Below are 57,671 nucleotides of genomic sequence, written 5' to 3' on the forward strand. Positions count from 1 at the left end.
GCTGAGTTTCACGCCCAGACGGCAGCAGAAGCCGCTGTCCAGCTGCACAGTCAGGTGAAGGATAAACTGGAAGCCATAGAAAAAATCACGATTACCACCCATGAGTCGGCCATCCGGATCATTGATAAAAAAGGACCGCTCCACAACCCGGCAGACAGGGACCACTGCCTTCAGTATATTACAGCGATCGGTCTGCTGTACGGCGATGTGAACGCCGATCATTACGAAGATGAAACGGCGCGGAATCCGGCCATCGATAAATTGAGGGATGTGATGGAAACCATTGAGGATGAAACGTACAGCCGGGACTACCTGGATCCGGACAAGCGCTCCATCGCCAATGCCGTTCAAGTGTTTTTCGCAGATGGAACCTCTACCGAGCAAGCAGCCGTGGAGTACCCGATCGGTCATCGCAGACGCAGGGACGAAGGCATCCCCCTTCTATTAAACAAGTTTCAAGCTAACGTGAAAACACGCTTTTCATTTAAACAGACGAACAAAATATTGAATCTCTGCGAGGATTACGAGGCATTATCACGAACGACAGTGCCGCAGTTTATGAACAATTTCCAATTATGAATGGAGGAATGAACGATGACATGGCTCGTACAGCCGGCTTCAACCCAGAAGGAACGCGCCCAGGTCTTTCAAAGATTGATGAAGAGCGATGAACTGCTGAAAATCCCCGGTACACATGATGGTATGAGTGCCAAAATTGCCAAGGACCTGGGTTTTCAAGCTCTCTACTTGTCTGGTGCCGCTTATACAGCCAGCCAGGCACTGCCGGACCTCGGTCTCATTTATTCCAATGAAATGGCTGAGAAAGCCAGGGAACTTGTCCGTGCTTCCGATCTTCCGCTTCTTGTTGATATCGATACAGGGTATGGCGGTGTGCTGAACGCCGCAAGAGCAGCGAAGGAGATGGTGGAAGCAGGCGCCGCTGCTGTACAGATTGAAGATCAGTTGATGCCTAAAAAATGCGGGCATCTTAACGGAAAACAATTAATTCCTAAAGAAGAAATGATGCAGAAAATTCAAGCCATCAAAGAAGCAGCTCCCGAGATAATTGTCGTGGCAAGGACAGACGCCAAAGCCGTTGAGGGCATCGATCAAGCCATTAACCGTGCCCAAAGCTATATAGAAGCAGGGGCGGATGCGATCTTCCCGGAAGCTTTCATAAGTGAAGAGGATTTCAGACAGGCATCTTCTGCTTTGGATGTTCCAATTCTCGCCAATATGACAGAATTCGGCCGGACCCCTTACTATACAGATCAGCAGTTTGCCTCTTTTGGCGCTGATATGGTCATTTATCCGGTTACTTCCCTGCGCGCGGCAGCGAAAGCTTATGAACGAGTCTTTGCAGATATCATGGAAAAAGGCACACAGCAGGAGAAGCTGGAGGATATGCAGACAAGACAGGAACTCTATGAAACCATTGATTATTATGATTATGAAGCTTTAGATGAAAAAGTAGCAAAAACTATTCTTCCTGAGATAGATCCTGAACACAAAAGGTGACAGCAGCGGCCATCCTTTCTTATTTATAGAAGGATGGCCGTTGTTATAGGTGGAAAAAGTAAAGTACAACTTCAAGAAAAGACATATTTCCCCTGTAAAGTCCGCCCTTCTTTCTTTTATACTTAGAGAAAGCCAGGAAGAAAGGATAGGAAGCTATTGATGTTATACATATGGAAAATTGAAGAAATCATCCAGCAGACGATCAGCGACCACCAACTGGATATCAGCTGGGCAGCAGACAACCAACTGAAAGCTCCTATGAGCTTTAACGTGTCGAACAATACACTGACCTTTAATTACCTTGAGGTGAACGGCTTTATGAGTAAAGCCCAGCTGGGCATCGCAAAGGAAGAATACGTACAGCTGATGGTCTGTCATGAACTGGGATATTATCTTACCTTCAAAAAGCATAAGCATGACCTCCGCACACTCATGTACGGCGAAGACGAAGAAATCGCTGAATTAAAAGCGGTTATTGAAACGAACGCCTGGGATTACGGCCGGACACTCGTTCCTGAACCATTGAAGCAGGCCTACGATCAGCTGCGCGAGCAGAACAAACAACTTCTGCGGGGGCTTTAATCGAATCCGTCCATTGGAACTATTCTATCGGTACTTTTTAAGGATTATAATAAAATCATCGTGTCGGAATAAAGTTTTTTTACAACTTTTCTCATCTTTTTAGAGGGATTTTACTTTTTTTGAAGAAATAGTAAACTATATACTTTGTTTGTCACTGCTCTCATTGATTAGGCTTATAAAAAGGATGGTGGATGGTTTGTTCAAGAATCGTATATTCAAGAATATTCTATTCCAATGGATGCCTCATAAGGAACAGAGTGTTTGCGAGCGTAAACTTGTCAAGGCAATTAAGCGCTTGAAAATTGAAGATTTTCATTTCAACTGGGACCGGAACAGCTGCTATATTGAGTTTTCCTATCAGGGAGAAGTGTACAGACTGGATCATTCGGTGGACAAAGCTAAAGAACGTGGGATTATTTTAAGAAATGGTCTGGACTGCTTGAATGAGCTGACCCAGTCTTTGGAAGATCTGGGCGTCATCATCGACCGCGGCATGTACAACTTTGAAACCTGGATCATTGGAATGAAGCAGCCGAAAGCCGGAATATCAGCGGAGTATGAAGAGGAATTTCATATCCGTTATAAATCAACGGCTCCTAAAGTCCCTTCTGAATTTGCACGTCCCGAGGATGCGACCGCATTCCGCGAGCCTTTACCTGAATACAAAGATGAAGAAAAAAGCTATCAGCGATTTTAAATATCATGCAGTCACAGCAAAAGCCTGAAGGGAATCCCTTCAGGCTTTTTTCATGAACCTCCCACACAGACACTTCCATCCCCTTCACATATAGTAGATAAGTAAGGAGGTGTTGATCATGGGGGTCAATACAGGATGCAGCGCAGATTTCTGGGGGGCACTTCAAAATATCCCTCAATGGCCGGAAGACTATTCGATATGCGACCGCGTCAACCACGTATTCGATGTCTGCATTTACAAAGACAACCTTAACCTTTTGTTCGCTCTCAATCTTCCCGTCCCTTCCACTTTGACACAGGAACTGGCTGTTGAAGGAACAGCGGCTCTTCTCAACGCAGCGCACCCACTCGTAAACTACCCACTCACGGAAGAAGAAGTCATCGCCATTTTCCAGGAAGCTGTAGAAACAGAAAACTATGAAGAAGCCATAAGCCTGTTCGCAGCCTACAACAACCTCTACTGTCCACTGGCATAAACCAACAGTTTGGACCCATCCCCTGAAATTCAGGGGTTTTTTTATCATCCGGGTCCAGGAAAGGAACGTATCACGTGAAGACGAGCAAGTGGAGAAAATATCAATGGATGAAGCAGTCTGACGGCCTCCGCCCTTTTCTGCCGGAAACGAAACGACTCACTCCCGGTACAATGGTGGATATGATGAAAAGACATCAACAGGTGATCTTAAAACCCGTGCTTGGCTATAAAGGCAGAGGTGTCATCCAGCTGTCCGATTTAGGACACGATACCTTCGAATGGCATATCAAGCATAAAAAAATCCGTTCAAACGGTTTACCCGGGCTCTACGATCATTTTTTACATGAGTATGGCCACAGACGGTATTTGATTCAGCAGAAAATCCGCCTGGCAGAAATGGATGGCTGTCCGTTCGATTTTCGAGTCATGGTCCAGAGAAAATCATTCCAGAAGGACTGGCATGTGACGGGAAAACTCGCCAAAGTAGCGGCCGCTCCTTTTGTCGTCACCAACTATACCAAACAGATGCTGCCCGCTTCCCAAGCTCTATCTGCGGTTTTTGGGGAAGAAACGACCGTAGAGATCATGCAGCAATTGGACCAGCTCGCTTTGGATGTTGTACGCCATATTGCCCCGCATGATCAGGAGCACCGCCTATTCGGTCTTGATATCGCAGTCGATACGCACGGTCACCTATGGATCATTGAAGCCAATACGAAGCCGGATATTAAGATGTTCAGGAATTTACCGGACCTTCATGAATATAAAACGATCCGCGCCTACAAAAGAGGTTGATTTTCATTGGAGAATCCGGCCAGTGATTTAGCATAGGCGAGCGGGGAACGGTAAATGCTGTGCTTCAAAGCGGCATCACCGATCCTCACCAGACTCGTATGCCCGTAGTTCGCATTGACCTCGAGAAAATAAATCTCCTTATCTCCATTGATAATAAAATCCAGCGCGATATCGCCAAAGTGTCCAACAGCCTCATCCAAACGTTCTGCAGCAAGGAGACAGGCGGCTTCCACCCTTTTTTCCAGTCGTTTACGCTCCTTTCTGCCAAGCTTGTAAATCTGTTGGAGCGCAGCGGAGCCGTTCATCACCTTTTCGGTATACCGTAAATTCGTGATCACACTTCCTGTGCGGGCAACACGACCGACAAAACCCCGCACTTTCCAGGTAGAATCAGGGTCTTTCTGTACATAAGCCCTGAAATCCACCTGCTTTCCTTCCGACGCATAAGGAACACCCTGCTGTATGAGCCCTCGATTCCTGTCAGGAATCCCCGACATATACGCTTTAAACTGCTCTGTATTGGAAAAAATGTCTTTCTTCTGCTCTCCTCTCAACACTCTTGTGACGACATAGCTGTTTTCTTCTTTTTTCATTTGTATCATCCCATACCCTTTGGCTCCATATTTACGCTTCCAATACACGATGGAATAATGGTCGAGAAGCTCCACCAGCCGGGCATCTGTAGAATATTTTTCTGTATGGGGGACAAGCTTCTCAGTAGCCGGATCCTGTCTGAGCGCACAATAAAACCCCCACTTCCCCGCCCCTTTTCTATTAAAGACCCGTCCGGAGGTCAAAACATCAAGCAATCGGTACGTCCGTTCTCCACCGGCACTTGGACGGCTGAACACAGCACTTGGGAAGGGGTATGTCCCTGCATGGAATCCTTCCCCACCGGCAAAGCCATACCCTGTCACAACCTCAGCTCCCGCATGCACCTCATTCCTTGGAAAAACGATCACGAGTCCTTTCAAGGCTGTGTAATCCACAACCCAGCGGCGCATAATCTTCAAAACGCCCGGTCGGATGTTCTCCAAAGAAGTCCCTCTTACAATCCCAAGAACCGGACCAAGATGGAATCCATCCCTCCTCCGCATCCATTCAAAATCAATATGCTCAGATATCGACAGACCCCGAAGCAGGTCCGGGGAAAACTCAACCACTTCCTCTTTTATACGATCATGATAAAGGACACAGATGTTCCGTTTCCAAAGACCAAGATGAACATCCAGGCGTTCTCCCCCGTTCAACCCTAAAACTTCCTTCATAAAAGAAGGGAAAGCAGCGGACCCCTGCCTCAACTGCGGATTCGTTTTTATAAACAAAAGGCTCCCTCCCACCTGTAAAAGCCATCAGAACAAAGCTGGAATGCATTTTAGTCACACGCTTCTATTGTCCACGAATACCATATGCTGTACCTCAATCCGACGAGAGGGGATGCAGAATGAACGGCTCTATTCACCTTCAGAAAGAAAACCAAAAAGGGCAGGATTTACATCTTCCACACAGCCTCCTTCAAGAGTTCGCTATTCAGGAAGGAACGCCGGTGATTGTGGAGTTCGGTTCAAAAGCGGCCGCTGTAACGTTGAAAGGAACGAAGGCACAAAACGGGCGCCTCTCCTCTGCGACTGCTGATGAACTGCTTTTCCCCGAAGAGGGAATATTTCAACTGCAGTATAAAAGAGGCCATCTCAGGATTGGTCCTCATTTAGGAATCTTAGCCGCAAACAGGGAAAAATACCTGCCCGGGAAAGTCAGACGTTTCAACCGGGTTTTTCAGGATCATCCACTCCAAACCGGTATCCTCACCCTCTTCTCTCTGGACAGCATCCAATCCACCCACACGCAGCTGAGTGGTTATATGTATAACCCCCTGCATCAAAGCTGGGAGAAAAGACTCCTCCCCTATCCTGATGCCGTGTATAAGCGGATGTCGTTAAAAAAAGAGCTGAAGGCGGACTTCGATCGTCATATCAGCGGCGCTGTCTTTAATCAAGCTTCCTATTCGAAATGGCAGGTTTATCAATGTTTAAAAGATGATCCGGCCCTCTCGCCGCACCTTCCTCCTACAGCTCTTTATACAGGAAGAGAGAATACAACAGATTGGATGAACCAGTGGGGGGGCGTATTTTTAAAACCTGTCAAAGGTTCGTATGGACGTAAAACCATTCAAATCTCACCTTTTGCCGGGAGCAGGGACTGGCGCGTACAAACGAGAGAAAACAACAGCAGCATCCAGAAACGACTGACGCCGGAAGAAGCAGTTGTTCATCTAAAAGAAATCATCGGACGAAAACCCTATATTGCGCAGAAAAGACTGGACATCACCTTCGATCATCACGTGATCGATTACCGTATCTATCTGCATAAGGATAGGCAGGCGCAGTGGAAAGCCACTGGGTGGGTCGCTAAAACCGGGGCTGCGGGTAGTATCGTCAGCAACCTTGCAGGCGGCGGGCAAGTCTCTTCAGCGGAGGATCGGATAAAATCGTGTTTTTCCTTAACTAAAGCACAGGCCGATCATCTGCGTGAAGAGGTGTTTTCCGTTTGCTGCCGGGCAGCAGAACGCTTGGAGAAGGAGTCCGGCACCGTTTTTGGCTACTTTGGTGTGGATATCGCACTGGACAAAGAAAAGAAGATCTGGCTGATTGAAATGAATCACCGGTACGTGGATGACCGCCTTCCCCTTCAAGCAGGGGATGATGATTTATATTGGCATATACAAAAATCCTACGTAGACACTTTACTAGGTATGTGTGGTTTTCCACAGGAACACATCAAGGAAAACCAATAAAGAAAGGGATATGGATGGTTATGGAGTGTATTGTATTCTTAGAAACCCACAAATCCGGCTCCAGCAGGGACGCTGTCGAAGCAGCCGTCCAGATGGGCTTCTTCACGATCCTTTTCACCCAGCAGATGAAGAAGCTGCACCAGCGTGAGGAGTACCCGGATGTACATCAAATGATTTTCGTGAAAGATTTACGGGATAAAGGCGTCATTTATGAGCATCTGAGGATTATAAATAAACAAGAAAAACAAATCAAAGCCCTCGTCAGCTTTGTCGATCCTTTCGTCCACCTGGCTGCAGAGATAGCCGCTGAACTTGGTTCAGCCTCCTTATCTGTAGACGCGTTGTATAAGATGGAGGATAAAACAAGATTCAGAGAAACGCTGAAGGGACACCCCGCTGCTCCAGAGCATGCTGTTCTACCGCTGAAGGAAGACGGAGATACTCTGTTTCATACGCATGTGAATCAACTCCCCGTAATTTTGAAGTCACCTGTTTCCAACGGTTCCAAGGACGTGCTTTTGATCGATGACAAAGACGCTTTCCTTACGGCCTGCTCCTATTTCAAAAAGCAGGCCGGCCTGTCCTCTCTCCTGCTGGAAGAATATGTGGAAGGACCACAGTATTTGATTGAAATCATCGTCGAACACGGAAATGTTCATCTGGCAGCAGTCATTGAACAGGTCATATCCAAGGAAGCCCGCTTCATAATTACCGGGTACCTGATGCCGGCCCCACTCCCTGATTCAAGTTTGGAAGAACTGCAGACCGTTATGGAAAGTATTGTTGAGCAGCTTGGTCTCTCCCATGGCACCTGCCACGCGGAAATGAGGCGGACGGTCCATGGGTGGAAACTGATTGAGATCAACCCACGCATATCAGGAAGTGCTGTCAACCAGCTCATTTATGAATCCACCGGCATTTCCTTAGTAAAAGAAACGTTGAAATTAAACCTCGGTTATCCGATCGACTGTACGCCGAAGAATCAACTTTCCGCCTATGCTCACTTCATCACCATGCAACGGAAAGGGAAACTGATTAAAGTAACAGGGAAACAAAAAGCGAAAACGGTTGAACATATTAAAAAGGTCTATGTGAAGCCGCGCAGGGGATCAATTCTATCCGCTCCTGTTTCGATGGGACACCGCTATGCGTATGTCATCGCGGCTGCACCGGATCCAGACGAAGCAGTCAGCGCAGCAACGTCAGCGGCGCGGGAAATCAAATTTCATTTAGAACCGGTTTAGGGTGTGGGATATGACACGGATTGGAATGCTTCATTACCGCCAGAAACCGCATCACGTTACGAAACCCTTCGCTTATGCAGCCGCAGCGAAAATGCATGGATCAGATTTTTTCTATTTTTCTTATACGGGTATTGATTTTGAGCAGAGACGAATCAACGGCTGGGTCTATCAGGAAGGAGACTGGCATCAGCAGGATTTTCCCTTCCCAGAGGTCATCATCAATATCAGTGCACCGAGGTCATCAAAACAGAAAGCTGTCAGCCGTGCCCTCCGCCTGCAGATCCCATTTATCAGCCGGTCGATTGGAAGTAAGCTGACCGTTTATAACAAAATTAAAAAAGGCCGGCAGTTCGCGGGCCACTTGATCCCAAGCCGGCCCATCGAAAAAATCGAAGATGTCCGGTCGTTTCTGAAGGATCACCCGGAAGCTGTCATCAAGCCCCTCTCAGGCCGTAAAGGAGAGTCCATCCATTTCATTACCAGGCAGGAGAATGGTTCGATTACCTGGCAGACCGGCGTCGATCAACAGACCTTTCCTTCAGATACGTGGGAAGAGAAAGTGACTGGACTGCTCCGTGAAAAAAGGTATCTGATTCAACCGTATATCGAATGCAGAACGAAAGCCGGGTTCAGCTACGACTTTCGTCTTCATGTCCATAAAAATAAAGAAGGCCGGTGGCAGACAGCTTTAATATATCCACGGGTCAGCGGAACCGAACGATTAACAAGCAACGTCAGCCGCGGGGGCTATCGTGGTGAGCTGATCCCCTTCCTAAAGGAAGAATTCGACAGGGAGTACTACAACATAAAGCAGCTCCTTGAATACTTCGCCGTTCACTTTGCTGCTCATTTTGAATCCCTGTACCCCGGGCGTTCGTTCGATGAACTCGGCATTGATGCAGCCGTTGACCGTAATCATAAGATATGGATCTATGAAGTGAACTGGCGTCCGGGGAGCCGGCACAGGGAGTTTGCCATTGCCCGTCATATGATTCCGTACGCCTGTTACACAGCTCGTCAGTATAAATCAAAAAGGTGAGCCAAAGGGGGTGGAAATGCTGAAGGAAGAAGCCGGTTTAATGAAAAGCTTTGAAATTCTTTATCATCAACAGCAGGAACTCCAGGGAGATCCGGAGGATGCTTGCAGCCCGCTTCTGGCTAAACTCATGCGTGTCGACACCATTCCCTTCTCCTTATTTAAACAGGACTCCCCCCTCCCATTTTCCACCCAGGGAACCATTGGAGGAAAGCCTTTTCAAACCTGGTGTTTCCGCCTTGAAGCCATCCATAAGGAAGACCAGAGCGTCCTTCTTTCCCTTCTCCAGCCTTATACGATTTATGGGGAACCGGCTGGATGGATGGAAGAAATCTATGCTCTGAAACGGACGCATTGTCTGATTACCCAGCCTGTCCCTGCGTTTTCCTCCCTCTCCTGTTTGAATATCGATTTATTGAAGCGAGACATTATTGTGGAGCCGAAGTGGTAGCATTCACGCTCCGCTGCAAAGGAGAATCCTGTGAAAAAACTATTGGTCAGTGACCTTATCAAAGAGCTGGATGGTGTTGTTGTACGTCAAGGCTCCCAGTCAGTGGTGAAATATACGGCGAAACGTATGAAGAAAGTGAGGTCTGGAAGCCTGTACTTCTGTCTGGATAAAGCAGCAGATGTGGAGCAGCTGCCGGCATGCGTCATCGTGACAAGCCGTCCGCAAAAATTCCAATCGGTTCAAGGAGATATCACCGTTATTCAAGTTAAAAAGACAAGAGAAGCTTATCGGCAGTTTCTCGCCTTGTACCGCCGCCTCCTTGCGATACCGATTCTCGCGATTACCGGCAGTTATGGAAAGACGACGACGAAAGAGATGGTCAAATACCTGTTATCTGAGGAGCATCGCGTGAAAGCAACAAAAGGAAATTACAATCTCTTCCGTTCTAATGCGGCAGTTTTGACCAGGATGAACGAAAACACCGACATCGGTATTTTCGAATTCGGTGTTGGGAAAGAAGGACACCTGGATAAGTGCGTCCGCTGCTTCAGCCCCTTTTCGGTATTGATCACCGGTATCGGAACCGATCATATTGACCGCTATGGATCCCAGCATCTTTATACTGCGGAAAAAGCTAAAATAATCAAGGGGGCTGAAGAGGAGCAGTCTGTCTTCCTGAATTCAGAATGTGAATATTCCAAGAGGTATGCCCGATCGCTTCGACCCGAGCGGATCATTTGGTTCGGAATGGATGAACAAGCCGATTACAGAGGATCTCACATCAAATATTCAGGCGAGGGTATGCTGTTCACCCTGACTCATGCAGACAGAAGCTATGAAGCCTTTGTTCCTGCCTTTGGCGTTCATATGGTCCGCAATGCCCTCGGCGCCATTGCGGCGGCCCATACCTACGGGGTGGATATGAAAATCCTGCTGGAGCGTCTTCGAACGTTCCCTCCGTTGAAGCGCCACTTGGAAATCGTCCCCGGCGTGAACGGATCGACATTGATAGACGATTCATGGAACTCCAACTCCGGATCGATTGAAGCTGCCCTTGCCGTACTGCAGGAGAAAGCCCGCGGTAAAAACAGTGTAGCCGTAATCGGACAGATCAATGAGCTTGGTATGGAAGAACTTCAGGAGTATAAAAAAATCGGACGCCTCATTTACAACCATCAGCCCGGACGTCTCATTACCATCGGAGAACGTGCGGCCGTCATGGCAAGGGAAGCCGTAAAGTGCGGCATGAGAGCACGACATGTCTATATGTGTGATACCTCTGAACGTGCTCTTACCCTGATTCAGAAATTTGCAGATGCTGATACCGTCTGTCTAATCAAAACGTCCATGCGGGACTCCTACAAAGATTTCATCAGCGTCCTCAGGGAGGAGTCTTAAAAAGCAGTCGAGAACATTCTCGACTGCTTTTATATTTTTTCAAGTCCTCGGAAAGCGGTATGAAAGCCGGATGGATGCCCCTGCATCGAAGGACTGATTTCATTTGAACCCTGCGACGCGTTTCGCATACAGCATATTAGCCGTCCGGATACGGTTGGCAAAGTCTTTATCTCCTGTGAAATAAGCGACAAAATCATTCGGATTCCGGTGGTTGATTTCAATCAGCCACACACGCCCCTCTTGATCTACACCGATATCAATACCTAGTTTACAAAAATGAAAGCCACAATTTTCAATCACATTCGATGCATGGAGGGCCAGCTCCTCCATTTCCCGGATGAGGCCGGACACTTTCTGCTTATCGTTGAACATCTGTTCAAGCAGTGCCTCCGCAGGTTCGATTTTTCCACCTTGATGACGATTGCTTACGATATTCCCTTTTTGACTGTTTCTTCCCATCAGTCCAAAGCATACCCATCTCCCTTCTCCGTTTTTCACCATAACCGCCCGAAAATCATTGACTCTGTCATCATACTGAAGATCAAGAGCCTGCTGAACGATGAAGTCATTTCCTGAGAAAGCGTCCCTTAAGAAGACCAGCATCTCTGCAGATCGAGGGAAGAAAAGCTCTTCTTTCTCCTCCGAGTGAATATAATGCACGACCAGCCCATCCTCTTGTCGTATCACCTTCGCTACCCGCTTGCCCTGCATCCCTTTAACAGGCTTCACATAAACCGATCCATAGATTTCCAGCATTTCGAGAATATCTGCAGCGTCATGAAAGAATCTCGTATCCGGAAGGTACGTCTTCAAAAAAGAAGAAGATTGAAACCACGTATACATCTCCCATTTATTGAATGTCCCGGAATTAAATATTCGATCTCCGATGAATCTTCGAAAGTGCTTCTGCCATTTCTTTTTCAAAGGAACGCGTTTGAAGATGACCTGCGGAAACGGGTAAACACCGGCCTTCCAGCCGCCTTTTTCAGGGTGGTAGATATAGCCGGCCACGAGCTGTTTATCAACGTCTATGGCTTCATTGGAAAAAGCTATGACCGCTCCCCCGAACGAGGCATAATTCTTCACATAACGACGCAGCCTGTGCAGCATTTCCTGTAAGCCTGCCAGCCGGTTCGATGCGACAATACCGATGATTGGACCGATGTGAACGATGTTTTCCTCACACCTTATATCATAATGAGGCTCTAATGGAATCATCAGCCTATCAACCGCTTCCTCTGAAAAAATCATCTCATCCGTTTCCACTTGTTCAGATGTCCTAAGCGCCCCTCTGCACGTCTGCAGTCCAAATTCCCACGTGTAGACATGCCCGCTCGTCAGGCCCTTTTCCAAAGCGGAGGAAGGGTGGAGGGTTACCGACAGCCCGGCCTCTGTTCCTTTGTCCACTCGATACATACGTCTCCTCCTGTTCATTTTCCGGCTTCTTTTATATTTATGAATCACCGGAAAGAACATATCTTTTCTTCCTTTTTTACACATAGAATAAATGGAAAACCCGGGAGGTGGGAGACATACAGACAGACGAAACCATCGGCATCATCCTTCCTGCCAGCGTTTACGACCGCTTGGCAGACGGCAGGAGTCAGATCAATGTCCGCGCTTATCAGGAAGCCGCCGACCAGTTCAACTTGACGGCCGCCTTCTTCAAGGTAAAAGATATCAAACCCGGCAGGCCGACGATAAGCGCCTGGATCAAACAAGAAAATGGATATCATCAGATGACCATCCCTCTTCCAAAAGTCATGTATACCCGTGCTTTCTTGTCCAGGCGGCAGCAGAAGTTTCTAACTGAAAAAGGGATCCTTTTCTATAATCAAAAAGGCTTCAAGCACGACAAATACCGGATGCACACCATGATTGAGGAAGATCCTGAGCTCCGGCACTGCCTGCCCCGTACAGAAAGAGCAGACAGGACCACTTTCCATACGATGATGAGAACCTATGATTCTCTTATATTGAAGCCGGTGGACGGAAGCCTCGGGGCTGGGATTATGCACGTAGAAAAAGTTTCAAAGAACAGCTGGCGTGTGGAATTCCAGATGAAACGAAAGCAGTGGGAAACGAAGACGTTCCAGCATGAGATTCCTGATGTGATTCTAAAAGCCTTCGAAGCCAGACCTTATCTGATTCAGGAAAAGATTCTGCTTGCCACCCATGAAGGCCGGCCGTTTGACCTCCGCGTCGTTGTCCAGAGGGACCATACCGGAGAGTGGGTGCTGGCAGGGATCTTATGTAAAGTATCACCGAGCACGGATCAGTTCATCACGAATATCAGCCAGGGAGGAGATTCTCTGAGCTTTGATGAAGTGCTCACCAATCATCCTGACCTTCCGTTGGGTCAAACAAGGGACGTTATTGAAAAAACCGCCCTCCAGCTGGCCCGGCACATCGATAGGTACGCCAGACACATCGCAGATATTGCCTTCGATCTGGCCTTGGATGCTTCGGGGCGTGTGTATTTCATCGAAAGCAACTTCCGGGGGCGTTATGGAAACGTCCGTTATAAGGGGAAGCGTCTGGAGGAATGGAAAGCCAAGCATACCAACCCTGTCGGATACGGACGATTTCTATATGATCAAATGCAGCAGCCCTGAGCCGGAAACCGGGTCAGGGTTGTTTCCATTCCATACACGTGTAGCGCTTCCGTCTTCCTTTCTGCGTGAATCCGTACTTTTCATATATCGGACGGCTGTTTCTATTGCAGTACGCATAAACCCTATCCGTTTCCAAAGTAAGGACATGTTCCAGTCGTTTTTCAAACAGACGGCGGTACAACCCAAGTCCTCGGAATTCTTCAAGAACGAGATCACTTTTACATTTGACCCCGTATTTCGTCCTCCTGAAAGCACACACACCTGCAAGCCTCCCTTTGTAGTAGGCTCCAAGCCATACCGTTTTCCTCGTTTTCCTTAATTTCAGATGTTCCCTCTTGAAAGCACATTTCAAGGACAGGGCTTCTTCAAATGGAATTTCCTTAATTAAGATGTCCACGCTGTGTACTCCTCCGCTTTTTAATACGATATTCCACAGCGAAGTCACATGCTTGGATGCACAAAAAAAGACGCCTCTGTCGACGTCTTATTCCTTCTTATTGATTTTCTTTCCCGCGATGTACATCCACATCGCTGCGTAGGCAAGGAGCAAAAGAACCAAAAACAATGGAACTGACAGCAAATCACGAATGATCATATGTCCCACCCATCCCCCTTTATTATTTTAAGCTGTCCAGAGGAAACGGGAAGCATACATAAAACAGGACACCAATCGGAACAGCCAGAAGCAGAGCAAGCGCCGGACGCTTGTAATGTACCGCAAGGATGATAAACAACAGGGCATTCAACGGGATGTTGAGCCAGTTGTTCCATCCATGATCATAGACATACATCCCTTTCATGGAAAACAGCCACTCAAGCGCTGTATAGAAACCAATCCAGACGGCAAAGTAAAAGATGCGGTTGGATTTTGACTTCGGCATCCGCTGTAGAAAAATGACCAGCCCGGCTGGACATATGATGAATGTGAATGCGAAATTGATGATCGAATGGTTCAGCCACTCTGCCGTAATTCCACGGAAAGCCCACAATGTATGGTTGTAGTAAAAATAGTTATAAAGAAAATTAGCAAGCATAAAGAATAATACTGTTGGATACTGCCGGCGCCACTGAGTCCAGTCAATGAACCTCCAAGCAAACAAAACCCACACAATAATAACAAGCAGCAAATACATTGTTCATCCACTCCAATGATCTATTACCATCATTGTCGTCAATGAATGCGCCTTTTATACCTTCCTCCAGGGAAAAGACTACGAATCTAGAAAAAACTTCGCGTGGAAGTAATCGTCGAAATAGCTGTCCGGCATTGTTTTAATAACCAAGTGTGGGGACTGCCCGAAAACAACGCTGTTGGGTGGAATCTCCTCATCCTTAATAAAGGACTCCGCGCTGACAATCGTGTTCCTGCCGATCCGGGAGTTCCCAATCACGACGGCTCCCGCAAGCAGGGACACTCTTTCATCAAAAACGGGATAAATATCATGATTATTGCCAACGGTAATGTGCTGGGAAAACACAAAATAGTCCCCATAATCCGCCCTTCCGAGAAGGGTTCCGACCGGATGATCAAGAAAGAAGAGATCCGGAAGTTCAATTTCGTAATAAAGATCGACAGCATTCAAAGCCTTATTCAAATAATAGATTCGGTCTGCCAGTGAAAACGCCTCATACTCCCGGACAACTCGCGATAAATAGTATAGAAATACCGTATATTGTCCCGAATGAAAAGGATTGAAATAAACTTCTCCATCTTTTCTATAATACTTGTTCCGGCATTCGGAGAAATTTACAGCTGTTTTTTTGAGAGCTTTACTGACGGCTGAGGCAAGAAGAATCCCTTCCTTCTGCTTATCATATAAGAATAAATGATCGAGCTGTTTTTCGACTAACCGGGTGATATCCCGGACCGCGACCGCTGTTCTCACCGCTCCCACTCCTCATTCACAACATTTGTTTTACAATGTACGCCGCGGACACCAAGATATGCGTAAAGCAGGGGATTTGTGAGCCTTTCCCTCATCCCTTATACTCCATATATAAGGGAAAATAAGGAGGAATTTGGAAATGGGAGAAATGGAAACGTTGTATTCCTCACAGTTCAAAACAGGAGCCTATCCGTTTTATGAAGATAAACGGAGGACGCAGCCCGTCTTCCCCATGTCTGAGGACAATGGGTATACATCCTGGCTTGTTACGAAGTATGACGATGTCAAAGAACTATTAAAATCCTCAAGCTTTATTAAAGACCAGAGCCGTTTATACGCCACTAAAGACAAACCATCCCCGGATCAGGGGCTGAATATTTTCGAGAACATGATGCTCGATGCCGACCCACCCGATCATACGAGACTGCGAAAACTCGTCCAGCCTTATTTCAACCCAAAGACAATCAAACTTTTAGAACCACGCATTCACGAGATTACGGACGAACTACTCGCCGAAATGGAAAGTAAGACAGCACCGGTCGATTTAATTGATGATTTTGCTTTTCCGCTTCCGATTATAGTGATTAGTGAAATGCTCGGTGTGCCTGTTGAGGATCGAGAGAAATTCCGTAAATGGTCCAACACAATCGTAGCTGCCTCTGATAACATGGCGGGGGATTTCGTGGAGGATGTCGAAGCTTTCACCTTATACTTAACCGATCTCTTTGAAAAACGCCGGGCTCATCCCCGGGAAGACTTGATTTCCTACCTGCTCCAGACGGAAGATGAGGGCGACCAGCTGAGTAAGAATGAGTTGTATTCCATGGTTGTTCTGCTCATTATCGCCGGCCATGAAACAACCGTCAATTTAATAGGCAATACGATGTATGCACTATTTGAACACCCCGATCAGCTCAAACGGTTAAAAGAGGATCTATCCCTTGTACCTCAAACGCTGGAAGAAGGCCTGCGTTTCTATAGTCCCGTTGATTTTTCTACAGCACGGTGGGCCGCGGAGGATATGGATCTTCACGGAGAGACGATAAGAAAAGGCGACTTCATTTTGGCCTCGATCAGCTCAGCGAACCGTGATGAAGCGAAATTCATTCATGCGGATCATTTCGATATTACCCGGCAGAAAAATGCTCATGTCGCTTTTGGTTTCGGGATTCATTTCTGCCTCGGTGCGCCGCTCGCGCGCATGGAAGGAAAAGCGGCTGTTGAAAAGCTGCTCCACACATTTCCAGATATTCACCTTGATTCCGAACGTGAGCTTCCGGAATGGCGTCCCGTCTTCCTGCTCAGAGGCCTTCAGTCGCTGCCTGTCCAGCTATCCTACAGGTAATAAAGAAACCCAGGTCCGCATTTTCCGCGGTCCTGGGTTCTTTTTGTTCTCTCTTCCTGTATTTCACTTTAATCCCTTCATTTCAGTGCACAGCACGTCCGGCAGCAAGAAGGTACTTCAAAGATCCCTTGTATCAAAAAAGTGACCATACAAAAAGACGCCTCAAGGAGACGCCTTTCCATCAACCATTTATACCTTCCGCTGACGCAGGGCATAAAATACGGTAAGAACCAATAATAATCCGGCAAGAATATAGGCTGTATACACCACGCCCGGAACTCCTGCGCCTTCATTTTTTACAGCGATGCCAATAAACGCCCAGACGAAAACAAGTGGATAAATCCAGTCGTTCTGGCTGGTCATAAAGACTAAAGCAAGCAGGAACCCGACAATCAAAAGAAGGATCGTCCAGGCAGAGGCAGAAATCCCAAAGCCGTCCCATCCGATATACGTCAAGAAATAACTGATATTGGCAATCGTCGCGACACTGATCCATCCTAAGTAGACGGAAAAAGGAAGCCGCTCCCAAAACGAAGCTCCTGCTTCCTGAAGCTTAAGATAAAGGCGGATGAGCGTGAGCAGAAGGAGGAGCATAACAAGGACGGACAGGCCGAAGAACTCGTAATGCCACATGAAAATCCAAAAACTGTTCAACAGCGAGCTCAATACAAACAGGCCGCTCGTATTCTGGTACACCGGCAGATTTCTGCGGCTTTCCGGAAACATACTGAGCACCCATATGCCGAGTAATAAGTAAATAAGTCCCCATATACTGAACACATAGCCGGCGGGCGTGAACAGGACATCCAGCCTGTTCGATATTTCCCCTGTCGTCTGACCATTCAAAGGCAGTGCATTCGCCAACCCATTCACAATTACGACGAGGAGGAACGCAGCCAGATTCATCAGAAATTTCCCCATAACAAACATCCCTTCTATAAGTTGCTGATGTTTCATTATTATTCCTTCTCACCCCGGAATAAAACATATCCGTACCAACCAGAAAATAAATCCAAACGATTTTATATTTTCCTCTTGCGTTAGAGTTCACTCCAACCATTATAGTTACGTTGAACAATCCGGATTGATGATGATCAAATGATGCCACATGGATAAAGAGAGCCAAAACAATAAAGGATGGGATGACAATGAATAAAAGGATTGCTGTTGTTACGGGAACTTCCTCAGGCCTTGGCCTTGGAATTAGTAAAGTCTTAGCAGAAGCAGGATGGAAGGTTTATGCAACGATGCGGAACCTCGATAAAGGAACACCGGTAAAGGATCTGCAGCAGTCAGGACTGGATATCGAACTTCTCCAGCTGGACGTACAGTCACAAGTGTCTGTAGATCAGGCTGTCCAAACCGTGATTGACGAAGAAGGCCGCATTGATTTGTTTATCAACAATGCAGGCATAGGCTTCATCCGCAACACCGAACAATCGTCAGAAGAGGATTACAAACGGATCTTTGATATCAACACATACGGACCGATCCGCTGCACAAAAGCCCTGCTCCCTCACATGAGAACACAGAAAGCAGGACGTATCGTATCCATCTCCTCTGTCGGCGGACTCGTCGGACAACCGATGCATGAAATTTACTGTGCGTCTAAATTTGCACTGGAGGGCTATTATGAAAGTCTTGCCACCTATGTAACCCCCTATTTCGGCGTTGAATTTATGATTGTCGAACCCGGTGGTATTGAATCGGAATTTGCCAATTCTGTTCTTGCAGACATTGAAAAGACAGGTGGATTTCCAAAGGACGAGTATGAACAGGTCCTCAACGATTTCATGGGACAGCGGGGGAATCAAGATTCAGGAGTGTTCCAGACGCCTGAAGAAATTGCCGAGCGCATGATGGTGGAATTAGAGAAAGACACCCTTCCCCTTCGGATGAGAACCTCGGAATGGTCTGAGGAATTCACGAAGTTGAAAACCTCTGCCGATCCAACCGGTTTGAAGCAGACCGCCATGGTTACTTCCAGTCTTCTCGGAAAATAAAGAAAAGACCATCCTGCACTCAGGATGGTCTCTGCTTGTAGAGAAACCCCTGTTTCTTTATAAGCTTTTTTCTTTCTTACCGCCGGGAGCGAAAGCCCCTTCTCTTTCCGCGGACGAGCGGACGAGCGGACGAGCGCCCGAGCTTCCTCGCAAAACCCACGCTCGGCGATCTCGGACCACTCGTTCTTCCGCAGGAGTGGAAGAGGCACCGCTCCTTGGGGGTTCTCTAAAAATCGAAAAAGACTCTTCTTCATATTCCCGCAGGCAGAGGGCATCAGCGCAGCCCATGCCGTTCTTTTGAATCTGCTATGCAACGCTCGACTTTCTCTTTTCTCATACGGCATATCCACTTTCCTTCATTGTATCGCAGCGTAGTTTACCACAGGGACCGGCACGAAGAGCGTTCGATGGTGACGCCTGCGGGAACAGCTGAGGCCGTGCCCGCGGCAGGCATCCGCCGATAAGCGGAACGTGCCCTCTCAACACGACATGCGGACAACTCTAACTGGTTAACTCAAGCTTTTTCTACAGCCAAAGACCATTCTGCACTCAGGATGGTCTTTCTTCATAATTCGCGGCCTTAGTAGGTATTGTCCGTCCCTTGGTCAAGGACGCTGTGATTCCCACGGAGCCTGCACTCTGTATGACTGCTGTTAGAAGTCAGATGAACGAGATCTCCCATCTGGGAAGCGAGGTAAGCATCCCAGATCATTCCCTGCAGGTAATTGTAATCTCCTGTGACACGAACAGCGCTCCGGCTGATACTGGAGAGCTGGATCTGCAGGTTCGTAAAGTTGTTGCCGCTTGCTTCATTCGGAATAGTTTTGGAAGAATTCATCCATATCCCTCTGACACAGTCATCAATGGTGACATTCATAAAATTATTAGCATTTACCCAGCTGTAACCGGAGGAAGGTTTCGTTACCCTTACTTCTAAAGCTGTATGAAGCCCCACGGCTTTAATATCGTCAAATTGCAAAAAGGAAATTTCATCAGAAGGCTGGCTGGAAGATAGATAGATTCCGGTGCCCTTATGAGATCCCGACCAGTTCACCATATTAATCTGTTGAAACCTGGAGCGGTTCCAGGAGTTGTAATACTTGTACTTCCCATCAAACACAAGAATTCTACGGTTAAAACGGCTGTCGTCTATCGCGATATAAGCGCCTGTGATTCCCGCATTCTTCTCAATATGCAGCACATCCTGATTGCCATATACAACAAAGCGGGCGTCATAAGCAAAGATCAGACTTACCCCTTCCCGAAGAATCAACGTTTCAGTAATGACATAATCTCCATCCGGTACATACACAACACTTGGATTTCCATTGATTGCTGCATGATCAATCGCCTGCTGCACTTTCTGTGCGTCACTCCCGGTGAAATCTGTAACAAAAACAGCATGATCCTGATTCAATTTTTTCCTACCTCCACGCGGTTATCTGAAAGTAGAGCCCCGCTGTTCTCCGGCACTTCATGCCTTCTATCATTCTATGCAGGTCCAGCCATGCCCGTCCCTGCTGAGCAGCGATCATTTGTCAGGGAATCAGGAAACCGAATGTTTCACAGGGCGGTTCAGGAGCATATAAAACAACACAGCTGCGGTTGAGCAGGAAGCAATGACAAGAGCCATTGGAAGGGCGCCGTCCCCAAGACCTACGAGCGGTGAAGCGATGGCTCCGAGTAAGAAAGGCAGCAGCCCCAGCAGCGCTGAGGCACTACCAGCCTGCGCAGCCTGATTTTCCATAGCCAGTGCAAAAACAGTCGTATTGACGATCCCAACACTTGTCACAGCAAGGAAAAGTGTCAAACATATTAGAATCACAGGGGCTTCCATCAGGGCCGCACCGACAAGGAGAATCCCACCAACAAACGCTTGAAGCAGTCCATAGCGGAACAAGGCTGTGCCGCTGATTCTTTGACTGAGCCATCCGGTAAGCTGCGTCGCCGCCACAAGGCCCAGTCCATTCACTGCAAAAACAAGACTGAACTGCTGGGCGGATAATTCATACACTTCTTGAAGGACAAAGGTCGAACCGGAAATATAAGCGAACATCCCACTCATAATGAACCCTTTACTTAACACATAGCCCATAAAGGTCCGGTCTTTGATCAATGAACCAAACGTCTCTATGGTCTCCTTCAGTCCCCCTGTTTTACGGTTCTGCTCAGGAAGTGTTTCTTCTAAAAACAAGGCTGCAGCAAGAAGCATGATAAGGCCAAGACCCGTAAGCACACCAAAAATGCCACGCCACGGCATCACCTGCAGCAGCTGTCCACCCGCTACAGGTGCAAGAATCGGGGCAAGACCGTTTACAAGCATGAGCAAGGCGAAGAATTTTGTGAGCTCAGGTCCTGAAAACAAGTCTCTTGCTGTTGCTCTTGAAATGACCAGTCCGGCCGCGCCGGACAATCCCTGCAGGAGCCTCAAAGCCACAAAGCTCCAGATGGAACCTGTAAACAAGCATAAAAATGAAGCCAGCATATAAACTCCGAGCGCAATGATCAACGGCTTTTTCCGACCTCTGACATCACTTAACGGCCCCATCACCAGCTGACCGACAGCAAGGCCGATCAAACAAGCCGTCAAACTGAGCTGGGTCATCGATGTTGTCGTTCCAAGCTCATCCGCTATTGTGGGAAGCGCTGGAAGATACATATCTATGGTCAACGGACCGAAGGCACTCAATGATCCTAAAATAAAAATAAATACAGCAACAGGACTCCGTTTATTCGTGTTTTCCTGATAAGCTTCTGTGTGATTCATCCGTTCGTTCCTCCTTTATACATACCGGGCTATTGTACGGGGTCCCCCCACTGGAGGGTCAACCACAAAAAAAGACTGCCGGAAATTTCCCGACAGCCTTTTACTGTTTCACTTTCATTTGAATTTCCCTGGTATGTTCTTCTTCCTTATGAGAAATAAACGATTCCACGATGGTACGGACGAGAAACGGCCCGTCCGGTTTCCAACCAGCATTCTCAATGCTTTCCAGGATTCTCTGATAAACTTCCGGACTCCGGCTTTCCTGCGCTTTCACATAGGATGCCGCATAAAAGCCTTCCTCAAGAACTTTCCGCTTATCGTGTGATTCTTCCTGATTTTCATCCAGGGTGATGAAAACAGCACTGTAATCGACAGACTCCGATTTAAAAACATCCGCCTGTTCTACGACCATACCAACCGTGCCGACCATGATTGGAGATTTAGCACTCACCTGCTTTTTCAACGTACGGAGAACCTCTTCTACATCATCCAGCTTTCCAAATCGTCCCCGCACTTCAATGATCGAACGTTCCGGATAGAAGTCCACGTTCGTCTGATTTCTAACCCGATGATCCTTGGAGGATTCAAGTTCCGATATCTTCTGATGAAGAAGCCGGTTCATACGAGTAAGATCTTCAATCAGCTCTTCATTTTTCTGTTTGTACTCCGCCAGCACTTCAATGAATTCATCCACTGTACTGTGCTCGACCTTTCTCTTGATTTCCCGGAGCGGTACACCCATATTTTTCAAAAAAGTGATCATGTCCAGTTTCTTGAATTGTTCAATCGAATAATACCTGTATCCGGTCTGTTCATCCACTTCATAAGGAACGAACAGACCGATATCATCGTAATAACGAAGGGTTTTGACCGAAATGTTATTCAGTTTGGACATTTGGCCGATCGTAAACGTTCTTTTCATCTTTCCCCCTCGCTTCTATCTGATGTTTATTCTTCCAAAGCACTCTTCACTTCCTCAGCCATAAGGTCGATCGGAGGAAGTCCACTTGATAAATACCACAATTCAGGATCCAAATAAATGATCTGGTCATTTTGAGCCGCTGTCGTACCGTTTACCAAGTCGTTGTTCAATGTTTCAGCTGCTGCGGATTCTCCATTAACCACTTGATCACGGTCGACAACGAACAGGTAGGACGGGTCTTTTTCCGCAATATACTCAAAAGAAATATCCATCCCGTGCGTAGATGATTCGATATCATCAGCTGTCGGCTTCACTCCGAATACATCATGAAGCATACCGAAACGTGATCCAGGACCATAGGCGCTTACCTTTCCACCGTTGGACAGAACAACAAGACCATCCTGTCCATTGCTTTCCGCTGTTTCTTTCATAGACGCGACGGTTTCATCAAGTTCCTCAAGCTTGGTCTGCACTTCATCTTCCTTATCAAAAATCTGCCCCAGTGTTTCCATGCCCTGTTTATAGGATGCCATAAAATCAGCTGGATCAGCCGATAGATATAACGTTGGTGCAATGTCCTTCAGTTCCTCGTAGGCCTCTCCCTGGCGTCCGGCAATAATGATCAGATCCGGCTGCATTTCATATATCGTTTCAAAATCCGGCTCTTTCAAACTTCCAAGATTCGTATAGTCCTCACCTTCATACTTGGAAAGATACGAAGGGATGTTACTTGATTTTGCCACACCTGAGGCTTCAATTCCAAGCTGATCCAGCGCAGACAGTGTACCATAGTTGAAAACAGCTATTTTTTCAGGGTTTGCCGGCACTTCTGTTGTCCCTAATTCATGTTCAATAGTAAAAGTTTCATTCGTTTCTTCCGATTCATTATCCGTTTCAGCTTCCGCACTGTTCCCTTCTCCCTGAGATGAACAGGCCGCCAAAAACATAACAGCAGCAATAAACAAACCGAACAACCATACTTTTTTCATCATCGACTCATCCTTTTTTCTTTTATTTAAAATGTAGACAAATTCGTTCACCATTAATTAGCTGCACAGGAATATCCATGTCATAGACTTCCTTCAGCATGTCACTATTGATCATTTCCTCCGTCGGGCCTTCCCGGACAATCTCTCCCTCCTTCAAAGCAACAATACGGTCGGAGTAGCAGGAGGCAAAGTTAATGTCGTGAATCACAATGACCACCGTTTTTCCCATTTCCTCAACCATTTTCCTCAGCGATTTCATAATTTGTACGGAATGCTTCATGTCCAGGTTGTTCAAAGGTTCATCGAGCATCACGTAGTCCGTATCCTGTGCAATGATCATGGCAATGTAAGCCCGCTGCAGCTGACCGCCACTCAACTCATCGATATAACGCTCCTGGATCTCCTCAAGCTCCATATAATGGATGGCTTTGTTGATTTCCACCCAGTCCTCTTTTGTTAAACGCCCCTGCGAGTAAGGGAAGCGTCCAAAACTGATCAAATCACGGACTTGGATCCTCAGATCAATATGATTGGACTGTTTCAGAATGGAAAGCTCTTTAGCCAGATCGTTCGGCTTAATTGAATGAATATCCCGGCCGTGCAGAAGCACCCGGCCCTCATCCTTGGAAATCAGCCGGCTGAGCATGGAAAGCAGGGTGCTTTTCCCTGCCCCGTTCGACCCTATGAATGATGTGATTTTTCCGGGATGGATATCCACGGATAAATTTTCTATGATTTTTTTCGAGCCATACGTTTTTGATACGTGTTTCACTTCTACCATGAACGATTCTCCTTCAACAATAAGTAAAGAAAGTAAACACCGCCGACGAAGTTAACGATGACACTGATTGGGATCGAGAATGTGAACAGATGCTCGACGATAAACTGCCCACCTGCCAGTGTGATGATGCTGATCAAAACGGCTCCCATAATCAAGAAGCTGTGGCGGTAGGTTTGAAACAGCTGATGTGCGACGTTGGCGACGAGCAGGCCGAGAAATGTGATCGGCCCCACCAATGCTGTCGATACAGAAACAAGGACAGCGATAATGATCAGCCAGCGCCGGACAATTTTGTTATAAGGAATTCCGAGGTTCACGGCCTGGTCCTGTCCAAGGGCCATGACATTCAAATATTTCAACATAGGCAGAGCATAAACCCCGGTTAGAATAATAATGATGACGGAAATACCAAGCAGATCATCATTGACATTGTTGAAGCTGGCAAACATGGAATCCTGAACAATCGAAAATTCATTCGGGTCAATCAGCATCTGCATGAAGGAAGAGATGCTGCTGAAAAAGGTCCCGCATATAATTCCGATCAAAAGCAGGAAGTAAATATTACGCTGCTCCATTCTGAAAACAAGCCTGAACAGAAGCAGAGCGAACAGAACCATTAAACCTACAGACAACACAAAGTGGAATCGATTCTCCATCATCGCCAGCTGCTGCCCGCCGAATACAAATACGATGGCCGTCTGGATCAGCATGTACAAAGAATCGAGTCCGATTAAGCTCGGCGTCAAAATCCGGTTATTCGTAATCGTTTGAAATATGACGGTGGAGAAAGCGATACAGCTTCCCGTCAAAATAATAGCGGCGACTTTCATCAACCGGCGCGGAAATACATAGCCAATGGCCGGTCCGATATCCCAGAACAAAAAGAGACCTGAAAAAGCGGCAGCCAGCCCCACAAGCAGGAGGATTTTCTTTTTAAGAAGCATAAGCATTCCTCCTTAACAGCAGAAACAGGAAGATGCCGCTTCCAAGAACGCCCACCGTTAAACCAATGGATATTTCATATGGGAAGATCAACACACGTCCAAGAATGTCGCATACAAGAACGAAAAGGGCTCCCAAGAGAGCGGTGTGGATCAAATTTTTCTGCAGGTGGTCTCCCTGATAGATGGACACGATATTCGGAATGATCAAGCCCAGAAACGGCAGAGAGCCGACCGTCAGCAGAACAATGGACGATACGAACGCGACAATGACAAGACCGATGTTTACGATCTGTTTGTACTGGAGCCCCAGGTTGCTCGCAAAGTCCCTGCCCATTCCGGCGATCGTAAAGCGGTTGGCATAGAAGTAGGCAATAATCAAAGCCGGAATGCTCAAATACAACAGCTCGTACCTTCCTTTTAATATCATCGAGAAATCTCCCTGCAGCCAGGAGCCGATGCTCTGGATCATATCAAAACGGTAGGCGATGAACGTTGTCAGAGACCCAACGATATTCCCGAACATCAAACCAACGAGCGGGATAAAAATGGTGTCCTTGAATTTGATCCGGTCGAGAATCTTCATGAATAGAAATGTCCCGGCCAGCGCAAACACAAAAGCGACGGAAACCTTCATCAGCATGCTCGCTGTCGGAAAAAGGATAAGCGCTGCAAGAATGCCGAGCCTCGCAGAGTCCATCGTCCCGGCCGTTGTCGGTGACACGAATTTGTTCCGGCTCAGCTGCTGCATAATAAAGCCGATGACACTCATGCTCATCCCTGCAATCAGAATACTGAGCAGCCTTGGGATCCGGCTGACAAACAGAATCTCCTGCTGCTGGGAGGTCAGCCTGCCAATGTCCATAATGGACAGCTCCGATACGCCGATGAAAATAGATGCTATGGATAAAATGACTAAAGTTACAGCTAAGTATAAAACTCTCATACACGTACTTCTTAATGGAATGCCTCAATCTCCAACACGACAAAGATAATCATTCTCAATTAAAAAAGCTGGACCTCCCCTCTATTCTTTCTAATATACTCCATTATAATGATAACGATTATCATTATCAACAAAATTTTCGATCTATTTCTACACGAGAACCTTTAGGCTTCTTTCCATGCTAAACCCTCCAGTAACTGGAGGGTCAATAATAATAGCGCTCTACAGCAACTACGGACTCCTTTCCCCCTCCTATTCCTGCATCACTTAAGAACAACAGTTTTTTGTTGGAGAATAGGAAAAAGAAAAAGTTTTGAAGGAGATGATCGGATGTTAAAGAATAGGTGATAGAGGGAAAAGGATCCATGGAGTTTCTAAATTTCGTAAAAGGAGCGGATTTCATGAACACCCGTCATTTTGAACGAATGAAAAATGAAGAAGGATTTATTGCTGCACTGGACCAGAGCGGTGGAAGCACACCTAAGGCTCTTGCTGCCTATGGCGTACACGAGGATGCTTATGCCAATGAGGAGGAAATGTTCAACCAGGTCCACCAGATGAGAACAAGAATTCTCACCTCCCCTTCCTTCAATGCAGAACAGATTCTCGGAGCCATCCTATTTGAACAGACGATGGACCGTGAAGTGGAAGGGAAATTCACAGCAGACTACCTTTCTTCCAAAGGTATCGTTCCTTTTCTTAAAGTGGACAAAGGACTTGCAGAAAAGGAAAACGGTGTCCAGATGATGAAGCCGATCCCTGACCTTGATGATATGCTGCGACGTGCCAATGAACGCAACATCTTTGGGACAAAAATGCGTTCTGTCATTCACGAAGCGAATTATGAGGGCATCAAAGCTGTCGTCGACCAGCAGTTTGAAGTCGCTAAAGAAATTCTTGCTGCCGGCCTTGTACCAATCATTGAACCGGAAGTAGACATCAACAGTGAGGAAAAAGAAAAATGTGAGGATATTCTGCGCGGTGAGATCCTCAATCAGCTTAATCAGCTGCACGAAGATCAAAACGTGATGCTGAAGCTGACGATCCCTACGAAACCGAACGCGTACCAGGAAATCATCAACCATCCACGTGTGGTTCGTGTTGTCGCTCTTTCCGGTGGATACTCCCGTGAAGAAGCCAATGAAAAGCTGAAGGATAATGAAGGTCTGATTGCAAGCTTCTCCAGAGCCCTTGTCGGCGATCTGCATGTGGATCAGTCACAGGAAGAGTTCGACCAGTCCCTGAATCATTCCGTAAGCTCCATTTATGAAGCTTCCGTCAATAAATAAACAGCCAAAAAACCTCCGCTGATATGAGCGGAGGTTTTTGTTTGTAGATAAAACACTTTTTCCTACAACCTTCGGGAGCACAAACCATTTCCTTTCCGCGGACGAACGTCCAAGCCTCCTCAGGAAAACCGCCTTCCGGGGTCTCGGCCGCCCGTTTTTCCGCAGGAGTGAAATGGTTTGTGCTCCCTCCGGTCCTGAAGAGGCCTTTTTTTATCTCCCTTATAAATGTAAAGTTATGAAAAGAATGATCCTCTGTTTAATAAAAGAACCACCCCTTTCAGCCATGATAAGGGAAGGACACGGGGAGCGTTCGGTGGTGACGCCTGCGGGAACAGCGCGAGCCGAAGATCCACTTGGTCAAGTGGTTTTGTTGACCAAGTTAGCTGAGGCCGTGCCCGCGGCAAGCATCCACTTGGTCAAGTGGTTTTGTTGACCAAGTTAGCTGAGGCCGTGCCCGCGGCAAGCATCCACCGATAAGCGGACCGTGGCCCAGGCACAGAGCTGAGAGGTAAAAAAACCCCCGCTTTTGAAAAGCGGGGGTTTTAATGATTAATCGAACAGTACACTGACGGACTGCTCTTTCTGTACACGTGTCAACGCATCGGCAAACAACGGGGCAACGGATAGAGATACAATCTTATCGATACGCTTCTCCTCAGGAAGATAAACGGAGTTCGTCACGACCAATTCCTTGATCGGTGAATCCTCGATGATCTTCACTGAAGGATCGGACAATACGGCATGGGTGCCGCATGCGTATATATCATTGGCTCCCTTTTCAAGAAGAGCGGCAGCCGCTTGATCGATGGTTCCAGCTGTATCAATCATATCATCCACGATAATGACATTTTTCCCTTCAATGTTTCCAACCACATTCAAGGCTTCTGCCATATTTGGTTCAGGACGGCGTTTATCCACGAAGGCTATCGGCGCATCCAGAATATCCGCCATGCGGCGTGCCCGGCGCAGACCACTCGTATCAGGAGCGACAACGACGACATCCTCGATGTTTTTCTCCTTGTAATACTGAGCAATAATCGGAATGCCGAGCAGCTGATCGACCGGAATGTTGAAGAATCCCTGAATCTGCGGTGCATGCAGATCAAGAGCCACGACTCTTGATACGCCTGCTTTTTCCAATAGGTTAGCAACCAATTTGGCCGTAATTGGTTCACGCGGACGTGCTTTCCGATCCTGACGAGCATACCCATAATAAGGAATGACCACATTAATCGTTTTGGCAGACGCCCTCTTCAAAGCATCCACCATGATCAAAAGCTCCATGATGTGTTCATTGACCGGCTGGGCCGTCGATTGAATCAAGTAAATATCATCACCACGGACACTTTCCTCGATCGTGATCTGAATTTCACCATCACTGAACCTCACTACAGAACTTTCTCCTAAAGGAACATCCAGAATATCTGAGATTTCCTCTGCCAACGGTTCGTTGGAGTTAAGCGTAAACAGCTTCATGCTCATCTTGATCTCTCCCGTACGTAAGAATTCAAATGGAGCCTATGTCTTTCTTTATATCCTGATAAACATTTACACCATTTTTATTTTGAGTTTACATTGCTGTGTTATTCCAATAAAGAGTATACTATACCATTTCGAGTTTCGAAACTCATTCACTCCATTAAAAAAAGCCTTCTCCCCCATCAAGGAGAGAAGACGGCCGTGATCTAGCGGAACAGATCCAAAAAGCGGTCCCAGAGACTTTTCTCGTCTTCCTGCTCCTGCTCTTCTTCCTGCTCTTCTTTTTTAATACTTTCTGTTTTGATGACAAATTGAACGGATTCAATATTCTCATTCTCTTCGGAAACAAAAGAGACCGGTTCGAAATCGGAATAATCATATTCGCTCATCAGCTGGTCGATTTCCGACTGCATTTCCTCAGGCAGATCACTCGTGGAGGCAGAAAGTTCTGATGTACCATTCTGAAGATCAGCAGCTCCGGATTGCAAGTCTGCCGTTCCACTCGTCAAACCACCGATACCGGCATGCACCTCTTCATACGATCCGGCCAGCTGTCCGACACCGTTCGTATAGTCTACAAGTCCGGCATGAAAATCATTGTACTGTGAGGAGAAACCCTGTATGCCCTGCTGCAGTTCCTTGATGGATTCATCCACATTCACACTGCCTAGATTTGTTTCGATCGTATCCGCAGCCGCTGCGAGCTGATCATTGATCTCACTCAAGGAAGCTACTGCCTGATCCAGGGCAGGACCTGCCGCATCAAATGCGCCTTCTGCATCTCCATAGACCGCTTTGGCTTCCTGAGCTGCGTGATACGTTTCAATGAGATGATCGACCACTTCCTGATCGACTCCTGACTCACGAAGCGCCTGGATATCCTCCTCAGTCACTTCATACCCCGGAATGGAGGCCATCGCCTCATCCAGTTGATCGTGAGCATTGGTATAGTTTGTTCTCAAATCAACCAGGCCATCTTCCGCTTTCTGAAGACCGGAAGAGAGTTCTCTCAAGTTCTCCTGCATTTGTGAGAGGTCTCCAAGGTTCAAATCCCCCGGCCCCTGTGAAGCCAGTCGGCTCATTTCCGCAAGCGCACTTTTGATCGAGGCGGAACCTTCGACAAGGGAAGCCGAACCACTGTTCAATTCCTGGATGCCGTTCAAATACTGTTCTGATCCACTATAGACCTGCGCTGTTCCGTTATTCAGTTCAGCAATCCCGTCGGCAAGGCCGGAAGCTCCATCATTGATAGCGGCGGTTGCATCCGCGAGTGAATTCATATCCTTCTTCACGCCATCAATATCTGGCTCTTCCATGGATAAAGAGGCAGGCACCGCTGCCATTTCGATGCTGTCCATTTCGATATTCTCAGCATCGGCTGTCACTTTGAAGCTTTCTTCTTTCTCAGGAAGAACGGTGAACGTAACTTGTCTGTCTTTCCCTGAATTGGCGACCGTTCCGTCCGGTGCCTCAATATTCTCGAAGATTTCTGCATCTAAAGGGACCGTAATCTGCACGGTATAGTTGTTGAAAAAGACAGGATCGGCCCCTTCTTTTTCTGACGTCTCGATACCGATTTCCAGCTGTCCATCCTTTCCAAGGAGTTCTTCCGGATTGATTTCTTCTCCGTCCAGCTTATAGGAAAAATTGATGTTCCAAGGAAGATTTTGATCTTCAAGATTCCCCTGGTAATAAAACTCCTCTTCTTCAGCTCTCACTTCAATCCGCGAGTTTTTCTGTTTGATTTCATTTACATTCGTTAAATTTTCCACACTGGAATATAGGCCGTAATCGACAATGGTTCCCGGATCTTCAATATCAAAGTTATTGACTACATACATGTCTTTCTGGCTTCCATCTGCATTCAAAGTGGCATATACGACTTCACGCTTTTCAGAGAAACTGCCTTCCTCCGCTTTTCCATCTTCTTCAGCAGAAGCAGGGGCGGCGGGCACAGCAAGAAGAAAAGCCATGATCAGCAGAGATGAACGTTTACCTATCATTATCATTTCCCCTTATAAAAGTTTGCTTTCCATGTCGTTTTTTCAATCAACCGATCCAGAATCACAAGAAGTGCAGGCAGGACGAGGACGACCATCAGAAACGCGAGCAGCGCTCCTCTCCCCAGCAGAAGACCAATAGACGAAACAATCGGATTCGTTGAGGTCATCCATAAAATAAAGCCGACACTGGACAATATCGAAGCCGAAACAAAAATGGCGAAAATCTTGTCATCAATCGTTTTCTTAATCGCCTCAAGCGCTGACATGTCTTTCCGCAGATGATTGTAATTCTCCGTAAATAAAATGGCATAGTCTACGGTCGCTGCCAATTGAATCGTGCTGATCAATAGATACCCGACATAGACGAGCGGCGTATCCATGAAATATGGAAAAGCGAGGTTCACCCATACCGAGGCCTGAATCGTAATAAGCAGGACGACCGGGATGGAAACGGAACGGAACGTAAGAATCAATACAGCCGCAACCGCAGCGATGGTCAGCCAGTTCACAAGGGTATTATCCTTCTGCACAATATTTTTCATATCATACAACGTAACGCTTTCCCCCAGCAGATGGGTCTCCTCATAGTAGCCATCTGCGGTTTCTTTCACCTCTTCAATAAGAGAAAAGGCCTTTTCACCTTCCGCATCGGTTTCCGTATATAAGGTGATTCTAGCGTAATGCTCGGAATAAAACGATTCGGTCACGGATTGTTCTAAATACTCAGGTGGAATCGCCGGGCTGACGATATTGACATAGGACACGACGCTCGAGACATCTGTAAGCTGCTCCAGGTCCTGAACAAGCTCCTCCTCTTTCGCCCGGTCTCCTTCAGGTACGAGGAGAACCATCGGGATGTTCTTGCCAAAAGAATCCTGGATGGCGGCTACATCCTGACCGGCCCTTGTGTTCTCCGGCTGTTCTCCTGTTCCATAAATAAAGCTCGTTTCATTTTGAGCCAGAAAAGCAGGCACAATGATGATCAGAAGCAGAATAAAACTCGGCAGACGCAGCTTCATCACGTGACGGCCGATCCCCTTGAAATCAGGTACAAACGGACGGTGCTTGGTCTTATCGATCCAATGATAAAACATCATCGTCAGCGCAGGCAGGAAGACCATCACACTGATAAAGCTGAGAAGTATTCCTTTCAAAAGGTTCAATCCCAGATCGGCGCCGATACCGAAGTCCATGAAGGTTAAGGCGGTAAACCCAAAGAATGTTGTCGAGGCACTCGCGACAATCGCCGGAAAAGAACGTTTCATCGCCAGCTGCATCGCTTCCTTCGGATCCTCGACTTCCTTCCGGTAATCCGAAAAGCTGTGGAGGAGGAATATCGCATAGTCGAGCGAAACGGCCAGCTGTAGAATCGGAGCGACCGACTGCGTGACAAAGGATATCTCTCCGATGAAAATGTTGGTGCCTAAATTAATCAGGACGGATACACCAATGGCCACGAGGAAGAAGACCGGTTCCATCCATGAGGTCGTCGATAAAATTAAAATCAGAATGATGATTGGAACGAGCAGTGCTGCCGCATACATCGATTCACTGCCTGTCATTTTCTGCGAGACGGCTGTGTTAACGGCTTCACCAGCTACCGCGTTCTCTTCTCCAATCAGTTCATAAATCGCGTCTGTGGCTGCAACTTCCTCCCCTTCCTCAATGTGAAGGGAATAGAGTGCTTTTTGATCCAGGTAATAGGATTCAACAGTATCCGCAGAAGCCATCTCCAATGGTACTTTCACATCGATGATATCATCGAGCCATGTGACACTTTCGACACCATCCACGTTCTCCAGCTGCTGCTTATAGCTGAGCGCTTCGGTGATCGAAACATCCTCAATCATGACCCTGGCATTTTCCACCGGTTCATCGAATTCCTGCTCCATCAAGTCCACCGCTTCAATCGAAGGGGCGTCCTCCGGCAGGTAATCAATCATATTGTAGTTGACGGACACGGCGAACTGAGCCGCCGCACTTAACAGCGTAAGTATAACAAAAATAAGGACAATACTTTTTTTATGCTTTATGATTCGTGCTGTCCATCCGATAAAGCGTCACCCTCTCTTGCATCTCCCATTCATACACTATACTATTTTATTGACACCGTGTTGGATATTCAACAAACAGTTTTTTAAATTTCGTCATTTATCCAACATACCTGTAGGCGAATGTTGGATTGTCATAAAAATGTAAAAAAAGGAGTCCCGCTATGAGTGAAAAAATGGACCGCCGCAAAAAGTATACCCGCCGCGTACTGAAGGAAAGTCTGATCCACCTGCTGAACGAGAAGCCGATCGCTGACATTACTGTAAAAGAGATCTGTGCACGGGCGGACATCAACCGCTCCACGTTCTACACCCACTATTCCGACCAGTACGATCTGCTGGGTCGGATTGAAGAGGAAATTACAGCCGATATGAACACCTATCTCAGTCAATATGATCATGAACTGGAGGAAGAATCGATTCAGATGACAGAGAAAATCCTTACGTATGTCCTTGAAAATAAGCTCCTTTTTCAAACGCTCCTGAAAGGAGAAGCAGCTCCCTCCTTTGAAAAACGGATGATGAATTTGACGAGAGGATTCATGCTGGATAATTTAACATCGGATAAGGTCATTTCCAAACAGGAATCCGAGTACGTCAGCACGTTTGTGATCAGCGGCGTTATCCACGTGATTAAAGACTGGATACAGAACGACATGGACCAGCCGCCAGAGGAAATGGCGGTCATGGTCAATCATTTCATCCTCCATGGCCTTTCCCATTTCGATTAAAAAAGCCGCTTACGTTCCATAACGTGAGCGGCTTTCACGCTGTAGAAATCATACATGTCATCCAGTAGAGTTGTCTGTATGTCCGGGTAGTGGTCACGTTCCGCTTATCGGTGGATGCTTGCCGCGGGCACGGCCTCAGCTAACTTGGGCAGGAAAACCACCTGCCCAAGTGGATCTTCGGCTCGCGCTTTTCCCGCAGGCGTCACCACCGCACGCTCCTCGCGCCAAAAGTACAGCACATACGAAAGGAAAATGGGTATCTTATCAGAGAAGGACAATTTGAGCTTAGCTTCGCAGATTCAAAAGAGCTGCACTTACGCCGTAATTTTCGTTCGCGTGGAAATGACAATGGTCTGAAACAAACGCTGATGACAGCTGATTATAAGAAGATAAAAAAGATTACCCTCTACCCAGCAACGGTGCAGGTACTAGAAAAACACTGGACTTGTTTCCAAACTGAAAGCCGCTTGCGTCTGACGACGCAAGCGGCTTTATCAATCATGATTCATGTTTTCTGGCTTCTCGTTCTTCGGTTACCTGCACGACAGGCTCATCCCATGGGTGAGCGGCATAAATGCCCTGCTCAATCACTTTGGTCAGCAGTCCCTCGTCCCTCGGTATGGAAAATTCAATGCGGAAGGAAGTCACCCGTTCCTTTTCTCCCTTTTTCCCTTCCGTAGGTACGGCAGTGCCGGATGGGACGAACTGCTCCATCCCATCCTTCGTCTGCCACATCACATTCTTGTACTGACCGACCTGCAGTTCATCCACGCTCAACACACTTTGAATGACTTTGTCGGCATACTCTGGAATCACATACGTTTTTACACGGTAAATATCGACAAGCTTCATCGGATCTCTCCTTTTTTTGTTAATGGAACAGTCCGGATTCCCTTGATTTAGCCTTCACTTGTCTTGTCCGGTTATGCAGCGGTCCTTTCAGGAAGATTCCAATCAATAGAAAGACCCCGCCGAATATACCTAAAAACAACAGATCCGTTTTTACGCGTGCCGGCACAATGCCTCCGACGGCTTCCCGCATCAAATCGATGGCGTAGGAAAACGGGAGGAATGGATGAATCGTCTGGAAAAACTCAGGAAGAAGAGCCACTGGGTAAGTCCCTCCTGATCCGGCGATCTGGAGCACGAGCATGACAATCGCTCCGGCCTTTCCGACGTCACCAAGCACAGACACAAGAGTGAAGACGAGCGTCATAAAGACAAAGCTGATCAGCAGCCCGAACAGGACAAACGGAACAACTTCGGCCACCCCGATATCAAGAAGAAATACATTTCCAAGCGTGACGACAAGTGTCTGAAGGAACCCGATACTCACAAACGTTGCGAGTTTACCGAAGTATTGCTCATAGCTCCGGTATTCCTGAAGGTTGACTGGATCCGTAGACAATAACGATACCAGCAGCAGAGCACCGACCCATAAGGACAGGACCGTATAGAACGGTGTCATGCCTGTGCCGTAGTTTTCAATCGGGAACAAGGCATTTTTGCTTAAAGTGACCGGTTCTTCAAAGAAGTTCTCCTCGGCTGACGGGTCATTTTTCAACAGTTCGATGATTTCATTGATATCCGTCTCTCCCTGGATATCACGAATCCGGTCTGCCATTTCATTCACTTTTTGATTGACGTACGGATATTCATTCATCATGTACTCGAGAATATCCTGCCCTTCGGCAATGTTCCCCTCCGTGCTGTTCAGAATACGCTCGACTTCCGGAACCGTCGATTGGACATCCACCAAAATGGAGCGGGCATTTGCGAGTGTGCTCTGAGCTTTATCGATTTCCGCAAGCACCTGCGGCTCAATGTTTTCGTTGTATTCTTTCAAGAAAGCATCAATCTGATCCGCTGTTTCTCCCGACTTTTCTTCAAGGGAGGAGAGGGTTTGGTCGATATTTTCCTGGGCTTCCGATAATCGATCGCCGATTTGACTGCTGTCTTCTTGAATAGCGGTGAGCGCATCTTCAATGGCCTGCACATCAGCAATCGCCTGGTCAATCGTTTCCTCAGGAATCTGCGGGGACGGCTGCGGCGTATTTTCTTCATTCCCCTCTTCCCCATTGTCTTCCTGGTTTTCTTCATTCGCTTGACTGGTCTGCTGCTGTTCCTTCACTTGTTGAAGAAGCTCTTCGACCGCAGCGATTTCCTCCAGGGACTGACTCGTCCGGCTGTTGATTTGATTGCGTATTTCACCAATCGACTCCACATTCACATCAACCGACCGGGCCTCCTTCAAGAAGGCATTCACGTCCTCAGCTGTCTGCTGGGCCGCGTTCAAATCTTCCTTCACCTGTGGTGAAAGTTCGTTCAAACGCTGCTCGGCATCATCAATGAATGCTGTCGTTTCATCAATGGTACTCAGCCCTTCTCCTGCTGCCTGCTCGGCCTGCGGGATGAGCCCCTGCACATTGTTGATGACAGACGAGGCATCCTGGGAGTCGTCATAGGCATCGGAAATCAATTGATAAATTTCCGGTAGATTCTCTTCCAATTTAAAAATGTATTCTTCAAAGCGTTTAATGTCCGGCAGGTCGTTTTCCAATTCAAGTCCAAGGTCATTGAAGAGCTCAGCAACCGTCCCGTTCACTTCTGATATGAACTGGCTGGTAATTTGATCGACCAGCACGGTGGCTCCTTTTTCAGTGATCTTAGGAGCGATGGCATTAATCTTTTCGTTTACATAGTATTGAACTTCCGACTTTTCCGGATTTCCTTCAACGACTGTTCCTAAGTGTTCAGAAAAGGTCTCCGGGATGACAATGACAGCATAGTAATCCCCGTATTCCAGCTTATCCATGGCCTCATCACGATCTGTAAACTGCCAGTCGAAACTTTCTTCATCCTTCAAGTTATCCACTAATTCCTGACCGACATCGATATCCTTATCACGGACAACGGCCCCCTGGTCTTCATTGACCACGGCTACAGGCAGCTGGTCCGTCTGACTGTAAGGGTCCCACGATGCCTTGATATTAAACCAGGCATACAGGGAAGGAAGGACAGCGAGTCCCAGAATCAAAATCAACGCTACCCAGTTCGTGGCGGTATTTTTCCAGTCTCTGCTGAATATTTTCCATATGTTCTTCATTTATGATGCTCCTATACGTTCGTCATGTTTTTTGAATGGGAGTACATGAGTACACGTTAGTTTTATCTACGAGAAGAAATTATATAGGAATGTTCGTGAAGTGAAAAGGGAGACACCTTCATGAAAGCCTCACCAAACCGCACAGCAGAGCATGAATATAAATTTTTCAGGCACAGGAAAACGCGGGGGGCTACAAGCGAAAACCTGCTCCGTAATTGGAGCAGGTTTCCAGAGATTCAGGGGTTTTATTGAAACAGCTGGTGAAGCTTACGAAGGGTTTTTTCTTCATCCAGCGACGTATCATGAAAGGCGACATGACCATCCGGACGGATCATAAGAGCACTTCCTTTTTTCATTCCCAGCTTCCGTTCCATGTGGCGGTGAACGTCATAGATAATCGGCAGGTCATCGCCATCGGTATGGACGGTCCCTCCTTTAGCCACAAGGAAGATCTTCAGCAAGCCGGGGTACTGTTCATTCACTTTCCCGGCAAAAGTGTAGGCGTAATCAATGACATCCGGGTGCTGGGCATCGATATAAATCAGACAGACAAAGCCGTATTCACAGATAAACGGATACAGCCGTTCATCCTTCGCCCCGTCAAAAAACAAGAGATGGTCCGGGACACGCCGGCCGGCTTGAAGAGCCTTACGGGAGAGTGAAGAATCCTTCAACTCCTTGTTGCGCTTCACCTTTTCATATTCGTTATAAATGTTGGATAAATGGTTGGCAATCTTCTGCTGCACCCAGTCCTGAGTCAGCGCTGCCTTTCCAGCCCAGTTGCGGACTTTCCCCTGCGTCCCCTCCAGATTCACCACTTTCAACATGCGCGACGTTTCTTTCAAGACATCCTCCCCAATGGGAAAACGTTCATCCTGATAACTGTCCAGGAATGAATCTTGGGCAAAACCTTTCAATACAGAAGCCAGCTTCCAGCCCAGGTTGGAAGCGTCCTGAAGCCCGAGATTCATCCCCTGTCCTCCGAACGGGTTATGAATATGGGCGGCATCTCCAACAAAAAACACCCGCTTCTCCCGATAATCAGGAACCTGACGATGAGCGGTACCGAAATAGGAAAGCCATGTCGGATTTTCAAGACGGTAGGAATATTTCAGAACCGTATTGACGCTCTCCTGCAGTTCTTCCATTGTCAGCTCATCCTTGTGGGGAAGACCCTGCTTGGCACGGTCAAACCCTACCACCCGGTAGCTGCCGTCTTTGTAAGGAAAGAAAGCGACAGCCCCGCGGTCATTCAAGTGCATATGAATAAAAATCTCTTCAAGCCCGGGAACATCGACATCACCGAGGAAAAAGGTGTACCCTTCATCTTCTCCTTCAAAATCGATGTGAAGGGCATCCCGCACCTTACTATGGGCACCGTCCGCAGCAATTAAGTAGTCCGCTTTATATTCCTTTACTTCACCGTTATACGACGCCTTGACATACACACCGCCCGCATCCTGTTGGACATCCATCACATCATGCCCGCGATCGACCGTGCCTCCGAGCGAGGCGAGATGGTCTTCAAGAATTTGCTCGGTTTCACTTTGAGGAAGGATCAAGAGGTAAGGGTAGCGGCTTTCAATATGATACAGTTCCACGACGGAGGCGTTCTCTCCTCCAAGGTGAAGCTTCGCTCCGGGGCCGGGGTATCCTTTTTCGAGAAATTCCTTGTGCACGCCCAGAAGCTCAAACATTTCCATCGTCCGTGCCTGGATTCCGAGCGCCTTGGAGAGATCCGATGGTGCTTCCCGTTTCTCCAGACAGACGAAATCAACGTCCCGCTTTTTCAATTCATTGGCCGCCATCAACCCCGTAGGCCCGGCTCCAATGATCAACACTTCTGTTTCAATCATGGAAGACATGAATCTGTGCTCCTTCCTTTTATCTAAGATATCGTCTTTGTGAAATGAGTCCTACTGTACGATACCCGTCTGGAGCTGCTTCAAGCGTCATGATGCATATTAAACAAACGTATGTCCCCTGTATTTTTCATCCAGTGAAAGGATTGATCATTGGTGTTCGTGATGACGTTCATCGGTAAGGCCCTCCAAAAGCTCAACATTCTTCGTAACATCCAAAAACTATTTACAAAAAAGAGAGTATTTCTCTGCTTGGAAAATCCCCTCTTATAGAATCATCAAAAAAGGCTGCCGAGAAGTTCCTCGACAGCCTGAAGAGCCTGTGCAAGCAGACTCTTCTTTCTCTATTTTTATTTGTCAGTCGTCTCTTTTTCTTCAATCATCTCTGTTTCATCAAGGTAGCGGAGCAGGTCTCCGTATACGACGGAGTCGGACAAGGCAAGCTCTTCTTCTGCTTGTTCAAATCCTTCTCCACAAGCTGCGTCTTCCACCTCTTCGCCGGTTTCCCGGTCATAGCAGGTGCCGTTGACGCCGACATACTCTTCGTTGGCAAAGTTCCCGTCACGCGTCACCATCAGTTCCTGACGGTCCTCATTGAACAGGTCCTGACCGAACTGGATCGGATTATTATCTTCCACACCAAGCATGTTCATAAGGGTCGGACGAAGGTCGATCTGTCCGCCGACCGTGTCATATTCCTTGCCTTCAATGCCTTCTCCAATCATTAGAAGCGGCACTCGCTGAAGCTGGAACTGCTCGTAGTCGTTAATATCTTTATCAAGATATTCACCCATGGCCTGCTGGTGGTTTTCAGAAATCCCGAAGTGGTCTCCGTAGATGACAAGAACGGTATCGTCATACAGATCAGACTGCTTGAATTCTTCCACGAACTGCTTCAAGGCCTCATCCTGATAACGGATCGTCTGGAAGTAATTATTCAGTGTCTGGCTGGACGTTTCCCCTTTTTCAATCAGCTGCTTGTCCTCTGGAAGAGTGAATGGATGGTGGTTGGTGAGCGTAATCATCTTGTTGTAGAAAGGCTCCTCCATCTGTTCCATCTTCTCTAAGGAATCCTCGAAGAAGTACTCGTCCATATATCCCCAGCTGTGGGATTTTTCTTCGGTCACATCAAAGTCTTTTTTCGAATAGAAACGGTCGTATCCAAGAGAATCGTACATAACATTCCGGTTCCAGAAGGTCGCGTCATTCGCGTGCATCACGGAAGATGTGTACCCTTCCTTATCCAGCACTTCCGGTGTGGCCTCATACTCATTTCCTGCGTGGGTAAAGAAGGCCGCCCCGCGGTTCAATCCATACAGGGAATTATCGAGCAGAAACTCAGAATCGGACGTTCGTCCCTGCTTCACCTGGTGATAGAAGTTGCTGAAGTAGGCCCCTTCTTCCTTCAAATCATTGAAATACGGGGTCAGCTCTTCTCCGTTCAAAGTGTTGTCCACGACAAACGTCTGGGTACTCTCAAGGGAAAGAAGGATGACGTTCTTCCCTTCCGCTGCCCCCTTCATTTCTTCGCCGGCACCGGATTTCGTTTCATTCAAATAGTTAAGCACAGGGACAAGTTCGTTGCTGTCAGCGAACGTTTTCTTCGCTTCCGTCTGCCCCTGCAGGACGATGTCATAAGCGTGGAAATTCAGAACACCGATATATTTCACAAGCATATTGCGGTCAAATGCCCGCTGCAGCAGCTCTGTACGCTCCGTCTGCGCCCAGCCGATGTTCACGATGAACAGCGGAACAGCCAATGCCGCAAGAATGAAACCTTCCTTACGCTTCGGCTGGAATGACGTCAGACGTTTTCCGTTCAAGTAGAACAGAAGGAACACCGCTGCAAAAATATCAACAAACAAGAATAGATCTGTCCATGACAGGATATCCGTAATACTTCCTCCCAGCCCGGCAAGGTTTGCCGCCTGCCCAAGCATAGGGATCGTCAGGAAATCCGAATATTCTCTGTAAAACAAAATATTAAAATACAATAAAAGCGACCCGACAATATACATCGCCAGCATACCTTTACGGCCGGCAAGCAGAATCCCTACACCAAATAAGAGAAATATACTGCTGAGTGGATTGAAGGCCAGAATCAGCGCTTCATTGAAGTTTTCAATATCAAGATTGAAAATGCCGCTCTGGACGATATACATCTTCAGCCAGAAAACAGCCATAACAGCCGTATAAATCAAAACTTTCTTCTTATTGGCGGGGTCTTTCAATTTAGCTTTCCATTTAGAAATCATGAAATAACCTCCGTTGTGATAAACAAAATCATTTATTTCCGACAGCGTAATCGCTGCATCATGGCTGCCGTTTTTTCTACGACAAAACTGATCATAACATATTTTAAAGAAAAACCCCTTGTTTTAAATAATCTGTTATGTTCTTTTAATTCTGTAATCCCCTCGTAATCAAAGAAGCAGCAGCACAGAAAACATAACAAATCAGCCTGCTGAATCAGCAGGCTCAGGCTGCCGAGAAAGTATCGACAGCCTTTCTTTCTAATTTCTTTTATTCTTCACCTTGTTCATTTGTCAGCCTATAATAACCATCTGTATAGGAGGAATTTTTTGGTTTCAGTCAAGAAAAGAACGACAAAACGAAATGGACATCGTAACTATAGAAGAGCTTGTCCCCGGAAATCACTTACTCTTGGCATCCGAACGTGAGTTAGAACGGCAGATTCAAACAAATGCTGCTTATCGAGAACGGCTTGGGCTGCACTATAGCCCCTCGCGTGGAAAAGAAAAAGGGAAAGCACAGCCGCTGATGACGGCTGCCTGTCGGAATATGAAAAAGACGGCCCTCCATCCAGCAAGGGTGAGCTGGGTAAAGGAAGGGCTTTTCGATTTTAAAGAATTCCCAAGGAGCGGTGCCCCTTTCACTCCTGCGGAAGAACGAGTGGGCCGAGATCGCCGAGCGTGGGTTTTGCGAGGAAGCTCGGGCGCTCGTCCGCGGAAAGGGAAGGGGCTTACGCTCCTGGCGGTAAAGAAGAAAAAAAGCTTGTAAATAAACAGGGGGTTCTCTACAAGCCTTTCCCTTACCTCTTACAAATCCGTCTCAAGTATAGGCACCGAGCCGGTATCTGTACACGACCTTTACGAGAGGTTCTTGTTCAAAACCTCATGTTGGGGTACAGCATATCCTTCCTGCGCTCTTATAAAAAAGAAATACCGTATGTTGCACAGAAGATATCCTCTTCTTTCCATTCATCATTTACTGTCACGAGCAGCGTTTGGTGGTGACGCCTGCGGGAACAGCACGAGCCGAAGATCCACTTGGTCAGGTGAATTTCCTGTCCAAGTTAGCTGAGGCCGTGCCCGCGGCAAGCATCCACCATGAAGCGGAAAGTGGCCGGCTGCACGAATAACGGAGGACTGCGCTGACATACATATATTTTTTCTACAGACGAACAGCCTGCTGAATCAGCAGGCTGTCCCGGTTTGAAAGCTTAGAGTTTGTTCACAGCATCCTTGATGGATGTGGATCCACCAACAACTTGAAACTCTTTCCCAATCGTTGATTCATTTTCAAGTACAGCAAGCAGGACACCAGCGACATCCTCACGGGAAATTTCACCGCGCTCGACGGTTTCCGCTGCCTGCACCTGACCTGTTCCATCTTCGTTTGTCAGGATGCCCGGGTGGACAATCGTATAATTCAAGTTCGTACGACGCAGCCAGTCGTCCGCATAATGCTTCGCAACGACGTACGGAGCGAAGGACGCCGGCGCTCCTTGAATCGCTTCACGTGTCGTATCAAAGGAACTGACCATCACATAACGGTTGACTCCCTTTTGTTTGGCCGCTTCAATGGTTTTCACAGCTCCGTCAAGATCGATCATTACGGTTTTATCCGGCCCTGTATTCGGTCCTGATCCTGCTGTAAAGACAACCGCATCCACATCATCGAAGGCTTCTGCCATTTTTTCTGTGTTATCTTCAAGGTCGACAAGCACCGTCTCTGCTCCAAGGTCCTTGAAATAGGAAGCCTGCTCCTCTTTACGAATCATAGCTACCGCTTCTATATCATGATGACTTTGTATTTTCTGTACGAGATGTTTTCCTACCTGACCGTTTGCTCCTACAACAAGTACTTTCATGGAAAACCATTCCTTTCATCGATAAGTATCTCTCTCTTTATGTATCCCCTTTTCATGAAAAAGAAACGTAGGAACCTTCCCCCATAAGAAAACGACCCAGCACCTTCACTGTTCATATAGGGACTCATATGGAATTTCCACCATCGTCACCTGCTGAAAATCAAATGATAAAAGCCACCGCACAGCTCCCTTGCATAAAGGCAGCAGTCAGGGGCAACCCTTAAGACAAGACCGATCATTATGGAGGTGCCTCACATGTTCTTACGATTTATCCAGACAGCGGCCGTGGGATCTGTCGTTTTCATCGCCGGATCCGCCGTCTTTCCAGTCATTAAACGAACCCTGCGTCCGATCATGAGGGAAGTTTCCCATGACATGAAGTTTCTGCTCGTCAGCTCAGGCGAGCGTATGCAGGATATGGTCGATGAAGTTAAATATGAACGGATGAAAAAAGCCATGGATAAGATGGACACGATTGAATGCGAGGTGTATGAAGATTGACCAAAGAATCGAAAGCCTGCAGCCTGGATATTTCAGATTAACAGAAAGCAGGGAAGCGAACGTCAACCTGATGAGCCGGGTTCCCTTTAAACGATTTCAGGCTGTTGATAAGACAGGTTTTACCAAGAGGCCCGAAGGGAACTTCCCTTTAAAAAGACCTACATAAGGAGGGGTTCTTTCCTATGGTCGTTTCTGGAAAAATTCATTATAAACATCACCATATCGATTTCGAAGTGAAGATGGAACATGAGGATATTGAAGAAGGTGTCATAAAGTCGGAGGATGGTAAACGAACACTGATCCATGCCATCAATCGTAAATTCCGGGTGAAGTACCCGCTCACAAGCACCATCGATCCCGTCCACGTGTCTTCCATATAAAAAAATCGTCCGGTTTGATCCGAGGCCACTGAAAAATTGAGGATTTTTTAACTTTATCCTTTCTATTCCTTCATTAGTTTCACGATTCGTTTCACATTCGCTGTAAAAATGGCCATGGCACCTTGAAGGCGCATGCCTTCGAGACCGAAGATGAGGCAGCCCCATATACATGTCTTCATGTATTCTTTAGATTGTAAAAGAAAAAAGAGTGATGTTCTTCTATAAATCACAGAACATCACTCTTTTTAGATGGGACACAGTTGATTTCACGATGAGCGTTCGATGGTGACGCCTGCGGGAACAGCACGAGCCGAAGATCCACTTGGTCAAATGATCTTCTTGACCAAGTTAGCTGAGGCCGTGCCCGCGGCAAGCATCCATCGACAAGCGATTCGTGAGAATCAACAATCACCTTTAACCACTTCTCTTGATAGAAAGAAGTTTTTTCAGTGGCCTCGTTTGATCCGGACGATTTTTTAATTCAAGTACGATACTTAATGGCCAGACCTTTTAGGAAGTTCCGGGCAAACTTATCCAGGCAGGGCTTATAGTTTTTGTGCCCCTCTTTCCTTAGGATCGCACCGAGTTCGCCTTTGCTGATCGTCACACCCGCTTCATCAAGGATGTCGATCACATCTTCATTTTTCAGCTGAAGGGCGATTTTCACCTTTTTCATCATGACGTTATTCACACTGGAGCGGTTTTTGATGGAACGGTCCGGCTTCACGGTTTCACCGTCTTTCGTTTTTTGAGGGCCGCGTTTATAAATGATCAAACCATTCAGGAAAGATTCCAGCATGCTGTTTGTACATTTAATGTAATCCATACCGTCCACAGCTTCCTCATCATCTTCCTCTACTTTTGTCAGCACCAGTTTGACTTCTTCCACCGTCAGGTCTTCGCCACCGAGCTCGAAGATTTCCGTCATTTCGCTGTCCCTTATATCAAGGGCATAACGCAGACGGATCAATATATCGTTATTATCCATATGATAACCTCCTGTATGTTTGCACGCGTTTTTCACACCAGTCCTCATCCTACCACGTTTCCAACCATTCTATAAGGCGGAATAGAAAATTCAGGATTGATCCTCTTCCGGCCTGTACGTTTTTGTCAGATAGATCACTACTGTAAAAAAGCACCCGCCAAAAATGAACCCTGCCTTCATGAGCAGGTTGGGAGCAATATAAAAGGCGGAAAACAGAAAGGAAAACCAAATCATGATCAGGATGGAGATTTTCGCTTTCATAGGGAGGCCCCGTCCGGATTTATAATTTTGTATATAACTGCCAAACCATTTGTTGGTCATCAGCCAGTTGTACAGACGATCAGAGCTCCGCACATAACAGGCCGCTGTTAATAGTAGAAACGGAGTCGTCGGGATTAACGGCAGGACGATCCCAAGAATACCCAGCCCAAGCGATAGACTTCCGACAATGATCAGCAGGATCTTCACAACTTGTTTCATCATTAACTCCTTAAAAAGTAAATTTCGAACCAGTTTCAGCAACTGAATATGAGTCCGGATGGTTCTATTGTATCCCTACTTCCCCTTACGTTTCCATCATTTCAAATTTCACAGCGTTCGTTCAAGAGGACCGGTCTTCACAAAAAAAGCTCCCATCTCTAAGATGGAAGCTTCATGACTATATTGATAAACGGGAGGATAAGTTGTACACGTATTCATCCACCTGCACCGCCTGTTCATGAACAGCATGATAGGAAAAGGCCTCAGGCTGATTGTCTTTCAGAGTGACGACTACACCCGATTTTTCATTCATCAGCTGTTCGACCGCATAGGCACCAAGACGGCTGGCAAGGATTCGATCCGCCGCTGTCGGGGCACCTCCGCGCTGGGTATGTCCGAGAACAGTGACACGGGATTCGATTCCCGCCTCCTGCTTCAGCCGCTCATTAAGATCAATTCCACTCACACTGCCTTCTGCAACAACGACAATGCTGTAACGCTTGCTCCGGGACGGCCCCTGCTTAATCTGCTCGACGATGGAATCCAGATCCTCTTTCTTCTCAGGAATCAGAATGTTTTCTGCCCCGCCGGCCAGGCCGGACCACAAGGCAAGGTTTCCGGTATCCCGTCCCATGACTTCGATAATCGATGATTTTTCATGAGAGGAAGCGGTGTCCCGGATCCGATCAATATAATCCATCACCGTATTCAGAGCTGTATCAAAACCGATGACTTCGGAAACACCTGGGATATCTGAATCGATCGTGGCCGGAATGGCAGCGGTCGGTACCCCTGATTCCTCCAGGACAGCCGCTGCCTGCACCGCTTCTTTCCCTCCGATGACGATAAGGGAATCGATTCCATGATCCTTGATCGTCTGCAGGGCGCTTTCTTTTCCTTCGTCTGTGAAAACAGCATCCGAAGGAGAGGACTGGAGAATCGTTCCGCCCCGCTGCATGATCGATCCGACAGATGCGGCATCCATCTTCTCGATTTTTCCATCTATAAGGCCCTGGAAGCCGTATTGGATTCCAAGCATATCTACACCGTAATAAATACCGGAACGGACAACAGCCCGGATGGCTGCATTCATTCCCGGAGCATCTGCTCCACTTGTTAATACACCGAATCTTTTCATCATGACCACTCACTTTCCACTATGAATCCGTATTCCGGCATACAGAGCCGGTCTCCGCTGTTTTTCTTCCTACCGTTTCCTGATCCATTTTCTTAACTATCACCACATCATGAAATCCCTACTCATTATTCTCCTGTTTATTTTACAAAAATTCAACAAATACACTCCATCTCAACGGTTCACCTAAATCATGACCACAGCCATTGAAACTAAAACCTATGCAGGAGAGATACAACGGGGGATTGAGTTTCTACACGAATATAAAAAGGAGTCCTCAGACGGAACTCCTTTTTATGTGGTCTGCTTATTTCTGCTCTCAAAGTCAAACTTGATACTGAAGTTCTCATCCAGTTTCAAGGCTGTGCTGAACGGCTTTTTTCCCTTAAATCCTTTGAGGACCTTCGTTTTCTTCTTCTCACAAAGCGTCTTTATCATATTTCTTGTCAGAGTCTTGCCGGCAAGCTTCTTCGGAAAAGTCACCTTACAGCCTTCCTTGTAATTGGAACAGCCATAAAACTTATACCGGTCCATAATTTCACCAGACTGACAGGATGGACATTTTGCAATCGGTTCTTTGCTGCTGCCCCGGGATGTCTTTTCCCCGGTACTGCGGACTTCCACCTTCTGCAGAGCCTCCGGGGTCTCCTGAATGAGTTTTTCTATAAATTGGCCGGTCTGCTTAAGAAACACCTGTCTGGAGCCTTCACCGCTGCCGATTTTCTTCAAATACGTCTCCCACTTAGCCGTAAGGGATGGACTCGACAACAGTGTGCCTTCGATGGCTTCACAGAGCATCTTGCCTTTTTCCGTTACATAGACGTTATTCTTCTTCACTTCAATATAATTCTGCGCTTTGATAGTCTCAATGATGCTTGAACGCGTCGCTTCAGTTCCCAGACCTTCGACTTCTTTAAGAATTTCAACGTCCCCTTCATCATCCATCAATTTTCCGCATGTCTTCATCATATTGATCAGCTGACCTTCAGTGTACGGCTTTGGAGGCTGTGTCATACTTTCTTTGATATGAAGCTCAGCCCCAACTTCTTCTCCTTGGTGGACTTCAGGGAGGAGGGGTTCCTTTTCCTTCGCTTTGGCCGGCTTCGGAAACAGCTCCTTCCACCCCTGGCTGACGTCCAGCTTTCCGGTCGTTTTAAACGGCAGTTCTTTTACGTGTGTGTAAAGGGTGGTTTCTTCATAAATGTAATCGGTATGGAACATGGCAAGCGTCGTTGCAAGCACCTCATTGTAAATGTTCTGCTCATCACGGCTCAGGCCGCTCAGTTTTTTCTCTGTCGGTACGGATTTCGTCGGTATGATCGCATAGTGCTCCTGTACCTTGCTGCTGTCCACGTACCGCTTTTTCGGCTTCTTGGAAACCGGAGTAAAAGAGACATTCAACGTCTTTTGATACCCTTCGAGATTTTTTACCAGGTAGGAAAATTCACTTTCTGTTATGAAATTACAGTCCGTACGTGGATAGGTGACGAGTTTTTTCTCATACAGCTTCTGCATCGTTTTCAATACATGGGATGGTGTATACTTCCAACGCCGGTTCGCGACACTCTGCAGCGTGGATAGCGAATGAAGCTTAGGTGATTTGATGTATTTCGTCTTTTTATCAACATTTTCCACAACACCAGACAGCGGTTCATTCTCCTTTAAACCGTACTCATCCATCAAGGCCTGAACCTTCGCCTTGTCCTTCTCCTTGATTTCAGCCAGCCCTTTATAAGAGCCTTTCTCCGCCTGGAACTGACCTTCAATCTGGTAAAAGGGTTCAGAGACAAAGCTTTCAATTTCCTTATGACGCTGGTAGATCAAATACACGGTCGGGGACTGGACGCGTCCTATCGACAAGTAGCTGCCAAAACCCTTTTTCTGCAGCAGCAGGGTAAACAATCGGCTGGCATTGATCCCGACCAGCCAGTCACTAATCTGCCGGGCTTTGGCTTCTTCGAACATTCGCAGATCCTTATCATTGGCCTGCAGGTTTTGAAATCCTTTGCGCACTTCGTCCCGCTCGAGGGAGTTGATCCAAAGTCTTTTGACAGGCTTGTTTTTCACACCCGTAAGGCGGAGGATGCTGTAGAAAATGTTGGAGCCTTCCCGGTCGACGTCCGCAGCATTGATGATGACATCAGCGCTTTGGAACAGTTTTTTGACGGCTTGGAACTGATCCCATTTCCCTTTGGACACTTTTTCAAGGTACCGGTCCGGAACGATCGGCAGCTGATCCAGCTTCCACTTTTTCCATTCGGGCTTATAATCGTGGGGCTCCTTCAGCTCAACTAAATGGCCGACCCCCCACGTAATGACCGCTCCATCCGGGAACGTATGGTCAGGTTTTAATTGTATATAGGTTTTCGTTTTATTTTGCACGGTAAAGGCCTCGGCATAGGCTTTTGCCTGCGAGGGTTTTTCAGCTAAGATGACCACCTTTTCCATGGTCTTCCACTCCCTTCAATAGACCACAAGAGTACTATGAGACAGGCTGGAAAGCAAGAGAAGATCGATGGATCATGTAAATAAAAAAAGGCTGTCGATAATTCTCTCGACAGCCTTCCCCTTTTAGAACACAATCTCTAAGTTATTTCACCTGGTGGTAAGCACCTGTCCGCCTGAGGACGGTGGCCACTGTTTCCTTCAGGGCTTCTTTTCCCGGTTTCAAGATTTCCATCGGGGCATAAAGATCTACATTGCCTTCCAATATTCGACGCGTCGCCTGTGACCAGGCAATGTTCAACTCCGTGTTGTAGTTAATTTTCGCATGGCCGTAGCTGATGGCCCTGCCCAGATCTTCATTACTGATACCCGAGGCTCCGTGAAGGACGAAAGGCACAGGGGTCGATTCACGAAGCGCGGCCATTTCCTCGAATCCAAGATTCGGCTCACCGTTGTACTTTCCGTGCACAGAACCGAGAGCCGGGGCAAGGCTGTCGACACCCGTTTCTTCTATTAATGTACGGCATTCATTCAAATCGGCGTACAATAGATCGCTGTAAATGCCATCTTCTGTACCTCCGACGCTGCCGACTTCCGCTTCAACCGTCACCCCATGCTTATGAGCGTAGGAGACCACCTTCTTCGTATTCTCCACATTTTCCTCAATGGAAAGTTTGGAGCCGTCATACATGACAGAATCATAGCCGGCATCGACGGCTTCCATGCAGCGCTCCACGGTCTGACCGTGATCGAGATGAAGAACAGCCGGAACCGTCAGGCCGATTTCTTCTTTCATAATCGAAAAGGATTCAGACAGCAGACGGAATCCTCCTATTTGATCGACGATTTTATCTGTCGTCCCCACAATGACCGGAGCCCGGCACGCTTCTGCAGTTTTTAAAATGGCCTCAAGCCAGATCCAGCCATTCATGTTGAACTGAGGAACGGCGTAATTGTTTTCTAAAGCGTCATCTAAAATGTTATACATAGGATCGCCCAATTTCATAATTGACTTGAACCGGTTTTCCCGTCTCATAGGATTCCTGCGCCGCCCGTGCAATCCGCTGCGCCATAATACCGTCCTCGAATTGAACGCCTGTCGGACGGTCTTGAAGAATACTTGCAATAAACTGTTCCGTTTCATGGATGAACGACTCATTATACCTTTCTAAAAAGAATGGCAGCGGCTTATCTGACTCCACCGTACCGGAGTGGTAATACTTCAAGTTTGTCGACGTCTGATTGTCGGCCACAAGGGCGCCGCCGTTTCCGAATATTTCAATTCGCTGATCATAACCGTATACCGCTTCCCGGCTGTTATCAATGACGCCTAAAGCTCCATTGGCAAAGGTCAAGGTGACAATGGCGGTGTCAATATCCCCTTTTTGACCGATGGCTGGGTCGACAAGGTTGCCGCCTTTGGCATACACCTCCACAACTTCTTCACCAACCAGGTGTCTCGCCATATCGAAGTCATGAATTGTCATATCCATAAAAAGTCCGCCGGAAGAAGTAATATAATCAAGGTGGGGTGGGTTCAGATCTCTAGAAGTAATCTTCAGAACATGTACATCTCCGATATCCCTGCGCTCGACCCGTGCTTTCAGCTCAGAAAAATTATTGTCAAACCGTCGATTGAACCCGACTTGAAAGTGAACGCCCGCCTTCCGGACTTCCTCGTAAGCTTCTAACGTTTCCTCGTCACTGAAGCTGACCGGCTTCTCACAAAAAATATGTTTATTGTGCTGAGCCGCCCGTTTAATTAAATCCGCATGAGTGCTTGTAGGCGAACAGATAAAGACCGCATCAATTTCCTGATCTTGAAAAATATCATCGTAATCCTTTGTCATTTCTTCCACTCCGCTCGTTTCAAACCAGTCCATCAGCTGGTCTGTGAAAAGGTCTGAGACTTTCTTCAAGCGGACATAAGGATTTTTCCTAAGATTATCAATGTGCAGCTTCCCGATACGTCCTGCACCGATGATACCAACCGTTACTTTTTTCATCGTGTACTCCCCTTCAATTAAAGATGCTAAGACTGCCGGCTTATAAAAAAGACATACCAGTCATCGAACCTTACCCTTTTGAAGTATTTCGTCAATGTACCGCTTCGCTTTTAAAGCATATTCAAAAGCATTGCATACATCCGGGTCCTGCTCTGCTTCTACAACGATCCACCCACTGTAGTGGTGGCGTGTCAGATAGTTCATAATGGGAGCGAAATCAATCATGCCGTCCCCGGGTACCGTGAAAGCCCCCTTTTTCACTCCTGTCAGAAAGCTGTCTTGTTCTCTTCGTACTGCCGCAGCGATATTTCTCCGTATATCTTTGAAGTGGACGTGTTTAATGCGGTCAAAATACTTCTCAAGAATTTCAAGAGGATCTTCGCCTGAAAAAACGAGATGGCCGGTATCAAACAGCAGGCTGACTTTATCCGGATCCGTAGAGGACATCAGCTGGTCAATTTCCTCTGTCGTCTGCACGCCGGTCCCCATATGGTGATGGTAAACGATGGACATTCCCTTCTCGGCTGCCAGTTCGCCAAGTGCTTCCAACCCATCAGTAAAACGCTTCCATTCTTTTTCATTAAAAACAGGCTTTTCTGCAAAAAGCGGGGTATCCACCTGACCTTGAATGCTGCTCCCCTGCTCAGACACGACAATAACTTCAGCCCCCATAGCATAGAGAAAATCCCGGTGCTCGATGAAATCAGCTTTCACTTCTTCCAACGGCTGTGTTGTTAAAAAGGAACTGAACCAGGCACTGGCTACTTCAAGGCCCCGGATATCCAAATAATGCTTCAACACTTCAGGGTCACGGGGATATTTGTTACCAATTTCTGTTCCCGTATATCCGGCAAGTGCCATTTCGCTGATACACTGCTCAAAGGAATTGTTTCTCCCAAGCTCAGGCATATCATCATTCGTCCAGGCAATTGGTGCACACCCCAGTTTGATTTGGTTTCCCATTTTCCGACCTCCTTAATATAAAAGTTTAAAGTTCACACTCTCTTCGAAAAACGCTGGTCCTCCCCTGCCTCTTCATATGGCTGGAACCTCAGTCGAAAGCCGTCTTTCATCTATGTAGGCTCTAAGTTAAAAGAGGGCAATTCATATCCCTATAAGTTATATGTTGTCGTCTTGGATCAAGCCTTGAAGGCTTAATCCAGCGACACTCATATGCATATGATTGAGGCACAGCCCCACGTTTTCTCTTAATACTGCCTGGCTTTCATCCGGATACCGATCACTTCCTCGGCTTTTTCGTTCACCCGCTCGTTCGTGGAATGCTCAGAAATGCCGACGTTCCAAAAGCTTTCGTATCCATCCGTCATCGTTTTAGGAAGTACCCGGATATGAATAAGCGTAGAGTTGTCCGTTTCTTTAGATTTTCTCACGGCGTCTTCAAGCTCTGCCTCATTGGAAGCTGTAAAGGTATCAAATCCATACCCCTCCGCTACTTTGGCATAATCAACAGCAAGCACGCTGCCGTCGGACTTTGTGAATTCCGTGCAGTAACTGTCACTTCCGTGCCCCATCTGCAGATTGTTGATGCAGCCATATCCGGAGTTATCAAACAAAACAATGTTCAATTTCTGTCCGTACTGGAGTGCCGTCACCATTTCTGTGTGCAGCATTAGAAAGCTGCCATCCCCGACAAAGCTGTAAACTTCCTTATCTGGATGGGCCAGTTTCACGCCAAGACTCCCGGCAATCTCATACCCCATGGCTGAATATCCGTACTCAACGTGATACGTATTGGCTACAGACGGATTCCACAACCGGTGCATATCTCCAGGCAGGGAACCTGCGGAAGTAACAACATAGCTGGACGGATCCACCAGTTCATTGACTTTGATCAAGGCAGATGTCTGCGCATATGTCGTATCCAGAGCTTCCGCATACGATTTCAGCTTCTCACGACCAAATTCGTCCTGAATCTCAGGCTGATAACTGTCATCACCCAGCTTCACTTGAATGTCTGCCAGACGCTGACGTTCCTCTTTCCATTCTATTTTATACTGCTCGAGCAATCCTGAAAAACCGCTCTCATAACCCTCAAGCATGCTGTCGAGCTTTTCTACAGTCGCTTTTGCATCGCCGACAAGCTGGTGCGCATCCATTTTATAGGTCTGCATCCGGCTGACGTTAATATTAATGAACGTAGATTCGTCAAAATTAAATGCGGTTTTTGAAGACGAGGTAAAGTCGGTGTAGCGCGTTCCGATCCCGATAATCAAATCGGATTCTTTAGCCGCTTTGTTGGCTGCCAGCGTCCCGGTTACGCCAAGTCCTCCCATGTTGAAGCGGTGCTCTGAGGAAACCGTTGACTTTCCTGCCTGCGTTTCCGCAAGTGCCACTCCATACTTATCAGAAAAAGCAGCAATCGCCTCCCCTGAAAGAGAGTATTTTGCTCCACCACCTACGACGATCAGGGGCTTTTCAGCTTTCTGAATTTCGTCCACCGCACGCTGGAGTGCCGCTTCGGATGGAAGGATACGGTCGACGTAATGGACCCGCTTTTTAAAGAAGGCTTTTTCGTATTCAAACGTCTCCCCTTCAACATCCTGGGCGATCGACAATGTGACAGGCCCGGCGGTTTCCGGATTTGTCAGAACTTCAAACGCTCGGAGTAAAGCAGACATCAGCTGTTCCGGACGCTCAATTCTATCCCAGTAGCGGGATACAGGCTTCAGAGCATCGTTGGTCGTGATGCTGTGGCTGTGCAGCTGCTCAATCTGCTGCAGTACGGGGTCAGGCTGACGGCTTGCGAACGTATCGCCCGGAAGGAATAAAACAGGAAGATTATTCGCAAGGGCGGTCGCACTGGCTGTCACTAAGTTGGCGGAACCAGGACCTACGGATGATGTCACCGCATAAATCTTTCTTCTGAAATGCTCCTTGGAAAAAGCAGCGGCCGCATGCGCCATACCCTGCTCATTTTTTCCCTGGATCACATTCAAATGTCCCGGATCCTCCTGCAGGGCCTGGCCGATGCCCAAAACATTTCCGTGACCAAATATATTGAACACCCCTTCGACGAAAGGTGTTTCTTCACCGTCGAAGTGGATGTATTGGTTATTTAAGAATTTCACGAGTGCCTGTGAGGTTGTAAGTTTCACTTTCTCTGTCATGCTCGTTTCACCCTTCCTGACTATGAATCAACTGTTCAATCTCTTCAACTGTCGGCATAGCATCAGAGGAACTGTGTTTGGAAACAACGATGGATGCCGCAGCGCTTCCGTATTTCAGCGCTTCCTGAATGCCTTTCTCCTTTTTCAGAGCATAAATGAAACCGGAAGCGAAGGAATCCCCGGCGCCGAAGGTCTTCAATACCTGTGTCTTATAAATGTCTCCTTCAATGACTTCCCCATCTCTCGTAAAGGCCTTGGAACCCTTGACTCCGTGCTTGACGACGACGAGATGAGGTGAATAGTTGAACAACTGCTGCACAGATTCTTTGTCAGAGTTCCCCTCGGAATTCTCCAGAACGTTGAATTCGTCACGCGTTCCAATAACGATATCTGCGGAGCGGGCAGCAAGAGTCATATAGACGGATGTTTCCGCCTCACTTTTCCACGTATAAGGGCGGTAATCCAATTCGAAGATTACTTCCACCCCGTTCTTTTTCGCAATATCCATGGCATGAAGAGCGGCTTCCCTGGACGGAGATTGACTGAGTGCCGTTCCCGAGATGAGAAGGGTTTCCGCGCTTTTGATGTAATCCTCATCAAAATCATCAACACTCAAGTACAGATCAGCTGCCTGATCGCGGTACATAAGGATGCTGCACTCTTCAGGACTCTTGATTTCTGTAAACGTAAGACCGATTTTACGGCCTTCGGTATCTTTTTTTATCGAAGACGTTTCTACGCCGACTTTGTTCATATAATCAATAACAAAATTTCCGTGCTGATCATCTGAAACTTTAGCGATCATGCCGGCCTTTAAACCGAGCTTCGATGTACCAATCGCAATGTTCGCCGGTGATCCTCCGACATACTTCTTAAAGGTCATTGTTTCTTCCATCGGCATATTATACTCAACGGCATTCAAATCAACGGCTGCTCTTCCGAACGTGATAATATCTAGTTTTTTCATAATCAATCCCTCTCCAATATCCATTCGTGGTCTTTATCATTATGAAACTTCCATTTCCGTTTCGGTCCAGCCATAACGTTCAAATAATATAAGTCATAACCATCAGGAACACCTACAGGATGGTACCCTTTCGGAACGGACACGCAGTCCTGGTGTTCGACAGCCATCGTTTCATCGAGGCTGCGGTCATCGGTATAGACCCGCTGGAAGACAAACCCCTGCTCAGGATCGATTTCATGGTAATAGGTTTCCTCCAAGAAAGATTCTTCGGGGAGGTTGTCCTGATCGTGTTTGTGTGGAGGATAGCTGGAAAAGTTTCCACTTTCCGTATAGACTTCAACGACGAGCAGGTTCTCAGGGATATCGACGTAGTCCGGCAGAATGTTATGAACCAGACGCTTGTTGGAATACTGCCCTCGGTGTTCAATATCATTATCGGCTGCCCGAATTACCTTCGTGTCCTTCATTTTCGTGGAGTTGGAGTAACATAACGCAAGCTTTGCCGGTTGATTAGCCTCAACATGGAAGCTTTTCGAAGACGGAATGTAAATGCTGTCTGTCGGTTTCTTCTCAAAAACCGTTTCGCGTGTACCAAGTTCGCTGTAGACTTTTTCCTCAACGGTTACATCGACATTCCCCGTCAGGACGACGGCGCACAACTCGGTGCTTTCCAGCGTTTCCGCATAACGTGCGCCCTCCTCCATTTCAATGACCTTAAACTGTACGTATTCAAGACCTGTCGCTTCCTTGTTTAAGTCTTGAATTAACGTAACGCCTTCAGATAACTTCAATTCTCTACGTTTATACAACAGGTCCGCCATCGCTTACTCCTCCCCTTCGAATTGAGGTTTCAGGTGACGCGCGGTAACGACTTTCTTACGCGTATAAAACTCGACGCCGTCTTTCCCATTGGCATGCAGAGATCCGAAGAAAGAGGACTTCCATCCGGAGAATGGGAAAATCGCCATCGGCGCTGGTACACCAAGGTTGATGCCGAGCATTCCCGCATCAATATTTTCACGGAAGTAGCGGATGCTTGAAGCACTGTCACTGAACAAGCAGGCACCGTTCGCAAATTCTGATTGGTTGGCTGTGCGGATACCGTCTTTCAAGTTTTTAACTTTCATGACAGAAAGTACGGGAGCGAAGATTTCATCCTGCCAGATCTTCATATCTGTTGTGACATCTTCAAAAATCGTTGGACCGACGAAGTAGCCATCATCTGAGCAGCGGTCACGACCATCCAGGGCAAGCTTCGCACCTTCTTCTTCTCCCTGATTGATATATTGAAGCGTCCGTTCCTTGTTCTCCTCACGGATGACAGGCCCCAGGAAGACGCCATCATCAAGGCCATTCCCCATTTGAATATTTTCTGCTTCCGTTTTTAATTTCTGGATAAATGTATCGTAAATGCCTTCTTCGACTGCAATGACAGCAGCTGCCATGCAGCGCTCGCCGGCAGAACCGAAAGCGGCTCCGATGACTTCCTTAACGGCCTGATCAACGTTGGCATCGTTCAATACGATGGTATGGTTCTTCGCACCAGTCAGCGCCTGAACGCGTTTCAGGTTATCGGTTCCTTTTTTGTAGACATATTCACCTACAGGTTTGGATCCGACAAATGAAATCGCTTTAATGTGTTCGTTTTCTAAAATGCCGTTCACGACATCGTGGGCACCGTTGACAACATTGAATACGCCTTTTGGAAGTCCTGCTTCTTCAAGCAGAGTTACAATTTTCTCAATCAACAGCGGTGTTTTTTCTGATGGCTTCAAAACGAAAGTATTACCTGTTGCGATGGCCATCGGGAACATCCAGCAAGGGACCATCATCGGGAAGTTGAACGGTGTAATGCCTCCGACGACACCGACCGGATATCGGTAGTTCGTTCCTTCAATATCCGTCGCAATGGAAGGAAGGGAATCGCCCATCATTAATGTCGGAGCTCCTGCAGCAAATTCCACGTTCTCAATCCCGCGCTGAACTTCACCAAGAGACTCCTTCAAGCTTTTGCCGTTTTCTTTTGTAATGATTTCAGCCAGTTCTTGTTTGTTATCGATCAACAGCTGCTGAAACTTAAATAAGATCCGTGCGCGTTTCGGTACGGCTGTCTCCTTCCAATCCTCAAAAGCTTCCTGCGCTGTTCTTGCCGCTTCATCCAGTTCGCTGCGTGTAGAAAGTGGTGCTTTTGCCATCACTTCTTTTGTTGCCGGGTTGTACACATCAAGGGTGTCCGTACTCTCACTTTCCACCCATTCACCGTTAATGTAGTTCTTCAAAGTTTTTACTGTCGTTACTTCTGCCATTTTCTCTCCTCCTTGGTAATCGTTTTCAAACACTTTGGATAACTTCTGGTTTAATTCTATAAATATTCGCAAAATTAGTCAAGTCTTAATTAAATTTTGGTTATTTTTTGAGTAACTTATCCAAAATATATGTATAAATAAAACAAAACATGATACACTAGTTTTGGAAGAACACCTATCAGACCACACATACACGAGGAGGTGATTGGATGAAGGTAAAGAGAATCAACCAGATTGAAGAATATTTAGAGCAGAAACAAGAGGCCTCTTTAGAGGAATTAAAAGACTACTTTGATGTTTCCCTCAATACGATCCGCCGGGATATCAATGAACTGACCAAGGCTGGAAAGATCAAAAAAGTATACGGCGGTGTCGTTTACAACAAAAACACTTCGACAACGACCACGTATGAAGTAAGAAATATCAACCGGCTTGCCGAGAAGAAAAGGATCGGCCGCTACTGCTGCCAGTATATCGAGCAGCACGACATCGTCTACATCGATTCCGGGACGACCA

53 protein-coding genes (2 of these 53 running past the window's edge) are annotated in these 57,671 nt (G+C 47.1%); 21 read left to right on the plus strand and 32 right to left on the minus strand.

All coding sequences use genetic code 11. From position 1 onward, the window contains the following. The 6 genes from GLV97_RS06930 to GLV97_RS06955 form a co-directional block, all read left to right on the plus strand. On the plus strand, positions 1–579 hold the end of the coding sequence (locus GLV97_RS06930) for a bifunctional 2-methylcitrate dehydratase/aconitate hydratase (protein WP_160889372.1). Its footprint begins 861 nt before the window's first position; 579 of the gene's 1,440 nt are visible here — the last part of the coding sequence; its start codon lies off the left edge, out of view; its stop codon occupies positions 577–579. A gap of 15 nt (positions 580–594) precedes the next feature. After that, a complete protein-coding gene (gene prpB, locus GLV97_RS06935) occupies positions 595–1,518 on the plus strand; it encodes a methylisocitrate lyase (protein ID WP_160889373.1) in 924 nt (307 codons plus the stop codon). Positions 1,519–1,677: 159 nt separating this feature from the next. Then, entirely contained in the window at positions 1,678–2,100 is a 423-nt protein-coding gene (locus tag GLV97_RS06940) for a hypothetical protein (RefSeq protein WP_160839358.1), read from the plus strand. Positions 2,101–2,296: 196 nt separating this feature from the next. Then, positions 2,297–2,797: a hypothetical protein gene (locus GLV97_RS06945; RefSeq protein WP_160839360.1), complete on the plus strand. Its 501-nt coding sequence runs from the start codon at positions 2,297–2,299 to the stop codon at positions 2,795–2,797. Between the two features lie 118 nt (positions 2,798–2,915). Then, the gene (locus GLV97_RS06950; RefSeq protein WP_160839362.1) at positions 2,916–3,272 is read left to right on the plus strand and encodes a hypothetical protein; all 357 of its coding nucleotides are present in this window, start codon (positions 2,916–2,918) and stop codon (positions 3,270–3,272) included. A gap of 74 nt (positions 3,273–3,346) precedes the next feature. Continuing rightward, entirely contained in the window at positions 3,347–4,066 is a 720-nt protein-coding gene (locus GLV97_RS06955) for a YheC/YheD family protein (protein WP_160889374.1), read from the plus strand. Here the strand turns inward: GLV97_RS06955 and GLV97_RS06960 are convergent. Further along, positions 4,051–5,391 carry a YheC/YheD family protein gene (locus tag GLV97_RS06960; protein WP_160889375.1) on the minus strand — a complete coding sequence of 447 codons (1,341 nt, stop codon included), beginning with the start codon at positions 5,389–5,391 and terminating at the stop codon, positions 4,051–4,053. The genes GLV97_RS06955 and GLV97_RS06960 overlap by 16 nt on opposite strands. A 119-nt stretch (positions 5,392–5,510) precedes the next feature. On the opposite strand from GLV97_RS06960, the gene GLV97_RS06965 reads away from it, so the two are divergent. From GLV97_RS06965 to GLV97_RS06985, 5 genes are read left to right on the plus strand one after another with little or no spacing between them, the layout of a single operon-like run. Further along, a complete protein-coding gene (locus GLV97_RS06965) occupies positions 5,511–6,860 on the plus strand; it encodes a YheC/YheD family protein (RefSeq protein ID WP_160889376.1) in 1,350 nt (449 codons plus the stop codon). A 20-nt stretch (positions 6,861–6,880) separates the two neighbouring features. Then, complete coding sequence (locus GLV97_RS06970) at positions 6,881–8,104, plus strand: ATP-grasp domain-containing protein (RefSeq protein WP_160889377.1); 1,224 nt, start codon at positions 6,881–6,883, stop codon at positions 8,102–8,104. Between the two features lie 10 nt (positions 8,105–8,114). Further along, entirely contained in the window at positions 8,115–9,143 is a 1,029-nt protein-coding gene (locus GLV97_RS06975; protein ID WP_160889378.1) for a YheC/YheD family protein, read from the plus strand. A 16-nt stretch (positions 9,144–9,159) separates the two neighbouring features. Further along, complete coding sequence (locus GLV97_RS06980) at positions 9,160–9,591, plus strand: hypothetical protein (protein ID WP_160889379.1); 432 nt, start codon at positions 9,160–9,162, stop codon at positions 9,589–9,591. A 30-nt stretch (positions 9,592–9,621) separates the two neighbouring features. Then, the gene (locus tag GLV97_RS06985; protein ID WP_160889380.1) at positions 9,622–10,989 is read left to right on the plus strand and encodes a Mur ligase family protein; all 1,368 of its coding nucleotides are present in this window, start codon (positions 9,622–9,624) and stop codon (positions 10,987–10,989) included. Positions 10,990–11,088: 99 nt separating this feature from the next. Here the strand turns inward: GLV97_RS06985 and GLV97_RS06990 are convergent, their stop codons facing one another. Continuing rightward, positions 11,089–12,405: a YheC/YheD family protein gene (locus GLV97_RS06990; protein WP_160889381.1), complete on the minus strand. Its 1,317-nt coding sequence runs from the start codon at positions 12,403–12,405 to the stop codon at positions 11,089–11,091. 107 nt (positions 12,406–12,512) lie between these two features. Here GLV97_RS06990 and GLV97_RS06995 point away from each other — a divergent pair, with 107 nt between their 5' ends. After that, complete coding sequence (locus GLV97_RS06995) at positions 12,513–13,604, plus strand: YheC/YheD family protein (protein ID WP_160889382.1); 1,092 nt, start codon at positions 12,513–12,515, stop codon at positions 13,602–13,604. Positions 13,605–13,617: 13 nt separating this feature from the next. Here GLV97_RS06995 and GLV97_RS07000 read toward each other — a convergent pair whose 3' ends face one another. The 3 genes from GLV97_RS07000 to GLV97_RS07010 form a co-directional block, all read right to left on the minus strand. Next, complete coding sequence (locus GLV97_RS07000; protein ID WP_160839382.1) at positions 13,618–14,001, minus strand: GNAT family N-acetyltransferase; 384 nt, start codon at positions 13,999–14,001, stop codon at positions 13,618–13,620. A 220-nt stretch (positions 14,002–14,221) separates the two neighbouring features. Beyond that, positions 14,222–14,737 (minus strand): CBO0543 family protein, encoded by a 516-nt coding sequence (locus GLV97_RS07005; RefSeq protein WP_160839384.1) that lies wholly within the window; start codon positions 14,735–14,737, stop codon positions 14,222–14,224. 78 nt (positions 14,738–14,815) lie between these two features. After that, complete coding sequence (locus tag GLV97_RS07010; RefSeq protein WP_160841275.1) at positions 14,816–15,490, minus strand: transferase; 675 nt, start codon at positions 15,488–15,490, stop codon at positions 14,816–14,818. A 139-nt stretch (positions 15,491–15,629) separates the two neighbouring features. On the opposite strand from GLV97_RS07010, the gene GLV97_RS07015 reads away from it, so the two are divergent. After that, on the plus strand, positions 15,630–16,835 hold the full coding sequence (locus GLV97_RS07015) for a cytochrome P450 family protein (RefSeq protein ID WP_160839388.1): 1,206 nt from the start codon (positions 15,630–15,632) through the stop codon (positions 16,833–16,835). 189 nt (positions 16,836–17,024) lie between these two features. Here the strand turns inward: GLV97_RS07015 and GLV97_RS07020 are convergent, their stop codons facing one another. Then, on the minus strand, positions 17,025–17,756 hold the full coding sequence (locus tag GLV97_RS07020) for a tryptophan-rich sensory protein (protein WP_160889416.1): 732 nt from the start codon (positions 17,754–17,756) through the stop codon (positions 17,025–17,027). A 227-nt stretch (positions 17,757–17,983) separates the two neighbouring features. Between GLV97_RS07020 and GLV97_RS07025 the strand changes: the two genes are divergently transcribed. Next, positions 17,984–18,838 (plus strand): SDR family oxidoreductase, encoded by an 855-nt coding sequence (locus GLV97_RS07025; RefSeq protein ID WP_160889383.1) that lies wholly within the window; start codon positions 17,984–17,986, stop codon positions 18,836–18,838. 580 nt (positions 18,839–19,418) lie between these two features. Here GLV97_RS07025 and GLV97_RS07030 read toward each other — a convergent pair. From GLV97_RS07030 to GLV97_RS07060, 7 genes are all read right to left on the minus strand, one after another. Then, complete coding sequence (locus tag GLV97_RS07030) at positions 19,419–20,255, minus strand: glycosyl hydrolase family 28-related protein (RefSeq protein WP_160839393.1); 837 nt, start codon at positions 20,253–20,255, stop codon at positions 19,419–19,421. 129 nt (positions 20,256–20,384) lie between these two features. Further along, the gene (locus GLV97_RS07035; protein WP_160839395.1) at positions 20,385–21,605 is read right to left on the minus strand and encodes a multidrug effflux MFS transporter; all 1,221 of its coding nucleotides are present in this window, start codon (positions 21,603–21,605) and stop codon (positions 20,385–20,387) included. Between the two features lie 100 nt (positions 21,606–21,705). Next, positions 21,706–22,527 carry a MerR family transcriptional regulator gene (locus GLV97_RS07040; protein WP_160839397.1) on the minus strand — a complete coding sequence of 274 codons (822 nt, stop codon included), beginning with the start codon at positions 22,525–22,527 and terminating at the stop codon, positions 21,706–21,708. A 26-nt stretch (positions 22,528–22,553) separates the two neighbouring features. Further along, entirely contained in the window at positions 22,554–23,516 is a 963-nt protein-coding gene (locus tag GLV97_RS07045) for a siderophore ABC transporter substrate-binding protein (protein ID WP_160889384.1), read from the minus strand. A 22-nt stretch (positions 23,517–23,538) separates the two neighbouring features. Next, positions 23,539–24,297 (minus strand): ABC transporter ATP-binding protein, encoded by a 759-nt coding sequence (locus tag GLV97_RS07050; RefSeq protein WP_160889385.1) that lies wholly within the window; start codon positions 24,295–24,297, stop codon positions 23,539–23,541. Next, on the minus strand, positions 24,291–25,241 hold the full coding sequence (locus GLV97_RS07055) for an iron chelate uptake ABC transporter family permease subunit (protein ID WP_160889386.1): 951 nt from the start codon (positions 25,239–25,241) through the stop codon (positions 24,291–24,293). The genes GLV97_RS07050 and GLV97_RS07055 overlap by 7 nt, the downstream gene beginning before the upstream one ends. Then, entirely contained in the window at positions 25,231–26,184 is a 954-nt protein-coding gene (locus GLV97_RS07060; protein ID WP_160889387.1) for an ABC transporter permease, read from the minus strand. Before GLV97_RS07060 ends, GLV97_RS07055 begins: the two co-directional genes overlap by 11 nt. Before the next feature lie 401 nt (positions 26,185–26,585). On the opposite strand from GLV97_RS07060, the gene GLV97_RS07065 reads away from it, so the two are divergent. Beyond that, a complete protein-coding gene (locus tag GLV97_RS07065; protein WP_160841270.1) occupies positions 26,586–27,473 on the plus strand; it encodes a fructose bisphosphate aldolase in 888 nt (295 codons plus the stop codon). A gap of 549 nt (positions 27,474–28,022) precedes the next feature. On the opposite strand, the gene GLV97_RS07070 is transcribed toward GLV97_RS07065, so the two are convergent. From GLV97_RS07070 to GLV97_RS07080, 3 genes are all read right to left on the minus strand, one after another. After that, positions 28,023–28,955, minus strand: coding sequence for a ribose-phosphate diphosphokinase (locus GLV97_RS07070; RefSeq protein WP_160841269.1), 933 nt, complete (start codon positions 28,953–28,955; stop codon positions 28,023–28,025). 203 nt (positions 28,956–29,158) lie between these two features. Further along, a complete protein-coding gene (locus GLV97_RS07075) occupies positions 29,159–30,955 on the minus strand; it encodes a YhgE/Pip domain-containing protein (RefSeq protein ID WP_160889388.1) in 1,797 nt (598 codons plus the stop codon). 2 nt (positions 30,956–30,957) lie between these two features. Further along, the gene (locus GLV97_RS07080) at positions 30,958–32,898 is read right to left on the minus strand and encodes an efflux RND transporter permease subunit (RefSeq protein ID WP_160889417.1); all 1,941 of its coding nucleotides are present in this window, start codon (positions 32,896–32,898) and stop codon (positions 30,958–30,960) included. A gap of 272 nt (positions 32,899–33,170) precedes the next feature. Between GLV97_RS07080 and GLV97_RS07085 the strand changes: the two genes are divergently transcribed. Further along, on the plus strand, positions 33,171–33,737 hold the full coding sequence (locus tag GLV97_RS07085; RefSeq protein WP_160839415.1) for a TetR/AcrR family transcriptional regulator: 567 nt from the start codon (positions 33,171–33,173) through the stop codon (positions 33,735–33,737). A gap of 498 nt (positions 33,738–34,235) precedes the next feature. Here the strand turns inward: GLV97_RS07085 and GLV97_RS07090 are convergent, their stop codons facing one another. From GLV97_RS07090 to GLV97_RS07105, 4 genes are all read right to left on the minus strand, one after another. Next, positions 34,236–34,589, minus strand: a complete 354-nt coding sequence (locus GLV97_RS07090) for a hypothetical protein (RefSeq protein WP_160839417.1) — start codon at positions 34,587–34,589, stop codon at positions 34,236–34,238. Between the two features lie 19 nt (positions 34,590–34,608). Continuing rightward, positions 34,609–36,843 carry a YhgE/Pip domain-containing protein gene (locus GLV97_RS07095; RefSeq protein WP_202410597.1) on the minus strand — a complete coding sequence of 745 codons (2,235 nt, stop codon included), beginning with the start codon at positions 36,841–36,843 and terminating at the stop codon, positions 34,609–34,611. Between the two features lie 245 nt (positions 36,844–37,088). Beyond that, positions 37,089–38,708 (minus strand): FAD-dependent monooxygenase, encoded by a 1,620-nt coding sequence (locus tag GLV97_RS07100; RefSeq protein ID WP_160889389.1) that lies wholly within the window; start codon positions 38,706–38,708, stop codon positions 37,089–37,091. A gap of 347 nt (positions 38,709–39,055) precedes the next feature. After that, positions 39,056–40,960: an LTA synthase family protein gene (locus GLV97_RS07105; protein WP_160839421.1), complete on the minus strand. Its 1,905-nt coding sequence runs from the start codon at positions 40,958–40,960 to the stop codon at positions 39,056–39,058. Between the two features lie 995 nt (positions 40,961–41,955). Between GLV97_RS07105 and GLV97_RS20135 the strand changes: the two genes are divergently transcribed. Continuing rightward, on the plus strand, positions 41,956–42,087 hold the full coding sequence (locus GLV97_RS20135) for a hypothetical protein (RefSeq protein WP_272917330.1): 132 nt from the start codon (positions 41,956–41,958) through the stop codon (positions 42,085–42,087). 81 nt (positions 42,088–42,168) lie between these two features. On the opposite strand, the gene GLV97_RS07110 is transcribed toward GLV97_RS20135, so the two are convergent. Next, positions 42,169–42,819 carry an SDR family oxidoreductase gene (locus GLV97_RS07110; RefSeq protein ID WP_160841264.1) on the minus strand — a complete coding sequence of 217 codons (651 nt, stop codon included), beginning with the start codon at positions 42,817–42,819 and terminating at the stop codon, positions 42,169–42,171. 255 nt (positions 42,820–43,074) lie between these two features. Between GLV97_RS07110 and GLV97_RS07115 the strand changes: the two genes are divergently transcribed. The 3 genes from GLV97_RS07115 to GLV97_RS07125 all read left to right on the plus strand — a co-directional run bounded on the left by GLV97_RS07115 (position 43,075) and on the right by GLV97_RS07125 (position 44,180). Further along, the gene (locus GLV97_RS07115; protein WP_160839425.1) at positions 43,075–43,320 is read left to right on the plus strand and encodes a hypothetical protein; all 246 of its coding nucleotides are present in this window, start codon (positions 43,075–43,077) and stop codon (positions 43,318–43,320) included. Between the two features lie 182 nt (positions 43,321–43,502). Next, positions 43,503–43,700: a hypothetical protein gene (locus tag GLV97_RS07120; protein ID WP_160839427.1), complete on the plus strand. Its 198-nt coding sequence runs from the start codon at positions 43,503–43,505 to the stop codon at positions 43,698–43,700. A 282-nt stretch (positions 43,701–43,982) separates the two neighbouring features. Further along, the gene (locus tag GLV97_RS07125) at positions 43,983–44,180 is read left to right on the plus strand and encodes a hypothetical protein (RefSeq protein WP_160889390.1); all 198 of its coding nucleotides are present in this window, start codon (positions 43,983–43,985) and stop codon (positions 44,178–44,180) included. Position 44,181: 1 nt separating this feature from the next. Here GLV97_RS07125 and GLV97_RS07130 read toward each other — a convergent pair whose 3' ends face one another. The 11 genes from GLV97_RS07130 to GLV97_RS07180 all read right to left on the minus strand — a co-directional run bounded on the left by GLV97_RS07130 (position 44,182) and on the right by GLV97_RS07180 (position 57,155). Further along, positions 44,182–44,688 carry a DUF1456 family protein gene (locus tag GLV97_RS07130; RefSeq protein ID WP_160839431.1) on the minus strand — a complete coding sequence of 169 codons (507 nt, stop codon included), beginning with the start codon at positions 44,686–44,688 and terminating at the stop codon, positions 44,182–44,184. Positions 44,689–44,778: 90 nt separating this feature from the next. Further along, the gene (locus GLV97_RS07135; RefSeq protein WP_160839433.1) at positions 44,779–45,168 is read right to left on the minus strand and encodes a YbaN family protein; all 390 of its coding nucleotides are present in this window, start codon (positions 45,166–45,168) and stop codon (positions 44,779–44,781) included. 178 nt (positions 45,169–45,346) lie between these two features. Beyond that, on the minus strand, positions 45,347–46,306 hold the full coding sequence (locus GLV97_RS07140; RefSeq protein ID WP_160889419.1) for an ATP-dependent 6-phosphofructokinase: 960 nt from the start codon (positions 46,304–46,306) through the stop codon (positions 45,347–45,349). A 291-nt stretch (positions 46,307–46,597) separates the two neighbouring features. Next, entirely contained in the window at positions 46,598–48,751 is a 2,154-nt protein-coding gene (locus GLV97_RS07145; RefSeq protein WP_160889391.1) for a type IA DNA topoisomerase, read from the minus strand. 142 nt (positions 48,752–48,893) lie between these two features. Continuing rightward, the gene (locus GLV97_RS07150) at positions 48,894–49,736 is read right to left on the minus strand and encodes a class II fructose-bisphosphate aldolase (RefSeq protein ID WP_160839437.1); all 843 of its coding nucleotides are present in this window, start codon (positions 49,734–49,736) and stop codon (positions 48,894–48,896) included. Continuing rightward, on the minus strand, positions 49,729–50,754 hold the full coding sequence (gene iolG, locus GLV97_RS07155) for an inositol 2-dehydrogenase (protein ID WP_160889392.1): 1,026 nt from the start codon (positions 50,752–50,754) through the stop codon (positions 49,729–49,731). Before iolG ends, GLV97_RS07150 begins: the two co-directional genes overlap by 8 nt. A gap of 60 nt (positions 50,755–50,814) precedes the next feature. After that, positions 50,815–51,717: a myo-inosose-2 dehydratase gene (gene iolE / locus GLV97_RS07160; RefSeq protein WP_160839441.1), complete on the minus strand. Its 903-nt coding sequence runs from the start codon at positions 51,715–51,717 to the stop codon at positions 50,815–50,817. A gap of 245 nt (positions 51,718–51,962) precedes the next feature. Continuing rightward, positions 51,963–53,882, minus strand: a complete 1,920-nt coding sequence (iolD, locus tag GLV97_RS07165) for a 3D-(3,5/4)-trihydroxycyclohexane-1,2-dione acylhydrolase (decyclizing) (protein ID WP_160889393.1) — start codon at positions 53,880–53,882, stop codon at positions 51,963–51,965. A 7-nt stretch (positions 53,883–53,889) separates the two neighbouring features. After that, positions 53,890–54,849, minus strand: coding sequence for a 5-dehydro-2-deoxygluconokinase (gene iolC / locus GLV97_RS07170; RefSeq protein ID WP_160839445.1), 960 nt, complete (start codon positions 54,847–54,849; stop codon positions 53,890–53,892). Between the two features lie 2 nt (positions 54,850–54,851). After that, positions 54,852–55,670, minus strand: coding sequence for a 5-deoxy-glucuronate isomerase (gene iolB, locus GLV97_RS07175; RefSeq protein WP_160889394.1), 819 nt, complete (start codon positions 55,668–55,670; stop codon positions 54,852–54,854). 3 nt (positions 55,671–55,673) lie between these two features. After that, positions 55,674–57,155 (minus strand): CoA-acylating methylmalonate-semialdehyde dehydrogenase, encoded by a 1,482-nt coding sequence (locus GLV97_RS07180; protein ID WP_160841256.1) that lies wholly within the window; start codon positions 57,153–57,155, stop codon positions 55,674–55,676. A gap of 209 nt (positions 57,156–57,364) precedes the next feature. On the opposite strand from GLV97_RS07180, the gene GLV97_RS07185 reads away from it, so the two are divergent. Further along, positions 57,365–57,671, plus strand: partial view of a DeoR/GlpR family DNA-binding transcription regulator gene (locus GLV97_RS07185; protein WP_160839451.1) — the beginning only. 452 nt of this gene lie beyond the right edge of the window; the window shows 307 of its 759 coding nt (coding positions 1–307); its start codon is at positions 57,365–57,367; the stop codon falls past the right edge of the window.

The organism is Halobacillus litoralis (assembly GCF_009856355.1).
GTDB lineage: Bacteria > Bacillota > Bacilli > Bacillales > Halobacillaceae > Halobacillus > Halobacillus litoralis_B.

Coding starts and splice junctions, on each gene's coding strand:
- prpB (WP_160889373.1), top strand. CDS start 595: ATGACATGGCTCGTACAGCCGGCTTCAACCCAGAAGGAACGCGCCCAG.
- GLV97_RS06940 (WP_160839358.1), top strand. CDS start 1,678: ATGTTATACATATGGAAAATTGAAGAAATCATCCAGCAGACGATCAGC.
- GLV97_RS06950 (WP_160839362.1), top strand. CDS start 2,916: ATGGGGGTCAATACAGGATGCAGCGCAGATTTCTGGGGGGCACTTCAA.
- GLV97_RS06965 (WP_160889376.1), top strand. CDS start 5,511: ATGAACGGCTCTATTCACCTTCAGAAAGAAAACCAAAAAGGGCAGGAT.
- GLV97_RS06970 (WP_160889377.1), top strand. CDS start 6,881: ATGGAGTGTATTGTATTCTTAGAAACCCACAAATCCGGCTCCAGCAGG.
- GLV97_RS06975 (WP_160889378.1), top strand. CDS start 8,115: ATGACACGGATTGGAATGCTTCATTACCGCCAGAAACCGCATCACGTT.
- GLV97_RS06980 (WP_160889379.1), top strand. CDS start 9,160: ATGCTGAAGGAAGAAGCCGGTTTAATGAAAAGCTTTGAAATTCTTTAT.
- GLV97_RS06990 (WP_160889381.1), bottom strand. CDS start 12,405: ATGTATCGAGTGGACAAAGGAACAGAGGCCGGGCTGTCGGTAACCCTC.
- GLV97_RS07005 (WP_160839384.1), bottom strand. CDS start 14,737: ATGTATTTGCTGCTTGTTATTATTGTGTGGGTTTTGTTTGCTTGGAGG.
- GLV97_RS07015 (WP_160839388.1), top strand. CDS start 15,630: ATGGGAGAAATGGAAACGTTGTATTCCTCACAGTTCAAAACAGGAGCC.
- GLV97_RS07020 (WP_160889416.1), bottom strand. CDS start 17,756: ATGGGGAAATTTCTGATGAATCTGGCTGCGTTCCTCCTCGTCGTAATT.
- GLV97_RS07025 (WP_160889383.1), top strand. CDS start 17,984: ATGAATAAAAGGATTGCTGTTGTTACGGGAACTTCCTCAGGCCTTGGC.
- GLV97_RS07035 (WP_160839395.1), bottom strand. CDS start 21,605: ATGAATCACACAGAAGCTTATCAGGAAAACACGAATAAACGGAGTCCT.
- GLV97_RS07040 (WP_160839397.1), bottom strand. CDS start 22,527: ATGAAAAGAACGTTTACGATCGGCCAAATGTCCAAACTGAATAACATT.
- GLV97_RS07045 (WP_160889384.1), bottom strand. CDS start 23,516: ATGAAAAAAGTATGGTTGTTCGGTTTGTTTATTGCTGCTGTTATGTTT.
- GLV97_RS07050 (WP_160889385.1), bottom strand. CDS start 24,297: ATGGTAGAAGTGAAACACGTATCAAAAACGTATGGCTCGAAAAAAATC.
- GLV97_RS07055 (WP_160889386.1), bottom strand. CDS start 25,241: ATGCTTCTTAAAAAGAAAATCCTCCTGCTTGTGGGGCTGGCTGCCGCT.
- GLV97_RS07060 (WP_160889387.1), bottom strand. CDS start 26,184: ATGAGAGTTTTATACTTAGCTGTAACTTTAGTCATTTTATCCATAGCA.
- GLV97_RS07065 (WP_160841270.1), top strand. CDS start 26,586: ATGAACACCCGTCATTTTGAACGAATGAAAAATGAAGAAGGATTTATT.
- GLV97_RS07070 (WP_160841269.1), bottom strand. CDS start 28,955: ATGAGCATGAAGCTGTTTACGCTTAACTCCAACGAACCGTTGGCAGAG.
- GLV97_RS07075 (WP_160889388.1), bottom strand. CDS start 30,955: ATGATAGGTAAACGTTCATCTCTGCTGATCATGGCTTTTCTTCTTGCT.
- GLV97_RS07080 (WP_160889417.1), bottom strand. CDS start 32,898: ATGATTGATTACCTGCCGGAGGACGCCCCTTCGATTGAAGCGGTGGAC.
- GLV97_RS07085 (WP_160839415.1), top strand. CDS start 33,171: ATGAGTGAAAAAATGGACCGCCGCAAAAAGTATACCCGCCGCGTACTG.
- GLV97_RS07090 (WP_160839417.1), bottom strand. CDS start 34,589: ATGAAGCTTGTCGATATTTACCGTGTAAAAACGTATGTGATTCCAGAG.
- GLV97_RS07095 (WP_202410597.1), bottom strand. CDS start 36,843: ATGAAGAACATATGGAAAATATTCAGCAGAGACTGGAAAAATACCGCC.
- GLV97_RS07100 (WP_160889389.1), bottom strand. CDS start 38,708: ATGTCTTCCATGATTGAAACAGAAGTGTTGATCATTGGAGCCGGGCCT.
- GLV97_RS07105 (WP_160839421.1), bottom strand. CDS start 40,960: ATGATTTCTAAATGGAAAGCTAAATTGAAAGACCCCGCCAATAAGAAG.
- GLV97_RS07110 (WP_160841264.1), bottom strand. CDS start 42,819: ATGAAAGTACTTGTTGTAGGAGCAAACGGTCAGGTAGGAAAACATCTC.
- GLV97_RS07115 (WP_160839425.1), top strand. CDS start 43,075: ATGTTCTTACGATTTATCCAGACAGCGGCCGTGGGATCTGTCGTTTTC.
- GLV97_RS07120 (WP_160839427.1), top strand. CDS start 43,503: ATGGTCGTTTCTGGAAAAATTCATTATAAACATCACCATATCGATTTC.
- GLV97_RS07125 (WP_160889390.1), top strand. CDS start 43,983: ATGGTGACGCCTGCGGGAACAGCACGAGCCGAAGATCCACTTGGTCAA.
- GLV97_RS07130 (WP_160839431.1), bottom strand. CDS start 44,688: ATGGATAATAACGATATATTGATCCGTCTGCGTTATGCCCTTGATATA.
- GLV97_RS07135 (WP_160839433.1), bottom strand. CDS start 45,168: ATGAAACAAGTTGTGAAGATCCTGCTGATCATTGTCGGAAGTCTATCG.
- GLV97_RS07140 (WP_160889419.1), bottom strand. CDS start 46,306: ATGAAAAGATTCGGTGTATTAACAAGTGGAGCAGATGCTCCGGGAATG.
- GLV97_RS07145 (WP_160889391.1), bottom strand. CDS start 48,751: ATGGAAAAGGTGGTCATCTTAGCTGAAAAACCCTCGCAGGCAAAAGCC.
- GLV97_RS07150 (WP_160839437.1), bottom strand. CDS start 49,736: ATGTATAACATTTTAGATGACGCTTTAGAAAACAATTACGCCGTTCCT.
- iolG (WP_160889392.1), bottom strand. CDS start 50,754: ATGAAAAAAGTAACGGTTGGTATCATCGGTGCAGGACGTATCGGGAAG.
- iolE (WP_160839441.1), bottom strand. CDS start 51,717: ATGGGAAACCAAATCAAACTGGGGTGTGCACCAATTGCCTGGACGAAT.
- iolD (WP_160889393.1), bottom strand. CDS start 53,882: ATGACAGAGAAAGTGAAACTTACAACCTCACAGGCACTCGTGAAATTC.
- iolC (WP_160839445.1), bottom strand. CDS start 54,849: ATGAAAAAACTAGATATTATCACGTTCGGAAGAGCAGCCGTTGATTTG.
- iolB (WP_160889394.1), bottom strand. CDS start 55,670: ATGGCGGACCTGTTGTATAAACGTAGAGAATTGAAGTTATCTGAAGGC.
- GLV97_RS07180 (WP_160841256.1), bottom strand. CDS start 57,155: ATGGCAGAAGTAACGACAGTAAAAACTTTGAAGAACTACATTAACGGT.